Below are 57,671 nucleotides of genomic sequence, written 5' to 3'. Positions count from 1 at the left end.
GACCCCGCTGCGGTTCCGGGACTACGCGCCGGCGTTCACGCTGGACGGGAAGCACCTGGCGTTCCTGTCCACCCGGTCCTTCGACCCGGTCTACGACGAGCACGTCTTCGACCTGGCGTTCGTGGAGGCGGCCCGCCCGTACCTGATCACGCTGGCGGCGACCACGCCGTCGCCGTTCGGGCCGCAGCGGCACGGGAGGCCCTTCGAGACGCCGGACCGCGAGGAGACCCCGGACAGCGAGGGCACCCCGGCCACCCGCATCGACCTGGAGGGCCTCGCCGACCGCATCGTGCCCTTCCCGGTGGAGGCCGCCCGGTACTCCCGGCTGCGCGCCGCCAAGGACGGCGTGCTGTGGCTGCGCCACCCGGTCACCGGGGTCCTCGGCGCCTCCCGCGCCACCCCCGACGAGCCGGAGCCCGGCACCGAGCTGGAGCGTTACGACCTCGCCCAGCAGCGGGTCGAGCATCTGGCGGGCGACGCCGACCACTTCGAGGTCAGCGGCGACGGCAAACGGGTGCTGATGTGGACCGACGGGCGGCTCAAGGTGGTGCCCAGCGACCGGCGGGCCTCCGGCGACGAGGACAGCGACACCAACATCACCGTGGACCTGGCCCGTGTCCGGCAGACCGTCGACCCGGCCGCGGAGTGGCGGCAGATGTTCGACGAGACCGGCCGCGTCATGCGGGACAACTTCTGGCGCCCGGACATGAACGGCGTCGACTGGGACGGCGTCCTCGACCGCTACCGGCCCGTCCTGGAGCGCCTCGCCACCCACGACGACCTCGTCGACCTGCTGTGGGAGGTGCACGGCGAACTCGGCACCTCGCACGCCTACGTCACCCCGCGCGGCGGGCCCGGCGGCAGCGCGCAGGGACTCCTCGGCGCCGACCTGTCCCGGCACGAGGACGGCGCCTGGCGCATCGACCGCATCCTGCCCTCGGAGACCTCCGACCCCGAGGCCCGTTCGCCGCTGGCCGCGCCGGGCGTGGCCGTGCGGGCGGGGGACGCGATCGTGGCGGTGGCCGGGGTGCCCGTCGACCCGGTCACCGGTCCGGGGCCGCTGCTGGTGGGCACGGCCGGCAAACCGGTCGAGCTGACCGTCTCCCCGGCCGGCGGCGGCGAGCCGCGGCACGCGGTCGTCGTCCCCCTCGCCGACGAGGAACCGCTGCGCTACCACGCGTGGGTCGCGGACCGGCGCGCGTACGTACGGGAGCGTTCGGGCGGGCGGCTGGGCTATCTGCACGTGCCCGACATGGTCGGCTCGGGCTGGGCGCAGCTCCACCGGGACCTGCGGGTGGAGGTGACCCGGGAGGGCCTCGTCGTCGACGTGCGGGAGAACCGCGGCGGCCACACCTCGCAGTTGGTGGTGGAGAAGCTGGCGCGGCGGATCGTCGGCTGGGACCTGCCGCGCGGCATGCGGCCGGTGAGTTACCCGCAGGACGCCCCGCGCGGGCCGGTCGTGGCGGTCGCCAACGAGTTCTCCGGTTCCGACGGCGACATCGTCAACGCGGCGATCAAGGCGCTCGGTATCGGCCCGGTCGTCGGCACCCGCACCTGGGGCGGGGTCGTCGGCATCGACAGCCGCTACCGGCTGGTCGACGGGACGCTGATCACGCAGCCCAAGTACGCGTTCTGGCTGGAGGGTTACGGCTGGGGCGTGGAGAACCACGGCGTCGACCCGGACGTCGAGGTCGAGCAGCGCCCGCAGGACCACGCGGCGGGCCGCGACCCGCAGCTCGACGAGGCGGTCCGGATCGCGCTCGCCGCCCTGGAGGAGACCCCGGCGAAGACCCCGCCGAGCCTGCCGGGGACACAGTGACCCGGCCGGTCGATACGATGCCGGTGGAAGATCACCGGCGTGAGGAGGGCCCCATGGCAGGGGAACCGCAGGACGACTGCCTGTTCTGCAAGATCGTCTCGGGGACGATCCCGGCGACCATCGTCCGCGAGACGGAGACGACCGTCGCCTTCCGGGACATCAACCCGCAGGCGCCCACGCACATCCTGGTGATCCCGAAGGCCCACCACCGGGACGCCGCCGCGCTGGCCGCCGCCGCGCCCGAGGTCGCCGCGGACGTGCTGCGCGAGACGCAGGCCGTCGCCGACGAGGAGAAGCTGGAGAGCTACCGGGTCGTCTTCAATACCGGCAGCGGCGCGGGCCAGACGGTGTGGCACGCGCACGCGCACGTCCTCGGTGGCCGCGGCCTGGAATGGCCCCCCGGGTAGTCCGCCGTGTCCGTACGCGAACTGGTGGTCCTCGGCACCGCCAGCCAGGTCCCGACCCGGCACCGCAACCACAACGGCTACCTGCTGCGCTGGGACGGCGAGGGCATCCTGTTCGACCCCGGCGAGGGCACGCAGCGCCAGATGCTGCGCGCCGGGGTCGCCGCCCACGACCTGAACCGGATCTGCGTCACCCACTTCCACGGCGACCACAGCCTGGGCCTGGCCGGCGTGATCCAGCGGATCAACCTGGACCGGGTGCCGCACCCCGTCACCGCCCACTACCCGCGTTCCGGGCAGCGCTTCTTCGACCGGCTGCGGTACGCGACCGCCTACCGGGAGACGGTCGGGATCACCGAGGCGCCGGTCGACACCGACGGCGTCCTCGCGCGGACCGCGGGGTACACGTTCGAGGCGCGGCGGCTGTCGCATCCGGTGGAGTCCTTCGGCTACCGGCTCACCGAGCCGGACGGCCGCCGCATGCTGCCGGAGCGGCTCGCCGAGTACGGCATCCGGGGCCCGGACGTGGGACGGCTCCAGCGGGAGGGCTCGCTCGGCGGCGTCACCCTCGACGAGGTGAGCGAGGTGCGCCGGGGCCAGCGGTTCGCGTTCGTCATGGACACCCGGCTCTGCGAGGGTGCGTACGCCCTCGCCGAGGGCTGCGACCTGCTGGTCATCGAGTCGACCTTCCTCGACGAGGACGAGGAACTCGCCGTGGAGCACGGCCACCTGACGGCCGCCCAGGCGGCGGGGGTGGCGCGGGAGGCGGGCGTGCGGCACCTGGTGCTGACGCACTTCAGCCAGCGCTACGGCGACCCGGAGGAGTTCGCCCGGCAGGCGCGGGCGGCCGGGTACGAGGGGGAGCTGACCGTCGCCCGTGACCTGCTCCGGGTCCCGGTTCCGAAACGCCGGTGAACCACCCGTACGATGCCCGGATGCCCCTGCCCAAAGCCGAACTGCACCTGCACATCGAAGGCACCCTGGAGCCCGAGCTGGCCTTCGAGCTGGCCGCCCGCAACGACGTGTCCCTGCCGTACGCGGACACGGAGGCGCTGCGGGACGCGTACCGCTTCACGGACCTCCAGTCCTTCCTGAACCTGTACTACGAGCTGATGACCGTCCTGCGCACCGAGCGGGACTTCGCCGACCTCGCCGACGCCTACCTCGCCCGCGCCGCCGCCCAGGGGGTGCGCCACGCGGAGATCTTCTTCGACCCGCAGGCCCACCTGGCCCGCGGGGTCGGCATGGACACGGTCGTGGACGGCCTGTGGCGGGCGCTGGGCACCAGCCGGGAGCGGCACGGCGTCTCCACCCGCCTCATCCTGTGCTTCCTGCGCGACGAGTCCGCCGAGTCGGCCCTCGCCACCCTCGACGCGGCCCGCCCCCACCTGGACCGCATCACCGGCGTCGGCCTGGACTCGGCCGAGGTCGGGCACCCCCCGGCGAAGTTCCGCGAGGTGTTCGAGGCCGCCGCCGCGCTCGGTCTGCGCCGGGTCGCGCACGCCGGTGAGGAGGGCCCGCCGGAGTACATCACCGAGGCGCTGGACGTCCTCGGCGTGGAGCGGATCGACCACGGGCTGCGCTGCCTGGAGGACCCGGCGCTGGTCGAGCGGCTGGCGCGGGAACGCATCCCGCTCACCCTGTGCCCGCTCTCCAACGTGCGGCTGCGCACCGTCGACACCCTCGCCGACCACCCGCTGCCGGCCCTGCTCGACGCGGGCCTGATGTGCACGCTCAACTCCGACGACCCGGCGTACTTCGGCGGCTACGTGGGCGACACCTTCGACGCGGTGCGCGAGGTGCTGGGCCTGGACGGCGAGCGGCTGCGGGAACTGGCCCGCAACTCCTTCCTCGCCTCCTTCCTGGAGGACGACGAGGAACTGCGGGCTCGCTGCCTGGCCGAGGTGGCCGCGTACGACCTGGGGTAGGACGCCCGGAGCGCCGTCGCTACCCCGCCGCGGACCCCGGTACGGCCGCCGCCTGCCGGGGTCCGGCCGTCCCGTAGGCGCCCCGCACGGTGGCGGCGGGGGTGTCGACGGGGATCTCCACGACGGGCTGCTCCGGGGCGCCGACCTCCGGGACCGCGCCGCTGGGCGTGCCGGTGGCCGCGGCGACCACGGCCGCCGGGGTGCCGCCGCGGCGGCGGACCGCGCCGGGCAGCAGCAGCCGGCGTCCGCCGGTGTGCAGGGCGACGGCGGTCATCGGCGCGGCGACCAGCAGCAGCCCCGCCCCCAGCACCAGGCCCATGCCGGCGAACCCGGCCCGCGCAGAGAGCACGCTGCCGGTCAGCGGTCCGGCCGCGGCGCCGAGCGAGGACGCCGAGCCGACCAGCACCGCCCAGCGGCCCCGCGGGTCGAGCGAGGCGGCGAGCCCGATGAGGTACGAGAGCACGACCGGGTAGAGGGCGTTCCAGGCGATCTCGCCGCCGGCGAAGGTGAGCGGGGTGGTCGCGGCGGCGCTCACCGCGATGCACCCGGCGATGAGCACGGTGCCGCCGCCGATCGGCATCGCCCGCCCGAGCCGGGAGCCGACCGCCCCGGCCGCGAGGATGCCGACGAGCCCGGCGCCGAGGGCCGCGGCGAAGACGGCGCCGAGGGCGGCGTCCCCCAGGTGCGCCTGGGTCAGCCCGATCCGGCCGCTCACGCCCCACAGGGAGTTCTGGGCGAGGGACCAGCAGAGCACGGTGACGGCGAGGACGGCGCCGGAGCGGCGGCGGGGGAGCGGGGCCGTCTCGTGCGGGGCGGGCGCGGCGCCGGCCCGGCCCGGCAGCCGGGCGGTGAGCGGCCACACGGCGAGCGCGGTGAGCGCGATCGCGCCGAGCGGCAGGCCGTGCCCCGGGCCCAGGTGCGGGACGGTCAGGTAGACGGCGCCGGCCAGCGCGGAGACGCTCAGCAGGCCCAGGGTGGAGGCGCGGTGCGGATCACGCGCGGCGGCGATCCGGGTGGCGGCGACCGTCATGGCCGTACCGGAGCCGAAACCGCCGACGACCGCGCCGAGGACGACGGCCGGGACGGTGCCGGCGAGCGCGGCGGCGCCGTAGCCGAGGACGGCCAGGGTGAGGCCGAGCCGGGCCAGGGCGCGGGCGCCGCTCCTCCGTACCCGGGAGGCGAGCAGGAAGCCCGCCGAGGCCGAACTCAGCAGCAGGGCACTGCCGATGGCGCCCGCCTGCGTGGCGCTCAGCGGGAGCCCGGTGTCGAGTCTGCCGACGGTGGTGGGGAGCAGATACGGGGGGAGGTACCCGGCCGTGAAGAGGGCGACGAGGGGCCAGGGTGAGGTGCGGGGGGCGAACACGGGCGTTCCCGGGGCGTGCGAAAGGGGAAGGGGAGAGCGCCGACCGCCGGAAGGTCACGGGATCGTGCGGGGCAATTTGTATCAAGCGCCGGGAGGGGCACGGGAGGCGAGTGGGTGTGATCTGAGACACATGTGTGTTTGGGGTCGGGGAGGCTGGGTAGCAGCGAGAGTTTCTGACGGGCCGTGGGGTGGGTGGAGTGCGGGGAAGTGCCCGTGTTCCGAACGGTGTTGGGGGTCCGGTGGGTGGTCTTCCGGGCGGGTCTCGGGGGAGGCGGGCCGTCCGGGTTGCGGGGGGAGGGGTTTGGGGGGCTCGGGGGCGTTCGGGGGGCTCCGGGTGTCAGTTCGCTGGATGTCCGTGCTGCCGGTGGGGGCGGGGGGTGCGGGTGGGGCGGTGTGGGTGCGGGTCGGGGCCGGGGGCCGGGGCGGGGTGGTGTGGGGGTGTCGGTGAGTGGGTGGCACCGTTGACGGCTGCTGTTCGTGTACCTAGCCTCCATTCCCATACGTGGACGCCTGGGCGGCGGCTCCTGACGGCGGCGCTCGATGGCGGCTCCTGACGACAGCTACCTAGGGAGATGAGCCCAGGGTGAGTCTCGACAGCGACACGGGCCCAGGCGCAGGCCCCGGCCCGGCGGGCGCGGTGGTGCGGCGGCTGCGGGACGGGATGGCGGGCGGGGTGCTCTCCTTCCCGCTGACCGCCTTCCGCGACGACGGATCACTGGACGCCGACGGCTACCGCGCCCACGTCGCCGGACGGCTCGCCGCCGGCCCCGGCGCCCTCTTCCCCGCCTGCGGCACCGGCGAGTTCTTCTCCCTCGACGAGGACGAGTACCGGCAGGCCGTCACCATCGCCGTCCGGGAGGCGGCCGGCCGCGTCCCCGTCGTCGCCGGCACCGGCTACGGCTGGGCCCAGGCCCTGCGCTTCGCCCGCCTCGCCGAGGACGCCGGCGCCGACGCCCTGCTGGTCCTGCCGCACTACCTCACCGCCGCCCCGCAGCACGGCCTCGCCGCCCACCTGGAACGCCTCGCCGCCGGCACCCGCCTCCCGCTCGTCGCCTACCAGCGCGGCCAGGTCGCCTACACCGCCGAGACGGTGCGCCGCATCGCCCGCCTCCCCGGCGTCGTCGGCCTCAAGGACGGCCACGGCGACCTCGACCGCCTCCAGCGCCTCGTCCTCGCCGCCCCCGGGGACTTCCTCTTCTTCAACGGCGCCGCCACCGCCGAGGTCCAGGCCCGCGCCTACACCGCCCTCGGCGTCCCGGCCTACTCCTCCGCCGCGCACGCCTTCGCCCCCGAGATCGCCAACGCCTTCCGCGCCGCCCTCGGCCGCGGCGACGACGCCACCGTCGACGCCCTGCTGCGCGGCTTCTACGTCCCCTTCGTCGAACTCCGCGACCGCGTCCCCGGCTACTCCGTCTCCCTCGTCAAGGCCGCCGCCCGCCTGCGCGGACAGCCCGTCGGCCCGGTCCGCGCCCCGCTCACCGACCCCGGCGCCGACGACCTCGCCGCCCTGCGCGCCCTGCTCACCGCCGGACTCGACCTCGTGGGAGCCACCCTGTGAGCCGCGACCTCGCCATCACCGCGATACGCCTCACCCCGATCCTCGTCGCCGACCCGCCCCTGCTCAACACCCAGGGCGTCCACCAGCCGTACACCCCGCGCCTGATCGTCGAGGTCGACACCGCGGGCGGCGTCACCGGCGTCGGCGAGACCTACGGCGACACCACCTACCTGGAACTCGCCCGCCCCCTCGCCGACCGCCTCACCGGCCACCGGGTCACGGACGTGAACGCCCTGCACGTCCTCGCCGACGCCGTGGCCGTCGACGCCGCCCGGGTCGACGGCCGCGCCGACGTCGGCGGACTGCGCGGTGTCCAGACCGCCGAGAAACTGCGCCTGTCCGTCGCCTCCGGCTTCGAGGTCGCCTGCCTCGACGCCCTCGGCAAGAGCCTCGGACTGCCGGTGCACGCCCTGCTCGGCGGCAAGGTGCGCGACGCGGTCGAGTACAGCGCGTACCTCTTCTACCGCTGGGCCGGCCACCCCGACGGCGTGGTGGCCGAGAAGGACGACTGGGGCGCCGCCCTCGACCCGGCCGGAGTGGTCGCGCAGGCCCGCGCGTTCACCGAACGGCACGGTTTCACCTCGTTCAAGCTCAAGGGCGGCGTCTTCCCGCCCGACGAGGAGATCGCCGCCGTCCGCGCCCTCGCCGACGCCTTCCCCGGACACCCCCTGCGGCTCGACCCGAACGGCGCCTGGTCGGTGGAGACCTCGATACGGGTCGCCCGGGAACTCGCCGGGGTCCTGGAGTACCTGGAGGACCCCGCCCTCGGCACCGACGCCATGGCCGAGGTCGCCGCGCGCACGGGGGTCCCGCTGGCGACCAACATGTGCGTGACGACGGCCGCCGAGATCCGGGAGGCGTTCACCCGGGGCGCCGTCCAGGTGCTGCTCTCCGACCACCACTACTGGGGCGGGCTGCGCAACACCGCTCACCTGGCCGCCGTCTGCCGTGCCTTCGGCGTCGGCGTCTCCATGCACTCCAACACCCACCTGGGCATCAGCCTCGCCGCGATGACCCACGTCGCCGCCACCGTCCCCGGACTGCGCCACGCCTGCGACACCCACTACCCCTGGCAGTCGGAGGACGTCCTCACCGAACGCCTCGCCTTCGACGGCGGCAGGATCGCCGTCTCCGACGCGCCGGGCCTCGGCGTCACCCTCGACCGCGACCGGCTCGACGCCCTCCACCGGCGCTGGCTCGACGACGACGGCACCCTCCGGGACCGCGACGACGCGGCGGCCATGCGCGTCGCCGACCCGTCGTGGGTCCCGCCCGCGGTGCCGCGCTGGTAGGGGCCTGGAGGGGCGGGAGGGGGCCGGCGGGGCCGGGTGCGGCCCGTCAGGCCGGCGGGGCGCCGACGGGTCACGTCGGAGGTCCGTGCGCCCCGGTGGGCCCGGCCCGCGGCCCGCCACCCGCGGGCGTGACACCGGCCGGGCACGGCCCCACCGGGCGCCTCACGTGGTGCACACTGGCCTGATCCGCACCACGCCAGGGAGCGCACCGTGACAGCGTCCACCGTGTCCACCGCGTCGACCTCGCCGGACGAGTCCGCCGGGGGACCGCCGCCCACCGGCGTGTCGACCCGGATTCCGGGCGACACGCGGGCGGGAGCGCCCGCCGGCGTGCCGGCCGGGGTGTCCGCCGCAGCGCCGCACGGCGTGTCGCCGGACGGGCCGTACGACGTGCCGGCGGAGGTGCCGTACGGCGCGTCGGCCGATGTCACGCACGACACGCCGTACGACCCGCCCGAGCCCCCGCCCACCGCGCCCTCCGCCGACACGCCGACCACCACACCCACCGGCCCCACCGCCCCCTCAGCCGACACGCCCGCGGGGCTCTCCGAGGTGCCGCCCGCCGAGGAGCGCACACACCGTCACCACCTGGACGAGGCATCCGGCCGCCACCCCCAGGCCGACCCCCTCGCCGCCCTGCGCACCCCCCAGGACCCGCCCTGGGACGTGTACCTGACCGGCACCGTCTTCCTCGACGTGATCTTCACCGGACTCGACTCCGCCCCCGTGCGCGGCACCGAGTCCTGGGCGCGCGGCATGGGATCGAGCCCCGGCGGCGTCGCCAACATGGCGACCGCCCTGGCCCGCCTCGGCCTGCGCACCTCGCTCGCCGCGGCCTTCGGCGACGACCACTACGGCGACTACTGCTGGGACGCCCTCGCGCAGGGCGAGGGCATCGACCTCACCCCCTCGCGGACCGTCCCCGGCTGGCACTCGCCGGTCACGGTCTCGATGGCGTACGAGGGGGAGCGCACGATGGTCTCCCACGGCCACGAGCCCCCGCCGCAGGAGCCCTCGCCGCAGTGCCCGCCCCGCGCCCGCGCGGCCATCGCCTCCCTCACCCCCGGCGTCCGCGCCCCCTGGATCGCGCAGGCCGCCACCCGCGGCACCCGGGTCTTCGCCGACGTCGGCTGGGACGAGACCGGTGCCTGGGACCTGGCGGGCCTGCCCGACCTCGCCCACTGCGAGGCGTTCCTGCCGAACGCCGCCGAGGCCATGCGCTACACCCGCGCCGCCTGCCCCCGCGCCGCCGCGCACGCCCTGACCGCCCACGTGCCGGTCGCCGTGGTCACCCTCGGCGCGGAGGGCGCGTACGCGGTCGACGGGCGGACCGGGGAGAGCGCCGAGGTGCCGGCGATCGAGGTGGAGGCGCTGGACCCGACCGGCGCCGGGGACGTGTTCGTCGCCGGTTTCGTCACCGGCACGCTGGCCGGCTGGCCGCTGGCCGACCGGCTCGCCTTCGCGGGGCTGACCGCGGCGCTCTCGGTGCAGGAGTTCGGCGGCTCGCTGTCGGCGCCGGGCTGGTCGGAGATCGCCGCCTGGTGGCGCCGGGTGCAGTCGGTGCCGGGGCAGGACCCGGAGGCACTGCGCCGGTACGCGTTCCTGGCGGACCTGGTCCGCGACGAACGGGCACGGCCCTGGCCGCTGCGCCGCGCCGTGCCCACCATCGGCTTCCGCCGGCCGGGCTGACCCGGGGCCGGACCCGAGCGGGCGGGCGCGAAAGGCAGGCGCGAAGGGCAGGCGGGGGCGATCCCGTCCGGCCGGGGCTCAGAAGCCGAGGCGGCGGAGCTGCTTGGGGTCGCGCTGCCAGTCCTTGGCGACCTTGACGTGCAGGTCGAGGAAGACGGGCGTGCCGAGCAGGGCCTCGATCTGCTTGCGGGACTTGATGCCGACGTCCTTCAGCCGCTTGCCCTTGGGGCCGATGACGATGCCCTTCTGGCTGGGGCGCTCGATGAACACGTTGGCGTGGATGTCGAGCAGCGGCTTGTCGGCCGGCCGGTCCTCGCGCGGCAGCATCTCCTCGACGACGACCGCGATGGAGTGCGGCAGCTCGTCGCGGACGCCCTCCAGGGCGGCCTCCCGGATCAGCTCGGCGACCATCACCAGCTCGGGCTCGTCGGTCAGGTCGCCCTCGGGGTAGAGGGCCGGGCCCTCCGGCATGAGCGGCACCAGCAGGTCGGCGAGGAGGCTCACCTGCTGGTTGCCGGTGGCCGACACGGGCACGATCTCGGCCCAGGCGAGGCCCAGCTCCGCGCCGAGCCGGTCGATGGCGATGAGCTGTTCGGCGAGGGCCTTGGAGTCGACGAGGTCCGTCTTGGTAACGATCGCCACCTTCGGGGTCTTCTTGATCCCGGCCAGCTCCTTGGCGATGAAACGGTCGCCGGGGCCGATCTTCTCGTTGGCGGGCAGACAGAAACCGATCACGTCGACCTCGGCCCACGTCGTGCGCACCACGTCGTTCAGCCGCTCGCCCAGCAGCGTGCGCGGTTTGTGCAGCCCGGGGGTGTCCACCAGGATGAGCTGGGCGTCCTCACGGTGCACGATGCCGCGCACGGTGTGCCGGGTGGTCTGCGGCCGGTTCGAGGTGATGGCCACCTTCTGCCCGACCAGAGCGTTCGTGAGGGTGGACTTGCCCGCGTTGGGGCGGCCCACGAAGCAGGCGAAGCCGGCCCGGTGGACAGCCTCGGCCGGCGTTTCGGATGACTGGGTACGCACGCTCATGGCGCCATTGTCCCCGATCCCGGACCCCCCACCGCACCACGCCCACCCGGAACACGGCACCACGCCCGCCCGGAACACGTTGCCACGCCGTCCCGGGACACGTTGCCACGCGCCCCGGGACACGGCACCGTGCCCGCCCGGAACACGGCACCGCCCGCCCCCGGCAGCGGGGGGCGGGCGGCGCCGGCGGTGGGGCCACCGGCCCCGCCCCCGGATCAGCCCATGGCCCTGACCGACCTCCAGTCCACGGTGAGCACGGTCTTCACCGGCGCCATGGCGTCGGTCCTGGACGGGTGGTAGACCCGCATCTGCCCGTCGGCGGCGTACCGGGCCCAGATGTCGGGGACGCCGTCCCCGTTGACGTCCGGGATGCCGAGGGCCGTCGAGATCACCGACTCCTTCCAGTTCGTGCCGTAGGACACATCCCCGTTGAGCGAACCGGTGGCCAGCTTGAGCGAGACGAGGTCGACACTGCCGCGCACGGGTCCGGGTTTGCCGTGGCGCACATTGAGCGCCCCGTTGTCCAGATTGCGCCAGAGCAGGTCGGGGGTGCCGTCCCCGTTGATGTCGGCGATGTTCACGATGTCCCGGCGGGCCCAGGCGTCGTCGTTCATCAGCGTGGCCGACTGGAAGGTGGCCCCGCTGTAGCCGGACAGGACCCAGAACTGGGTGCCGGCCCGCAGGGCGAGGTCCGCGTGCCCGTCACCGGTGATGTCCCCGACGGCCTTGATCTGCGCCCAGGTGGAGGGCGCGGGGACGCCCGAGGGCAGTCTGATCCGCAGCCGCTTGTCGACGTTGAAGCTGCCGTAGCCGTCGCCGGGGTAGAGCCAGAACCCGCCGTCGGGGGTGACGGCGAACAGGTCGGTGGCACCGTCGCCGGGATAGACGTCCTGGTAGTGGGTGATCAGCGCGGCCTTGCCGGTGGCCGGGTCGTACCAGTGCCCGGCCGGGTGCAGGGCGCGGTCCGAGGTGTACGAGCCGTCCAGGCAGCCGTACAGCTCGCCGCCGGGCGCCCCGACGCAGTTGAGCAGGTTGCCGTCCTCGTTCACGATCAGCAGGTCGGGGATGCCGTCGCCGCCCGTGTCGCCGGGGGCGTCGGCCTTGTCGCGCGGCGGGACGTAGAAGGCGTAGTCGGAGCGGGCGCTCTTGTTGCCGACCGCGTCGTAGGCGTACACGTTGAGCCAGTTGGGGCCGGCGTGCGGGGGCCGGAGTGCGGCCACGGTGGCGGTGCCGTCGGCGCCGGCCGTCACGACGGTCCAGTCCAGGCCCTCCACCGACCACTCGAACCTGGCCGCCCCCTCGGAGGCGAAGGTGACCTTGCCGGTGGCGCCGAACGGCGCGTTCGCCCAGGTCTGGCCGTCGGGGGTGGCCTCGGGGAAGTCGTCGCTGGTGATGACCGGCGGTGGCGGGGCGGAGCCGTCGACGGTGACGGTGCACCGGTTGCCGCTGGTGGGGTGGTAGGCGGAGACGAGGCCGCCGGAGTCCTCGGCGCGGACGTCCCAGTAGTACTTCGCCTTGTCCGTCAGGGACGTGGCCGGGACGGTCAGCGTGGCCTTGCCGCCGGACAGGCTGGTGACGAGGGTGCCCGCGGGCGTGGTCTCGCCGGCCTTCCAGAACCGGAAGCGCAGCCCCTTCAGGTTGCCGTCGGGGTCGGTGGCCTTCGCGGACAGGACCAGGCCGGTCTTGCCGATGGTGGCTCCCGCCGTACTGGTGGCGCAGGTCCCGCCGGGGGCGCTGGAGACGCCGGTGGGGACGGCGGGCGGCCGGTTGTAGACCACTTCGAGCGCGGCCGAGGTCGCCCGGAACTTCCGCCAGGTCTCGGTGTCGGTCTCGGTGGTCGCGCGCATGCCGAAGGTGATGTTGGCCCAGCCGCCGTCGGCGCCCTTCTGCGCGGCGGCCTTCACGTCGAACGACTCGTAGGCGTCCGGGCAGGAAGTGGAGGACCAGCCGTGCGCGAACGACTTGCGCTGGAGCTCCGTGGTCCAGCTCGGCTGCTTGTTCCAGGTGGTGCCGGACGAGATGGCGCCGGTGAGCCAGAACTGGAACTGCCGGGTGGTGCAGGACCAGGAGTGGTTGTTGAGCACCTTGAAGCTCGCGGAGGTGACCGTGGCGCCCTTCAGCGTGCTGTTGAAGTTCATCCGCCAGAAGGAGCGGGCGGTGCCGCCGGTGTCCTTCTCGTGGCCGACCCGGGCGTCGGAGGTGCCGGAGCTGAAGTTGGTGCCGTTCCAGAAGCTGCTGTTGGGGTACGGCTTGTACGCCACGGTCCAGGCGAGCCAGGCCCCGTTGAGGGTCGGGTCGAGGAAGAGCGGGAAGCGGGCCTCGGGGTCGGTGAGCAGGCCGGTGCCGGACATCCGCAGGCCGAGCCGGGCCGTCCCGGTGCCGTCGCCGTCCAGCCGGACGGGGATCGGGGCGCTGCGGGCGCCGGGCTCGACGCCGCTCAGGCCGGAGAGCCGCAGTACGTCGGCCGGGGTGCCGACCGCGGTGCGCGGCGCGGATTCGCCCTCGGGCAGTTCGGGGTCACGGCCGCCGGAGTCCCAGGCGAAGGGGGTGGGGACCGAGCCCACCTCCGTGCCGGAGCCGTCCAGCACCAGCACCCGGCCGGCCTCCTCGTCGTGGGTGAACACGGCCGTCGACGAGCGCAGTCCGTAGGTCACCGTCTGCAGAGCCTCGCCGCGCGCGGCGTCCCGGTCCTTGACGACGAGCAGTTGGCCGAAGCCGCCCTCCTCGCGGGCCACCAGGAGCAGGTCGACGCCCGGCAGCACCTCCGGGTAGAGGGCCCGGGGGCCGTCGAGCACCGGCTCGGGCAGCGGGCCCGGCCAGGTGTAGGCGACCGTGTGGCCGTCCAGGTCCATCTCGGCCAGTACGGAGTCCTTCGCGGTGCCGCCGTCCGAGGGCAGCCGGCGGGCGGCGGAGCGGCCGGCCCGCTCGTCCCGGCGGTCGGTGCCGCCGGAGAACCGGAGCGGCACCGGCGGGTTGGCGGGCCGTACGCCCAGTCCGCCGGCGTCCCGGCTCCGGCGCAGCCGGTTGTCGACCGGGGCCCAGACGCCGTCGGCGTTCTTCGCCCGCTCGGGGACCGCGGTGGTCCGGGTGCGCATCCGCCCGTCCGGCTGGGCCCAGGTGAGCGAGGTCTGGGTGGTGGCGGTGTCGACCGGCACCGGCTTCCCGGTGCGCCGGGCCTCGTCCGCGGCGGCGGCCTCGTCGCGGGACGCGGTCGCCGCCGGTTTCCTCCCGGCCGGTTCGCGGGCCTCGGGGGCCGGTGGGTCGCCGGGCAGCCACCAGGGCAGCAGGGCGGCGGTCAGTGCGGCCAGTACGAGGCCGAGGGTGAGGGTCAGCCGGGTGCGTGTGCGCACGAACGGACTGAGAAAACGAGGCGGCGCGAACACGGCGGCGGTCTACTCCCCTGCGGACCGGGCGGATGGGGCAGCACGAACGGCCCCGACGGCAGGCCGCGGGGCATGGGCGCGCACACGATCACACGTTCTTCACGGCCCGGTCCATGGGTGGAGAATTTATGAAGTTGTGACTATGCGTGCGGCACGTGTCGACTCTCGGTCGCCGGTGCCGGTCCTGTGGCATTTGGTCACCTGAACTACGCGCATAAGGGCGCGCTTTCACCGGAATCCGCGTTGGTCCCGAGGGTGCGCGGTGCCCCTGTTTGCGGCGTGAGGCAACTCACTACAACCTTTTCCGGCCCCACCTCGGCGATCTTGTGGCGTGTGGCGCTCATGACAGAGAGTCAGCGCGTTACGTACCGCCTGGGTGGGAGTCGACGCGCATGCGTGCTCAAGGTCCGCTGTCCTGGCTGGGGCGCAGTCGCCTCGCCCTGACGGAGTCTCAACGACGGCGCCGCCGGCGGGGTCGCATGGCGACCGTCCTCCTGCTGTCCTCGACGCTGACGGTGACCACCCTCGGCGCGGAGGCGTGGGCGATACCCGGCCCCGGCATGAGCCGCGAGCAGGAGGTCGACCTTCCCGACCTCCCGGAGAGCACCTCCGTCGAGGGCGACGAAGAGGCCGAGAAGAACCTGACGACCGCGCCCGAGGTCCCCGTCGACCCCTACGCGCCCGAGGCCGTCACCCCCTGGACCGAGAACAGCGGCACCGCGACGCTCACCTCCGCCACCGCCCCCGGCACCACCGTCCCGGTCTCCAACGGGCTGCCCGTCGCGCTCGGCGTGCCCGACGGCACCGACCCGGCCGCGATCGCCGGCGAGTGGAAGGTCGACCTCGCCGCGCCGGCCGCCTCCCAGGACGCCGGGGTCGCCGGGCTGATCATGCAGGTCACCCCGCCCGCCGGCGCCGACCCGGACGCCCAGGTCGCGCTCGCCGTCGACACCACCTCCTTCGCCGACCTCTACGGTCCCCAGGCCGCCGACCGCTTCGGCCTGGTGCTGCTGCCCGAGTGCGTGCTGACCTCACCCGACAGCGGCGACTGCGCCGCCGAGGGCGGCACCCAGACCATGTCGGGCACGCCGGACGGCGAGGGCGCCCGCCGCCTGCCCAGCACCGTGGAACTGGTGCCCGCCAAGGACGCGCCCACCGAGGCGAAGGCCCCCGGCGGCACCTCCACCCACCGGGTCTTGTCCGGCACCGTCCCCGTCGCCGGCCTGCTCGGCGGCGACCCGGCCCCCCGGACCGCCTCCGGCACGGAGGGTGCCTCCGCCCGTACTGCCTCCGTCCGTACCGCCTCCCGCACGGACGGTGCCTCCGCCCGTACTTCCCCCGGTACCGGCGGCGCCTCCGTCCGTACCGCCGCCCTCCAGGCCGTCGACGCCTCCGGCCCCCAGGTCGTCGGCGCCATGGACACCGGCGCCTCCGCCGCGGGCGACTTCACCGCCACCCCGCTGCTCTCCTCCGGCTCCTGGTCGGCCGGCGCCTCCTCGGGCGCCTTCACCTACGCCTACCAGGTCCAGGTCCCCGAGACCGCCGGCGGCCTGATGCCCACGGTCTCCCTCGGCTACTCCTCCCAGTCGGTCGACGGCCGCACCTCCGCCACCAACAACCAGGCGTCCTGGATCGGCGACGGCTGGGACTACCAGCCCGGCTCCATCACCCGCACCTACGCCAACTGCCGCGAGGACTCCAAGAAGCCGGGCGCCAACAACGCCACCCACCGCACGGCCGACCTGTGCTGGGGCTCCGACAACGCCACCCTCTCCCTCGGCGGCAGCACCACCGAACTGGTCTGGGACAAGGACCAGAAGAAGTGGTTCACCGCCAACGGCGACGGCTCCCGCGTCGAACGCGTCCAGAACTCCGCCACCGCCAACGGCGCGAAGGACGGCGAGTACTGGGTCGTCACCACCCGCGACGGCACCCGCTACCACTTCGGCCGGCACCGGCTCCCCGGCTGGACCGCCGGACAGCCCGTCACCGACTCCGTCCTCACCGTCCCCGTCTACGGCAACCACTCCGGCGAGGACTGCCACAAGGCCGGCGACTGGGCCGGCTCCTGGTGCACCCAGGCATGGCGCTGGAACCTCGACTACGTCGAGGACGTCCACGGCAACGCCATGTCCCTGTGGTGGAAGCGGGAACAGAACCACTACGCCCGCAACTTCAACTTCAAGGCGCCCGTCGTCTACGACCGCGGCGGCTACCTGAGCCACATCGACTACGGCCAGCGCGCCGGCACCCTCTTCACCGACACCGCCCCCGCCCGCGTCTCCTTCACCGTCGCCGAACGCTGCCTCGCGGAGTCCTCGCTCACCTGCTCCGAGGCGAACTTCACCGACAAGGACCCGGGCAAGTACCGCATCTGGTACGACACCCCGGCCGACCTGCGCTGCGAGGCCGGCAAGAAGTGCTGGAACGCCGGACCCACCTTCTGGTCCCGCAAGCGCCTGACCGAGATCACCACCTCGGCCCAGCGCACCACCGGCACCACCGCCCGGCACACCGTGGACACCTACCGGCTCAAGCAGAGCTTCCCCGTCCTGCGGACCGGCCCCAACACCGCCCTGTGGCTGGAGTCGGTCCAGCGCACCGGCCACGCCCGGCCGGGCGCCGACGGCGGCACCGTCACCCTCAACGCGGTGCGCTTCGAGTCCAACGCCGAGGACATGCCCAACCGGGTCACGCGGCCCGACGACGCCCGCCCCGGCTTCTCCCGGCTGCGCATGGCCCGCGTCATCAACGAGTACGGCGGCGAGACCGTCGTCACCTACCGGCCGCCCGCCGGCGACTGCGCCACCGGCACCGGACTGCCCGGCAAGACGAACACCGCCGCCCTCAGGTCCAACACGCGCCTGTGCTACCCGTCCTTCTGGCACCCCGACCCCGAGGTCGAGGACATCGACTGGTTCCACAAGTACGTCGTCGAGTCCATCGAGGAACTCCCCAACGTCGACGGCGCGTTCAGCACCCGCACCGCCTACGCCTACCAGAACGCCGGCTGGCGGCTCGCCGAGGCCGAGTTCACCAAGAAGGCCACCCGCACCTACTCGCAGTTCGCCGGCTTCGAACAGACCACGGTGATCACCGGGGCGAACGACGAGGCCATCGGCAGCAAGAAGTCCAAGGCCGTCACCCGCTACTTCCGCGGCATGGGCGACACCGTCCCGGTCAAGGACATCACCGGCGCCGAGATCGCCAAGGACCACGAGGCGTTCGCCGGCCGCGTCGCCGAGGAACTCACCTACACCGAAGCCTCCGACGCCGACACCGACTGGCTCTCCCGCAGCGTCACCGTCCCCGCCGCCACCGAACTGGCCCGCCGCGACCGCGACGACGGCCTGAGCCCGCTGCGCGCATGGCGCGTCACCGAACCCGGCGAGAGCGCCCACACCAAGTCCTCCGGCACCGGCGACGACGACCGCACCGAACGGGCCGTCAGGACCCACACCACCTACGACCCGGTCCACGGCCTGCCCACCCTCGTCGAGTCGCTCGGCGACACCGGCCGCGGCGGCGACGAGTCCTGCACCCGGCTGGAATACCTCCACCACACCGGCAAACACCTCATCGGCCTCACCAAGCAGGTCCTCGTCTCGCCCACCACCTGCGCCGACGCCGACTTCGCCGACCTGAGCACGCTCAGCGGCGCCACCCGCACCGCCTACGACGGCACGGGGTACGGCACCGCCCTCGGCGACGGCACCCGCGGCCTGGCCACTCAGACCTGGTCCCTCGACGGCGCCGGCACCGGCTTCCAGACCGACGGCACCAGCGCCTTCGACGCCATCGGCCGCGTGGTCAGGCAGACCGACCCGGACGGCAGGTCCGGCACCCTCGCCTACACCCCCGCCACCGGCCAGGTCTTCGAGATCACCGAGACCAACACCCTCGGCCACACCCAGAAGCAGGAACTCGACCCCGGCCGCTCCACCACCCTGAAGGCGACGGACGCCAACGGCCACGTCAGCGTGGCGGCGTACGACCCGCTGGGCCGCCTCGTCGAGGCGTGGGCCCCCGGCCGCACCCCGGCGAGCGGCACCGTCCCGGACTTCCGCGCCGTCTACACCATCCCGGCCTACGACCCGGACAACCCGGACCGCAAGCCGCCCCACGTCACCACCCTCACCCGCGGCCACCAGGACCGCGTCGAGACCACCGTCACCCTCTACGACGGCCTCGGCCGCGAACGCCAGACCCAGGAGGAAGCCGACGGCGGCGGCCACCTGATCACCGACACCCTCTACAACAGCTCCGGCGAGGTCTGGCAGACCAACAACGCCTACCTCACCCACGAGGCCACGCCCGGCGAACTCTTCGCCCCGCTCGCCGACACCGCCGTCCCCAACATCACCCGCTACGCCTACGACGGCATGGGCCGCGTGGTGCAGGAGACACCCGTCCTCAAGGTCGAGGACCCGCTGACCCGCGAGACCACCTCCCAGCCCGTCCCCGAGCGCGCCACCCGCTACGAGTACGGCCAGGACTGGTCCACGGTCCTCAACCCCTCCGGCGCCTCCTCCTACCGCGTCTACACCGACGCCCTCGGCCGCACCAGCCGCGTCGACACCTTCGACCCGGCCGCGCCCGGCGGCTTCACCTCCCTGCGCTACACGTACGACCGGCACGGCCAGTTGGTGAAGGCGACCGGCTCCGCCGACACCGCCCACCCGTGGAGCTGGGCCTACGACCACCGCGGCCGGCAGACCTCCGCCACCGACCCGGACACCGGTACCACCCGCGTCACCTACGACCACCTCGACCGGCCGCTGACCACCACCAACGCCCGCGGCATCACGGTCTGGAACGGCTACGACGCCCTCTCCCGCCCCACCCAGCAGCGCCTCGACGGCCCCACCGGCACCCTGCTGTCCGACCTCACCTACGACTCGGCCCCCGGCGGCAAGGGCATGCCGGCCCGCGCCACCCGCCACACCGACGGCGAGCCGTACACCCAGAGGATCGACGGCTACACCAAGGACTACCAGCCCACCTCCACCACGCTGACGCTGCCGCAGAGCATCACCGGCACCTGGGGCCTTCAGTCCTCGTACACCTACGGCTACACCTACGACGACACCGGCAAGCTGAAGGAGGCGTCGCTGCCGGCGATCGGCCGCTTCGCCGCCGAGAAACTCGTCGTCCGCTACAACAAGGACGGCAACCCCCTCTCCGTCTCCGGCAAGGACTGGTACGGCGCCGAGACCGTCTACGACTCCTACGGCCAGGTGCTGCGCTCGACACTCGGCGCGCAGCCGTACCGGGTGTGGACGCAGAACTCGTTCGACGAGTCCAGCGGCGAGCTGAGGGAACACTCCGTCCACCGCGAGCAGACCGGGGACAAGACCCTGGTCGGCGGCCACCTCGTCTCCCGCCGCTCCTACGCCTACGACCCCGCGGGCAACGTCACCTCGATCCGGGAGCACTCGACCGGCATCGAGGAACGGCAGTGCTTCGCGTACGACCCCCTCGGCCAGCTCAAGACGGCCTGGACAGCCAAGGACCAGACCGCCTGCACCGCCCCCAAGGGCAGCGACGGCACCCCGCGGGTCTCCGCCGGCAAGGACAACTCCGGCTACTGGCAGGAGTACGAGTACGACCTCGTCGGCAACCGCACCAAGCTCACCGAGAAGGACCTCACCGGCGACACCGCCAAGGACGCCACCACCGCCTACGCCTACGGCAAGGCCGACGGCACCCAGCCGCACACGCTGACCAAGGTCACCAGGGCCTACACCACCCTCCAGGGCGCCCAGATCACCGCCGAGGCGCGGCGCCTGTACGAACCCACCGGCGAGACCAGGTCCGTCACCTCCGCCGACAACGGCGACAAACAGGAACTGACCTGGACCTACGACGGCCAGGTCGACCGGATCAAGGGCCAGGGCACCGGCGGCCGGACCCCGTACGTCGGCCTCGCGGACAAGTGCCTCGACCTGAAGGGCGGCACGACGACCGCCGGGACCGTGGTCCAGCTCTACGGCTGCAACACCTCCCCGGCCCAGAACTGGCGCTTCACCGTCGGCCCCGGCCAGAACGACCCCGACCGGGGCACGCTCGCCATCTACGACAACTGGTGCGCCCAGCCGGTCGGCAACACCGCCGGGTCGGCGGTCCAGCTCCGCAAGTGCGACGGCTCGGCCGGGCAGGAGCTGAAGCGGAGCACCTCCGGCGAGCTGAAGCACCTCTCCTCCGGCCTGTGTTACGCGGTCAAGGGCGCCGACCCGGCGAACTCGACCCCGGTCGTGCTGGCCGCCTGCGACGCCACCAAGGCCGAGCAGCAGTGGGCGCCCCAGAACGACACCCGTCACCTCTACGGCCCCGACGGCTCACGCCTGCTGACCGTCAAGGGCAAGCAGGCCACGCTCCACCTGGGCGAGTCCGAGGTCACCGTCCAGCGCGGCGGCACCCTGGTCAACACCCAGCGCACCTACGCGGCCCCGGGCGGCGCGGTCATGCGCCACTCCTTCGGCACGGCGAGCGAGAGCCTCGTCGCGCTCGCCGGCGACCACCAGGGCAGCACCTACGCGGAAGTGGTGCTCAACGGCGAGATGCCGGTGCGCATCCGCAAGCAGGACCCGTTCGGCAACCAGCGCGGCGTCGACACCGCCGGCGTCAACTTCCAGAGCCACACCGGCTTCCTGGGCGCCACCCGGGACGACGCCTCCGGCTACCAGCCGCTGGGCGCCCGCCTGTACGACCCGGTCGTCGGGCGCTTCCTCTCCGCCGACCCGGTCCTGGACCTCAACGACCGCCTCCAGTCCAACGGGTACGCCTACGCGCACAACAACCCGGTGACGATGTCCGACCCGACGGGGCTGGCCATCTCCCTGACCGCCTCGGAACAGGCGGCGGCCCTGGCGGGCGCGGGCCTGTCCGCGGCCCAGGTCGCCCAGGCACACGCCACCATGGGCAAGTCGCTGACCTCGGTGATCCTCTCCGTCGCCTGGGCGACGCTGAAGGACTTCATCGGCATCAACGACGCGCTCGCCTGTTTCGGCGGCGACATGTGGTCCTGCGGCAGCCTCATCGTCGGCGCCATCCCGTGGGCCAAGCTCGGCAAGATCCCGTCGGTGCTGAAGGCCGTCAAGCGCACGATCAGCGCCATCCAGTCCTTCCGTACGGCGAAGAAGGCCGCGGAGGGCGTCCTCAAGGCCGCGAAGGCGGCCGAGGCGGCGGCGCTGAAGGCGAAGAAGGCGGCGATCGAGAAGGCGAAGAAGGAAGCCGCGCAACGCGCCAAGAAGAAGGCCGCCGAACAGGCGAAGAGAACCACCGACAAGGCGGTCGCCAAGACCAAGAAGACCGGCAGCCCGGTTCAGAAACAGGCCCAGGCCAAGGCAGCGCCGAAGGTCTCCTCCGCGTCCTCCGGCAAGAGTTCGGGAGGCGGCGGGAAGAGTTCGGGAGCCGCCAAACCGGGCGGCGATTCCGGGGGTTCCTCCCGCAACAAGGGCGGCTCCAGCGGAAGCGGTGGCGCCGGGAAGGTGGAGGACGGCCCGGGGTGCAACAGCTTCGTCCCCGGCACCAGGGTCCTGATGGCGGACGGCACCTCCAAGCCGATCGAAGAGGTCGAGGTGGGCGACAAGGTCGTCGCCACCGACCCGGAGAGCGGCGAGAAGCGCGTCGAGACGGTCACCGCCGAGATCAAGGGCGAGGGCCTGAAGCACCTGGTCAAGGTCACCATCGCCACCGACGCCCCGGCCGGCCCGAAAACGGCCGAGGTCACCGCGACCGACGGCCACCCGTTCTGGGTCCCGGAACTCGACGAGTGGATCGACGCGACAGACCTCCGCCCCGGCCAATGGCTCCAGACCAGCGCAGGCACCCACGTCCAAATCACCGCCATCGCCCGCTGGACAACCCCCACAACAGCAGTCCACAACCTCACCATCAGCGACCTCCACACGTACTATGTGCTGGCGGGGAGCGAAACGGTCCTCGTTCACAATTGCGGTGTCGGAAGTGTTGAGTCCAGCCTTCCGGTCCGTGGCGATCGCGATCCGACAGTGGGTCAGGTCGTCGACATCGCCGAGGATGGCACTGCGACTCCTGTAGGTCACCAGGTGCGGAGTGGTGGTGGTGCGATTGCAGATCAGATCGACGCATATCTTTCCTACGTCGCACCCGACTACCCTAGGTCTGGTGGTTTTAATGCGGCCACGCATGTGGAAGCCAAAATCGCCTGGCACATGGTGTCTCGAGGTAGAAGGTCGATGGACCTGGTGATTAATCACCGCAGTGGCCCCTGCGGGGGGCCGTACTCATGTCAGACTGCAGTTTCGCTCCTCCTGCCTGTTGGGTATGAGTTGCGAGTTCACTACCGAGGCGACGATGGCGTCATGACTATGACTCGACTGCGAGGTCGAGCTCAGGGATAAGTGCTACGAGCATTCAGGGGGGCGCTTGGCGAGGCGCTCCCCTGCAGCTTTCGTGAAATTCCAAGGAGTTTATCCGTGATTCTCAATGTTTTTATTGATCGAGCATGGCGCCACGCCGATAATTCAGGTGAAATGTCTAGATTGATTTCCCTGATTTTTGATGATGGTGGGCTCGGGTCGAGTGTGAGTAGTAATTCTTCGGTGACGGGGTTTAATGTTTCGCTATCCCTCTCTAAAACTCCTCATACCGACGAGAATCAGGTCGCAGATAACCTTCTCCAGGTGGCGATCAACAGGTCGACCGGCTTCGGGGCTCTTGTCTGGGGGGTAACGATGAAGAGTCCTAGGAAAGGGGGTATTTACGACTCCGTATGGATCTCGGACAATCCGCAGCCGCCCAACTTTGATCCGCAGCTCATCTCGGATCCAGGCTATCCGCTTTTCCATGATCCATATAGCGCCCTTCCACTTTCTCGGGTGCGCAAGGCATTGGAAGAATTCTGTGAAACTGGAACCGGAGACCGACCTGGGTGTGTCAACTGGATTGAGGGGTACTTCAATGGCCAGCGCTTGGATCGGGATCCCATAGTTAATAGGCTTGAGAGCGCGGAGGACAGCTCTCCGTTCTGAGGCACGAAATGAGGACAGTGGCTCCGTCAGCCCCGTCCGGTCCGCACACCGACGCAGCAGCACCGCCCCCGCATGCCAGATCAGTTTTTCCCGTCGGCTACCACCGACAGCCGACGGTCCCACCCTGTACGCTCAACCACCAGAAAGGTGCCTTGCTCTCTGCAGCGGATAGGACTTCGACACTCACATCCTTGCAGGTCAACGGCGGTCAACGGCACGTTTCTGCTATCGCGGCGTCAGGACCCCAATTCCGCTGAATACCCAGGGTTGCGGCAACGCCAGCGGACGAGGACGCTGCAGAAGGCCCTGTGACCACGCGAGAAGCTGGAAGCCGCACTGGCTCAGTCGAGGAAGCGGCGGCAACAGCGTCCTTCGGCAGTCCGGCAGATCGGCCGCTGGGCCGCACAGAGCGGGGGCCAGTGGGTGAGCTGTTCAGAGTTTTTTTACTGGATCAAGGCGGTCCGCTGCCGTGGGCCGCGCGCTCCGGCCCTGCGGGGCCGCCGCCCGCTCTTGTCTCCGCCCCGCTTGCCGTCGGCCCCGCCGGTCCGGGCGCACAATAGCCGTACAGCGAACCCATTTCAGGGGCTCCGCCCCAGACCCCACCCCGGCCCTCACTCCGAGGGGCAGGGGGCCGAATGTCGGGTGAGGCTTCGTCGTGGTGAGTGGTCGCGGGTCGCGGGTGGGGTCCCTCGCCGCCCGGTCACCGGAGGCGTACCAGGAACCCCCCGGGGGTCGCCAAGGTCGAGCGCACGCGTCACGAAGTGAGCCTTGGCGGCCCCCGGGGAACCCTGGTTCGGCGAAGCTGCCCGACCGACGAGGGACCCCTCCCGCTCAGGCCCCGGTCCTGCCGGAGCCTTGGCCTCGCCCGGGGTGGTGATCGCTCTGTGGCGGGTATCTGCCGGATAGCCACCGGTTGATACGTCCGTCCGGCGTGTTGTGGCGCTGGAGGTGGTGAGCAGGTGGCTACGGAACTCACGGAGCTGGCCGATAACGTCCGCAAGTACGGCGTCGGGCCGGGATGAGCCCGGAGGAACTGGCCCATGCCGCAGGCGCGTCACCGGGCACGGTGCGCAAGGTGGAGCAGGGCCGACGGTCCGCATGGAGACGCTGCACGCCCTCTCCCGCGCACTGGAGGTGACCACGGCAACGCTGTTGGCTCCGGATGCTCCGCAACCGGTGGGCCGAAGCGAGGATGCGAGCCGCGTTAACCTCATCGAACTGCGGGCCGCCCTGACCCCGCCGGTCGGGCTGGCCGAGACGGGCGGCGAGGCTGGCGAGGAAGAGCCGAACGTGCGCCGCTTCCGCCGGGCGGTGCATGACGGCGCGGTGCTGCACCACTCCGACAGCTACAAGAGCGTCGCCTCTCAACTTCCTGGCCTCCTACGAGACGCCAACAGTGCGGTCGCCTACTGCGACAACGGCGAGGAGCACCGCCAGGTGCTTCTGGCCCGAGCAGAAGCCCTGCAACTGGCAGGGCAGTACCTGACGCAGGCCCGGCAGTACGACCTCGGCTACACCGCTCTGGCCGGGGCGATCACCGACGCCCGCCGTGCCCGCAGACACCCGGACGGCAGCATCCGGCGTGATCGGCATGTGCTGGCTGCTCCTGTGCCAGGGACGCCTGGACGAGGCGGAAGCCCTCGCCGCCCACTGGAGCCTGGGCGACGTGGACCAACGCGACCTGAGGCCGGCGTCCCCCGAGGGGCTCTCCGGCATCGGTCGTTGGATGCACGAGACCGCCGTCCGTGATGGGAAAGCCGTGCTCGCCGACGGAATCACCCATCTCTTTGGACGGGCGGAATGTCCGCAATGTGCCAGTGTCTTCAACATCGCAGATGAGTACTCGGCGTCCAATCGCCCTCTCATGTAAGCGGTGTATTGGGAGCGAGCGACTCCGTCTCAGGTGCAGAGCCACAGCCGGATCGAGGCGACCGCGACGGTGCCATGGAATATGTCGGCTCGCCTGTCATAGCGGGTTGCGACCGCGCGGAAGGTCTTGAGCCGGTTGATCGTTCACTCCACTTCATTGCGACGCCTGTAGATGTCTTTGTTGAATCCGGTCGGACGACCACCCTTGCTGCCGCGGCGTTGTCGGTTAGCCCGCTGGTCTTTGGGTTCCGGAATGGTGTGCTTGATGTGGCGTCGCCGCAGGTAACGACGGTTGCGGCGCGACGAGTAGGCTTTGTCGCCCTCAAGGTGGTCGGGTCGAGTGCGTGGGTGTCCGCCGTCCGGCCGAGGCACACGGATTTCCTCCAGCACGGGAATCGGATGTGGGGCGTCACCCCGTAACCGCTTGAGCTGCGCCGTTGTGCGGCCGGAGTACGGCACCGAGTGGGCCGCGATGAAAGTGGCCGCCCAGAAACTGGGCATCGGCACGACCGAGACCCTGCGCAACGTGAGTAAGGCAGGACCAGATCGACGCCGGCACCCGGCTGGGCACCACGACGGAGGAGTCCTCAGGGGATCTCAGGGTTCTGCCTTTTGGCTGGGGCCTTGTGTGGGCGTGGTCGTGTTGGGGGTTCAGGGCAAGCCGCCGTTGGTTTGGAGGAGTTGGGCGTTGAGCCATTGGCCCTCCTGGGAGCAGAGGAAGGTGACCAGGTGGGCGGTGTCCTGGGGGGTGCCCAGGCGGCGTAGGGGGGTTTGGCGGGTGAGTTCGGCGCGGAGGTCCGCCGTCATCCAGCCGGTGTCCACCGGGCCCGGGTTGACCGCGTTGGCGGTGATGCCCAGGTGGGCGAGTTCGTGTGCGGCGGCCAGGGTGATGCGGTCCAGGGCGCCCTTGCTCGCGCCGTAGGGGAGGTTCCCCACGGTGTGGTCACTGGTCAGGCTGATGATCCGGCCGCTGCCCCACGTGCCCGAGAAGCGGCGGCCGAACTCGCGGATCAGCAGCCACGGCGCACGGGCGTTGACCGCGAAGTGCCGGTCGAAGCTGTCGACCGTCGTGTCCAGCAGGCCCGAGTCGACCGACTCGCAGTGGCACATCACCAGGGCCGTCACCGGGCCCAGGGCGCTTTCCACCTCGTCGAAGACGCGCGCCGGAGTCTCCGGGTCCGCGAGGTCGGCCTCGACGGCCAGCGTCGCCGCGCCGTGCCCGGCCAGTTCCCCGGCGATCGTCAGCCGGGCACCGGGTTCGCTGCCCCAGGTCATGCGGTCGTCGTAGGGCGTCCAGTAGGTGAAGGCGATGTCCCAGCCCGCCTCGGCCAGGCTCCGGGCGATGCCCGCGCCGATGCCCACCGTGCGGCCCACGCCGGTGATCAGGGCCAGGGGGCGGGGGGTGGGGTTATCGGGGGTGGAGTGATCGGGAGTGGGGTGAGTGGGGGCGGGGGGTCGTGTCGTCACAGAGGGAGATCGTCGGTGGAGGTGGGGCTTCGGGGCAACCGCTTTTCCGCGTGCCCGCTCCTCACCTGCGCCCGCCCGTCGGACCTCGTCCGGCCTGTCGACGCCTCGCCCCCGGCTCGTCAGCCCGCCGTCACGGTCTCCCGGACCGTGCCGTCCGGAGCGGCCAGGAGGACCGGGGTCTTCGCGCCGCCCAGGTCGCGGACCGCGGCCAGGTCCTCGGGGGACGCCGATTCCGCCTCCGTCACCACGGCCGCCGCCTCCAGGGACGTCGCGCCGGACGCCACCGCCATCGCCACGGCGGTACGCAGGGCGCTGAGCTTCAGGGAGTCCAGGGTGACGGTGCCGGCGACGTAGGTGCGGCCGGTCTCGTCGCGTACGGCGGCGCCCTCGGGCACGCCGTTGCGGGCCCGGGTGGTACGGGCCAGGGCGATGATCTTGCGGTCCTCGGGGTCGAGCGCGCTGCTGTCGGTCATGAGCCGAGCATACGTAGCGGACGGGAGGTCATCGCCCCGTGGGCCCGACCCCGCCCCGGCAAGCGGCAAGCGGCAAGCGTCCCTACCCCCGCCCCAGCCGGAGTCGTTCCCCGCGCGGCAGGCCCGCCACCACCAGGTCGTAGGAGTCCTCCGTCAGTTCGCGGACGAGGCGGTCGGGGAGCGCCCCGTCGGCCGTGACCGTGTTCCAGTGGCGCTTGCTCATGTGGTAGCCCGGCGCGATCAGGCCCTCGTACTCGGCGCGCAGCCGCACCGCGTCGTCCGGGTCGCACTTGAGGTTGACCGTCAGCGGGCGCGCGTCCAGGCGGGAGAGGGCGAACATCTTGCCCAGCACCTTGAAGACCGACGCCTCCGGTCCGAAGGGAAACTCCTCCACCGCCGCGTTGAACGACAGGCAGAACGCGCGCAGCCCCTCCGGTGTCACTCAGCCGCCTCCGCCGTCTCGGGGGCCGCCGTGCCGACCGGCTCCACCAGCACCGTCACGATCTTGTTCCGCCGGCCCGCCGCGGACTCCGCGGTCAGCCGCAGTTCCCGTCCGTCGGGCAGTTCGACCACGGCCGAGGCGCCCGCGATCGGCACCCGGCCGAGCGCCTTCGCCAGCAGGCCGCCGACCGTCTCCACGTCCTCGTCGTCGAACTCCAGGCCGTACAGCTCGCCCAGGTCGCCCAGGTCCAGCCGGGAGATGACCCGGAACCGGCCCTCGCCGAGGGCGTCCACCGGCGGCAGCTCCCGGTCGTACTCGTCGGTGATCTCGCCGACGATCTCCTCCAGGACGTCCTCGATGGTGACGATGCCGGCCGTGCCGCCGTACTCGTCGATGACGACGGCGACGTGCTTGTGCTCCTTCTGCATCTCGCGCAGCAGGTCGCCCGCGTTCTTGGTGTCCGGGACGAAGTACGCGGGCCGCATGGCCGTGGTGACCAGCTCGTTCTCCGCGTCGCGGTTGATGTGCGTGCGGCGGACCAGGTCCTTCAGGTACACGACGCCCACCACGTCGTCCTCGCTGTCGCCGGTCACCGGGATGCGGGAGAAACCGGAGCGCAGGGCGAGGGTGAGCGCCTGCCGGATGGTCTTGTACCGCTCGATGACCACGAGGTCGGTGCGCGGCACCATCACCTCGCGCACCAGCGTGTCACCCAGTTCGAAGACCGAGTGCACCATCTTGCGCTCCTCGGCCTCGATCAGCGACTCCTTCTCCGCGAGGTCGACCAGCGCCCGCAGCTCCGCCTCCGAGGCGAACGGCCCCCGGCGGAACCCCCGCCCGGGGGTGAACGCGTTGCCGAGGAGGATGAGCAGCGAGGGCACCGGGCCCATGATCCGGGCGAGCGGCACCAGGACGTACGCCGCCGCCGTCGCGGTGTTCAGCGGGTGCTGGCGGCCGATGGTGCGCGGGGAGACCCCGACGGCGACGTACGACACCAGCACCATCACCGCGATGGCGATCACCAGCGCCTTGCCGGTGCCGTCGAACTCGCGCAGGCAGGCGTAGGTGACCAGCGCGGCGGCGGCCATCTCGCAGGCCACCCGGACCAGCAGCGCCACGTTGAGGTAGCGGGTCGGGTCGGCGGCGACGCGGGCCAGCTTGGCGCTGCCGCGTCGCCCGGACCGTACGGCCTCCTCGGCGCGGAAGCTGGAGACCCGCGCGAGTCCCGCCTCCGCGCACGCGGCGAGCCAGGCGACCACCACCAGGGCGACCGCCCCGGCGATGAGGGACGGGCTCATGACACGGTCGGCGCCGGGGACGGGCCGGTCAGGCCCCGCTCCGCGCGCCAGCCGTCCACGATGGCGGCCTGGAGGCCGAACATCTCGGCCTTCTCGTCCGGCTCCTCGTGGTCGTAGCCGAGGAGGTGCAGCACACCGTGGACGGTGAGCAGTTGCAGCTCCTCGTCCATGGTGTGCCCGGTCGGCGCCTCCTCGCCCTGGCGGGCGGCGACCTCCGGGCACAGCACGATGTCGCCGAGGAGCCCCTGCGGGGGCTCCTCCTCGTCCTTGGCCGGCGGGCGCAGCTCGTCCATCGGGAAGGACATGACATCGGTGGGTCCGGGCAGGTCCATCCACTGGATGTGGAGCTGCTCCATGGCGTCGGCGTCCACGACGATCACCGAGAGTTCGGAGAGCGGGTGGATGCGCATCCGCGTGAGCGCGTAGCGGGCGATGTCGAGGATCGCCTGCTCGTCGACCTCGGTTCCGGATTCGTTGTTGACGTCGATCGACATGGTCGTGCTGGTCTACTTCCCCTTGGCCTTGGCACCGCGCCCCTGGGGGTGGGCGTCCGGCTGGACGCCGTCGCCGGTGCCGTTCCTGCTGTCGTACTGCTCGTAGGCGTCGACGATACGGCCCACCAGCCGGTGGCGTACGACGTCGTGCGACGAGAGCCGGGAGAAGTGGACGTCCTCGACGCCCTCCAGGATCTCCTGGACCTGGCGCAGACCGGACTTGGTGCCGCCGGGCAGGTCGACCTGGGTCACGTCACCGGTGATCACGATCTTCGAGTCGAAGCCGAGCCGGGTGAGGAACATCTTCATCTGCTCGGGGCTCGTGTTCTGGGCCTCGTCCAGGATGATGAAGGCGTCGTTGAGCGTCCGGCCGCGCATGTACGCCAGGGGGGCGACCTCGATGGTGCCCGCCGCCATCAGGCGGGGGATCGAGTCGGGGTCGATCATGTCGTGCAGCGCGTCGTAGAGCGGGCGCAGGTATGGGTCGATCTTCTCGTAGAGCGTGCCCGGCAGGAAGCCGAGGCGTTCGCCGGCCTCGACCGCGGGGCGGGTCAGGATGATGCGGTTGACCTGCTTGGACTGGAGGGCCTGCACGGCCTTGGCCATGGCCAGGTAGGTCTTGCCGGTGCCGGCGGGGCCGATGCCGAAGACGACGGTGTGCTTGTCGATCGCGTCGACGTACCGCTTCTGGTTGAGCGTCTTGGGGCGGATGGTGCGGCCCCGGGAGGAGAGGATGTTCTGGGTGAGCACCTCGGCCGGGCTCTCCTGGCCGTCGTTCTCCCCGTTCTCGCTCGCCTTGAGCATGGCGATCGACCGTTCCACCGCGTCCTCCGTCAGCGGCTGCCCGGTGCGCAGCACCAGCATCATCTCGTCGAAGACGCGCTGGACGAGCGCGACCTCGTGGGCGTCGCCGACGGCGCTGATCTCGTTGCCCCGGACGTGGATGTCGGTCGCGGGGAAGGACTTCTCGATCACGCGGAGCAGGGAGTCTCCGGACCCGAGGACGGTGACCATCGGGTGCCGTGCGGGGACGGTGATCTGTGCTCTGGCCTGCCCCTGCGCGGGGGTGTGGGCTGAGGGTGTCTGAGTCATGGGCCGGCGCGGTGGCCTGCGGTCCTCCTCTGCGGCGGTGGCCGCGTGACAGGTGTGGTCTCCACGTCCCAGCCTACGACTCCCCGCGGGAGGTGCCGAGGCGATTTTCCGGGGGGCCGGGGGCCGGTGGGCGCCGGCCCCCGGCGGGGCGCCGTGGGGGCCGGGCGTCGGGCCGCGGTGTGTGTCCGGGCGTCGGGTCGGGGTGGGCTCCCGGGCGTTCGCCGGGAGTCGGGTCGGGGTGGGCTCCCCGGCGTTCGCCGGGTGCCGGGGTGCGGTGGGCTCTCGGGCGTCGGCAGGCCACCGGGTCGGGGTGGGTTCCCGGGCGTTCGCCGGGTGCCGAGTCGCGGTGGGCTCCCGGGCGTCCGCCGGGCGGGCCTGGCCGACGCCCGGCCTGGGACGCCGGGGTCCCGGCCCGTTGCCCTCGCTCCCGCCTACGGTGCCCCGCCGGAGGCGTCACCGTCGGTGCTGGTCCGCGATCACCGTCCTGAGCCAGGCGTACGACGCCTTCGGGGTGCGGGTCTGGGTGGTGAAGTCGACGTGGACCAGGCCGAAGCGGCGGGCGTACCCCTCGGCCCACTCGAAGTTGTCCAGGAGGGACCAGACGAAGTAGCCCCGGGTGTCCACGCCCGCCTCCAGCGCCCGGTGCAGGGCGCGGAGGTGGCCGTCGAGGTAGGCGATGCGGTCCTGGTCGTCGAGGCCGTCGTAGGAGCAGCCGTTCTCGGTGACGAGGACGGGCGGCAGGCTCGCCCCGTAGCGGTCGCGCAGGCCGGTCAGGGTCTCGGTGAGTCCCTCGGGGACGACGGGCCAGCCGAAGTCGGTCCTCGGGCGGCCCTCGATCTCGCGCACCGAGAAGGGCAGCCCGGCCGGCACCCGCACCCCGCCGAGGTCGCTGCCGGTGCCGTCGGGGGCGCCGATCAGGGCCGGCGCGTAGTAGTTCACGCCGTACCAGTCGAGCGGTGCGCCGATGACGGCGAGGTCGGCCTCGGCGTCGCCCGGCATCAGCTCGGCGAGGCCCTCGGGGTAGCGGCCGGTCAGCACGGGGTCGGAGAAGAGCCGGTTCAGCAGGAGGTCGTAGAAGCCGGCCGCCTCCCGGTCGGCGGGGGCCTCGGAGGCGGGCCAGACCGGGCCGTGCGAGTTGGCGATGCCGATGTCGCGGGCACCGGCGGCGCGCAGTGCCCGGACGGCGAGGCCGTGGGCGAGGAGCTGGTGGTGGGCGGCGGGCAGGGCGTCGAAGAGCAGCTCCCGGCCGGGGGCGTGGACGCCGAGGGCGTGCCCGAGGAGGGTGTGTTCGGCGGGCTCGTTGAGGGTGATCCAGGTGCCGACGCGGTCGCCGAGCCGGTCGGCGACGGCGGAGACGTGGCCGGCGAAGCGGGCCGCGGTGTCCCGCTCCAGCCAGTCCAGGCCGAGGGGCAGGTCCCAGTGGAAGAGGGTGGGCACGGGCCGGACGCCGGCCGCGCACACCTCGTCGACCAGGCGGTCGTAGAAGTCGAGGCCGCCGGGGGAGTTCACCCGGGGCCAGGAGACCGAGAAGCGGTAGGCGTCCACGCCCAGGCCGGCCAGGAGGGCGACGTCCTCGCGGTAGCGGTGGTAGTGGTCGCAGGCCACCGCCGCCGTGGAGCCGTCCTTGATCCTGCCGGGGCGTTCGGCGAAGGCGTCCCAGACGGAGCGCTCGCGCAGGTCCGCGGCGCCCTCGATCTGGTGGGCCGAGGTGGACACGCCCCACAGGAAGCCGTCCGGGAACCGGGGCATCGGGTCGGGCGCCGTGCTGGGTCCAGTCACCATGCGCGGATCATCCGTACCGCCGGGTAATGAAGTCAACGCCCGTGCGCGGGAAGGGCGTCGAAACCGGCCGACGCCCTTCCCGCGCCCTCAGGCGCCCTCCCGCAGTACCCGGGAGATGAGCCGGCGCTGTTCGTCGGTGAGCCGGGGGTCGGCGGCGTAGACCGTCTTCCCGTCGACGGTGATCTGGTAGCTGAAACCGTCGGGGACCCCGACGGGCGGGGTGCCCCGGCCGTCGGCGAGCGCCCGTTCGACCAGCGTGTGCCACTCGGACGCGTCGGCCCGCCCGGTGGTCTCCACCTCCGCGAAGCGCTCGATGCCCGCGAAGCCTCCTGTACGCCTTACCTGAATCCGCATGGGTCCGTGTCTAGTACGCGATCAGAGCGTGCGCACCCCGACCTGCTCCCACGCCTTGGCGACGGCCTCCCTCTCGTCGCCGTCGCCGTACCGCTCGCGGGCGGCGCGCACCGTGGCGGTGGCGAAGTCGGTGAAGAGCGCGTCCTCCTTGAGCGCGCCGGAGGTGAGCACGTCGTACCAGATCTGTCCGGCCCGCTCCCAGGCGTGGCCGCCCAGTTCGGTGGCGAGGAGGTAGAAGGCGTGGTTGGGGATGCCGGAGTTGATGTGGACGCCGCCGTTGTCCCGGCCGGTGCGCACGTAGTCGTCCATCGTGGCGGGCTGGGGGTCCTTGCCGAGGACGTCGTCGTCGTACGCGGTGCCGGGGGCCTTCATCGAGCGCAGCGCCTCGCCGGTGACGCGCGGGGCGAGGAGCCCGGCGCCGATCAGCCAGTCGGCCTCGGCGGCGGTCTGGCCGAGGGTGTACTGCTTGATCAGGGAGCCGAAGACGTCCGACACCGACTCGTTGAGGGCGCCGGGCTGGCCGTAGTAGGTCAGGTTGGCGGTGTACTGGGTGACGCCGTGGGTCAGCTCGTGGCCGATGACGTCGATCGGGAGGGTGAAGTCGAGGAAGATCTCGCCGTCACCGTCGCCGAAGACCATCTGCTCGCCGTTCCAGAAGGCGTTGTTGTACTCGCGGTCGTAGTGCACGGTCGCGTCGAGCGGCATGCCGGTGCCGTCGATGGAGTCGCGGCCGTACGCCGTCAGGAACAGCTCGAAGGTGGCGCCCAGTCCGGTGTAGGCGCGGTTGACGGTGGCGTCCTTGCCGGGCTCCTGGCCCTCGGCGCGCACCTTGCGGCCGGGCAGGTCGGTGCCGTGCCGGGCGTCGTAGACGGTCCGGTGGGGCTTGCCGGGCTCGGCGCCGGCGCGGGGGGCGACGGCGGCGGCGCCCATGACGGTGGCCAGGTTGCGCTGGGTGCGCTCGATGGCGTCGCGCTGGATGGTGCGCCGGGCGGGGCCGGAGAGCACGGGGTCGCCGTGCCGGGCGAGCTTGTCGAGGACGTGGGGCGGCACGATGGCGCAGAAGACGGGCTCGGTGCCCCCGCCGGCGGCCGGCGAGGTCGGCTGTGTGGTCGGCATGGAACAATCGTCGCAGTGCGTGACGGCGCTGTCACCACCCGCGACCATGATGGATGAAATGCGGTGACAAGCGGGCCCGGCGGCCCCGTTGGGTGGTATACGGCACTTTGTGCCCAGGTGACCCCCCTGGTCCCGCATACTGATACGGACCCGCGTGACCGGCACGACTCCGCTACGCTGCGGACCATCATGTTTTTCGGGCTGCTTCTCCTTAGCTGCCGCGGCGAGGGCCTGTAGAGGCCGACTCCCTCCCCGCGGTGCTTGGTGGTGCGTCGTCGGCCGTCCTTCCGGACACGCGGACACCGCGGACATCAGAGGAGCCCACGCCACCATGGCCAACCGCCAGCAGCCCAGCACCATGCCCATCGCCAAGTACCGCGGCTACGACCAGGTCGACCTGGCCGACCGCTCCTGGCCCACCCGGCGGATCACCCAGGCCCCCCGCTGGCTCTCGACCGATCTGCGGGACGGCAACCAGGCCCTGATCGACCCCATGTCGCCCGCCCGCAAGCGCGCGATGTTCGACCTGCTGGTCGCCATGGGCTACAAGGAGATCGAGGTCGGCTTCCCGGCCTCCGGCCAGACCGACTACGACTTCGTCCGCTCGATCATCGAGGACCCGGACGCCATCCCGGACGATGTGACGATCTCGGTGCTGACGCAGGCCCGCGAGGACCTGATCGAGCGCACGGTGGAGTCCCTGAAGGGCGCCCGCCGGGCCACCGTCCACCTGTACAACGCCACCGCCCCGGTCTTCCGCCGGGTCGTCTTCCGCGGCTCCAGGGACGACATCAAGCAGATCGCCGTCGACGGCACCCGACTGGTGATGGAGTACGCGGAGAAGCTGCTGGGCCCGGAGACGGAGTTCGGCTACCAGTACAGCCCGGAGATCTTCACCGACACCGAGCTGGACTTCGCGCTGGAGGTCTGCGAGGCGGTGATGGACGTCTACCGGCCCGGACCGGGCCGCGAGATCATCCTCAACCTGCCCGCCACGGTGGAGCGTTCGACGCCGTCCACGCACGCCGACCGCTTCGAGTGGATGGGCCGCCGGCTCTCCCGCCGCGAGCACGTCTGCCTGTCGGTCCACCCGCACAACGACCGCGGCACCGCCGTCGCCGCCGCCGAGCTGGCGCTGATGGCCGGCGCCGACCGCGTCGAGGGCTGCCTGTTCGGGCAGGGCGAGCGCACCGGCAACGTCGACCTGGTCACCCTGGGCATGAACCTGTTCTCGCAGGGCGTCGACCCGCAGATCGACTTCTCGAACATCGACGAGATCCGCCGTACCTGGGAGTACTGCAACCAGATGGAGGTCCACCCGCGCCACCCGTACGTGGGCGACCTGGTCTACACCTCCTTCTCCGGCTCCCACCAGGACGCCATCAAGAAGGGCTTCGACGCCATGGAGGCCGACGCGAAGGCCCGGGGCGTCACCGTCGACGAGATCGAGTGGGCGGTCCCGTACCTGCCGATCGACCCGAAGGACGTCGGCCGTTCCTACGAGGCGGTCATCCGGGTCAACTCGCAGTCCGGCAAGGGCGGCATCGCCTACGTGCTGAAGAACGACCACAAGCTGGACCTGCCGCGCCGGATGCAGATCGAGTTCTCCAGGATCATCCAGGCGAAGACGGACGCCGAGGGCGGCGAGGTGACCCCCGCCGACATCTGGGCCGTCTTCCAGGACGAGTACCTGCCCAACCCGGAAAACCCGTGGGGGCGCATCCAGGTCAAGAACGGGCAGACCACGACTGACCGCGACGGCATCGACACGCTCACCGTGGAGGCCGCGGTGGACGGCGCCGACACCGTCCTGACCGGCACGGGCAACGGTCCGATCTCGGCCTTCTTCGACGCGCTGCAGTCCATCGGCGTGGACGTACGCCTGCTGGACTACCAGGAGCACACGATGAGCGAGGGCGCGTCCGCGCAGGCCGCCTCCTACATCGAGTGCGCGATCGGCGACAAGGTCCTGTGGGGGATCGGAATCGACGCGAACACGACACGAGCGTCGCTGAAGGCGGTCGTCTCGGCCGTCAACCGCGCGTCCCGCTGATCAGTCCGACCGGTGGTTTCGGGGCCCCGCACGCCGAGAACAGGCGGGCGGGGCCCCGTCGGATACCGGCCAGATATATGTGCAGGTCACGGAGAGGTCTCTTCCGGGGTACTGACTCCACGTCGACGATGTGGCTAACATCACGCCAGCGCGGCGATGTTGCCGCGCGGTTATGGAGGTGCGACGTGCTGCCTGGACGGAGACGACACGGCCGGGCTGCCCGGCTCCCGCGCATCCTGGGCACCCGCACCGCCTGGACCTGCGTCGGAGACGGGGAGTTCTTCTGCCCCGGCTGTGGCGGCGACCGCAATTACCAGCGGCTGTCGGGGCGCCGCCGCCTGGCCCTGCTCGGCGTCCCCGTGCTGTCGCGCGGCGCGTGCGCGCCGGCCGTCGAGTGCGCGGCCTGCAGCCGCCGCTTCGGCACCGACGTGCTCGACCACCCGACCACGACCCGCTTCTCGGCGATGCTGCGCGACGCCGTCCACACGGTCGCCCTCGCGGTGCTGGCCGCGGGCGGCACCGGCTCGCGCACGGCGCTGGAGACGGCGGCCTGCGCGGTGCGCGCGGCCGGCTTCGCCGACTGCGACGAGGAGCAGCTCGCCGCCCTCGTCGAGGCGCTGGAGGCGGACACCGGACGGGTCGCGGGGGAGCCCTGCGTACCGGGGCTCGCGATAGAGCTGCACGAGTCGCTGGACCCGCTGGCCCCGCACCTCGCCGCCGCCGGGCGGGAATCGATCCTGCTCCAGGGCGCCCGCATCGCGCTGGCCGACGGCCCCTACACCCCCGCCGAGCGGGACGCCCTGGCGACGGTGGGGGCGGCGCTGACCATCTGCTCGGCCGACGTGACCCGGCTCCTGGAGTCGGCCGGCACCCCCTCCTGACCGCGCCGCCGGGCGCCCGGGGAGGGGACGGGCGTCAGGCGGTGAGGTCCAGGCGCAGGATGCGCCGGTCCATGCCCGGACCGAAGTAGTCCCGGCGCAGCCCCGCGTCCGGGCCCTCGGGGGAGAAGCCCAGGGAGCGGTAGAGCAGCAGGGCGGCCCGGTTGGCCGGCTCGACGGTCAGCCGCACCCGTTCCACGCCGTCCCGGCGCAGCCGCTCCAGCACCTCGGTCATCAGCTCCCGCCCTAGCCCGCCGCGCCGCCGGTCCCGGGCCACGCACAGGCCGAGTATCCAACTGTCCGGGCCGAGCGCCGGGGTCCGGGTGGCGGCCAGCACGTAGCCGCGCAGCCGGCCCGCGCCGTCGTCGAGGACGAGGAAGTGCTCGGCGTACATGTCCCAGAGCTGGCGGAGCAGGAAGCCGGGGTAGGCGACCTCGCGGAACACCTCCCGGTCCAGCCGCCGCAGCTCGGGCAGGTCGCTCTCGCGGGCGGTGCGCAGGACGAGCGGTGGGGTGTCCGGTAAGGGCGCCGTCCTCCCGTAGCGCTCGTGGCGGCCCCAGGAGCGTTCCAGCGGTTCGGCGGTCATGCCACCCCCAGACAGACGGGACGTGCGTACGTCAACCGGACGGCCGCCGGCCCGGCCACACGATGGAATGAGCGCGCATCGGTGGCGGCGGTGCCGTCCCCTGGCTAGAGTGAGCGTCCAACTTCCGTCATGCAAGGGCGAGTTCGGGTGTACAACGGTGCGCCCGGCGTGCGCCCTGCCGATACGGACTGGCGGGTTCCCCGCTGTCCGGGTGTGTCCTGGTGGCTTACCTTGCGAACAACGCTGACGCCGCTCCGGAACGGGCGTCCAACGGGGCTCGCGCGCACGGCACACGGGCCGTCCACCACCGAATGGAACACGGCAGGGTGACTATGGACCGAAACGCCGACGCGCCCTGGTCGAAATTCGATCCAGAGGTGTACGTCGACAACAACTACCGGACACCGCTCGATGTCGACCTTCTCATCGTGCGGCTCATGCGCGACCACTTCGGCCGCTGCTTCGCGGACGGCGTCCCCGACTCGGTGCGGGGCGTCGACGTGGGCGCCGGCGCCAACCTCTACCCGGCGCTCTCCATGCTGCCGTGGTGCGAGAAGGTGCTGCTGCTGGAGTACGCACAGCCGAACGTCGAGTACCTGGAGCGCCAGGTGTCCCCCGAGGGGTACGACCCCGTCTGGGACGCCTTCTGGGAGGTGCTCCGCGAGGCCCCGGCCTACCGGGACGTCGACCCGCGCGCGCGGTGCGGGGAGATCGTCCGGGTGGAGCGGGGCAATCTGTTCGACCTGGACGGACAGCGGCGCTGGGAGATGGGCACGATGTTCTTCGTCGCCGACTCCATGTCCGAGTGCCCCGAGGAGTTCGCGCGCGGCGTGCGCTGCTTCATGAACGCGCTGGGCGAGGGTGCCCCCTTCGCCGCCGCCTTCATGAAGGAGTCCGTCGGGTACCGGGTCGGCGACCACACGTACCCGGCCTACCGGGTCAACGAGGAGCGCGTCAGGGAGAGCCTGGAAGCCTTCACGACCGACGTCGAGACCCACGACCTGCACCACATGGTGCGGCCGGGCCACGAAGGCATCCTGCTCGCCCTGGGCCGGCGGAACGGGGAGGTTGCCACCCCGTAGGAACGGGGACATGCAGTCCACAGGCAACGGGATCTGTGCGAAGGGTGCGGGGGATGCAGATCAAGCCACGCCAGCATCTGCTGGACATCTGGCAGGCCATGGCCCGTCATTCGTTCGACGACGGGAAGCTCGTCCGCGGGGAGACCGACGGACTGAGCAGCGTCGCCGACGCCGAGCGCCTGCTCTGCATCCTCTACCCGGCCACCGAGGTCCCCGCCTTCCGCCTCGACCAGCCGGACACCACCGAACGGGACGTGCTGCGCGCCCTGGAGCGCCTCGGCACCCGGCTGGAGATCCCGGCCAACCTGATCACCGCGCTGAGCCAGTTCATGCGCACCCACACCGGGCCCGACGACAGCCCCACCTTCGCCGGCGGCCACTACTTCCGCCCCAGCGGACCCGACGTCGAACTCACCCACGAGCAGGAGCAGTTGGGCGTAGTCGACTCCTACTCGATGTCCATCACGCTCTGCCTGGCCACCCTCGGCTTCCTCAAGGTCTACGAGGCCACCACCACCCGCCGCGAGATCCGCCGGGCCATCGGAGAGCTGCGCGAGGCCACCAACTCCCGGCTCACCGCCGCGATGATCAGCCTGCTGCGCTCCTTCACCGTGAACGTCTTCGACGCCGAGTCGGAGCAGGGCCGGCGCCTCATCCAGGTCATCGGCCAGGGCGGGCAGTCCGACCGGCAGGTGCTCCAGCAGTTCTCCCGCCGGCTGCGCCCGCTGCGTGCCACCATCATCGAGAGCCTCACCCGCGGCATCCAGGTCGACGAGGGCATCCGGGACGAGAGCCAGCTCTTCGAGTGCGGCTGGGCCTGGGGCGTCGTCCAGGACGCCCCCCGCGTCATCGACCTCGACACACAGGTCCACGGGCAGCCCGACGGCATCGCCGACCGGCTGCCCTACGTGTACTTCACCGTGGTCGCCCTCGACGGCATCCAGGACCTCTTCTCCGAGCGCACCCTCACCCTCGGACTGCTCGACGCCGACCAGCAGAAGCTGGCCGAGGCGCTGCGGCTGCGCTGGGAGCTGAGCCAGCAGTACTGGTCGGCCGTGGCCAGATTCGGCTCCGAGCGCTGGCCGCTGGAGGACCTGCCCTGGCAGACCACCGGACTGCGGCTGGAGTCCGAGTACTTCTCGCTGACCGTCGCCGCGATCCTCGTCCACGACCTGGTCCGCCGCAAGGCCACCGACGACGACCTCACCCGCACCGTCGCCATCATGGAGCGCCTCGCCGACCGGGGCCGGATCACCAGCCGGATGACCAAGGAGGACCCCACCATCCGGCTGCACAACCCCGGCGTCACCATGCCGCTCGCCGGCTCCCAGCGCTCCGGGAGCCTGCTGCTGTGGCGGATGACGGACTTCTCCGCGCAGCTCCTCAAGCGCAGCATCCAGCTCGCCGAGCTGTCGAGGAACATCGGCGCCCAGGACCGCCTGCTGCGGCTGGCCGAGCAGACCTTCGAGCACCTGTGGGACCGGCGGATCGAGGACGAGGACGCCGCCGGCCTCTGGGACAACGTCCGCGCCGTCTACCCGGACGCCCGGGGCGTCGGACGCCGCCTGTCGTGGAGCATCACCGAGCGCGTCACCGAATGCCTCGTCGCCGCCCGCAACCTGTACAAGCAGCAGCCCATCCGCAGCGCCGAACTGGCGGAGCTGGCCCGGGAACTGCTCAGCGAGGCCACCCACCTGTTCGGCAAGGAGCAGTTGGAGGGCGCCACCTCCCCGGACGGGAGCCGGGCGCGCACCATGCGGAGCATCGAGAGCCGCCTCGACCACGCCCGCAGCCTCATCGACGACCGCCCGGCGACGGCCTTCGCGCTGGCCCTGCCCGTGCTGAGGGAACTCGACACCCTGGCCCAGGCCAGGGGAGCCGCCGCCCAGGAGGTGTGAGCCGTGCTCGTCTTCGCCGCCTCCGACAAGGGGGGTACCGGGCGCTCCGTGACCAGCGCCAACCTGGCGTACCAGCGCGCGCTCACCGGCGATCACGTGGCCTACGTCGACTTCGACTTCGGCTCGCCCACCGCCGCCGCCGTCTTCGACGTGCCCGGCGCCCTGCGCGGCACCGAGGAGCCCGGCCTCCACTCCTACCTGGAGGGCGAGGCGCCCGAGCCGGCCCGGATCGACGTGTGGCGCCAGACTGAGCACCCCCAACTGCGCACCCGGCCCAACCAGTCGGGCCGCCTCGTCCTCTTCCCCGGTGACGCGGGCGGCGGCGAGTTCGCCACCGGCGCGGACGCCCTCGAACGCTGCGTCGACCTGCTGCTGCGCATCGACAACGAGTTCGACGTCACCCTCGTCGACCTGAGCGCCGGGCGCAGTTACGCGGTGGACATGGTCCTCGCCGCCACCGCCCACCCCCGGATGCGGTACGTGCCCTGCCGCTGGCTCGTCTTCCACCGCTGGACCCGCCAGCACGTCATCGCCGCCTCCGGGCTGGTCCACACCGACCACGGCATCCTGCGCGGCGGGGTGGAGCGCGGCCACGACGAGGAGACGCTGCGGGCCTCGATCCGCTTCGTACGGGCCGCCGTGCCCGACCCCGAGTCGCCGCTGTGGGCGCAGGGTTCGCCCGCCCAGGCCGCCTGGATGCAGGCGTGCGACGAGGCGCTGCGCCGGCTCGCCGCCGAACACCGCATCGGCGACAGCGTCGTGCTCGGCATTGTGCCGCTGGAGCCGATACTCCAGTGGCGCGAGCAGTTGATCACCGAGGAGGACGTGCTCTCCACGCAGATCGCCAACAAGGAGACCCTCGAAGCGCTGGAGGAGATCGCCCGGCGCCTGACGGACGACGCGCACTGGGGGCAGCCATGACGGACGCGGTGTTCCACGAGACCGCCGCCGCCCCCCGCACCCAGGCGGTGCCCCTCGCCCACCTCTCCCTGGAGCTGGGCCACCTCTACATGGAGGACTTCGAGGCCGGTCCCGGACGGCTGCGCCGCCACTTCGCCGAGGTCCGCCCCTGGGCCGAGGCGGCCCGCGCCGCCGCCACCGCCCGCGCCGCCGCCACCGCCCGCACCGGCGCCCAACGGGCCCGGATCAGCACCTGTTTCCTCGTCGACGACTACTTCACCCGGTTCTCCAGCCCCGCCGAGGTGGTCCCGATGCTCCTCGCCGAGGCGGACCGGGCCGGGCTCACCGTCGACTACCTGGCCCGCGAGTCCGGCTGCGCGGTCTTCGGGGAGGTGCCCGTCGCCGAGGCGGTGGCCGGCCGCATCGTCGAGTCACCGCCGCCCAGCAGCCACGGCATCCGCCCGCCCGCCGCCCAGACCGGCTGGCTGGCCAACGGGGAGCGCAGCCCCGCCGTCCGCGCCCCGCAGGCGATGAAACGGGCCCAGGTGTGGCGCCCGCCGAAGGAGACCGCGGCCCGCCGCCACTCCGTCTTCCTCGACACCGAACTCTTCAGCGACGGCCCCGACGGGCGCACCTGGTCCTGCCCCTTCCTCGCCGCCGTCTGGCAACTGGCCCGGCTCGGCCTCCTGCGCCACCAGGGCGAAGCCGTCCTCAGCCCCCGCCCGCACGGCGACGGCGGCTTCCCCGACGACTGGGACGACCTGCCGCCCCTGCTCCGCCTCAATCCGGACGCGGACCCCTTCACCGCCTACCGCACCTGCTCCGTCCTGCCCAACCGCTTCCTCCCCGTCGAGCACGCCGTCCGCGTGATCCTCGACCAGACCGAGGTGGACCCCGGCGCCCTCGGGCAGGTCGCGGTCCGTGCGCGGGGCGAGCGGGCGGAGCTGCCCGACTCGGTCGCCGACCGGGTCTCCTACGTGTTCTACGCGGGGCCGTGAGATGCGGCCGCCCGAGACCGGCCCGCCCACCGCCCTCCTCTGCGGCGAGATCCGCACCTGCCTGCTGCCCGCCCGCCAGGCCCTCGACATCCGCTCCGCCGCCCAGTTCCTCGCCCTGCGCGCCGACGAACGGGTCCTGCTCTCCGAACGCCCCACCCTCTACGCGCGCTCCCCCGACACCCTCACCGGCGTCGACTGCCCGCTGCCCGCCGCCGACGGCGCCCGCGTCCGCGCCGTCGGCACCGTCGCCGCGCACGCCGTGCTCACCGAGGGCCGGGTGCTCCAGACCTCCGCCCGCTTCCGCGCCCCCGCCTCCGGCCCCGACCAGCGGCGGCCCTGGGGCCAGTACCTGATACGGCCCGGCACGGTCGAACCCCTCGGCAAGCTGCCCCGGGAACCGGTCGCCCGCGGCGTGCTCGACGGGGGCCGCCAGGGCGACCTGGACGTCGGCCTCATCGCCGACGCGCTGCTGACCCGGCTGCTGCGCCACCCGCTGCTCGACCAGCGCCCGCCCATGCGGTCCCGGCCCACCCGGCTGCGCTGGGCCGCCCTGCCCGCGCCGAGCGGCGCCGGGCCGTCCCTGGAACGGTTCACGCTCGCCGAGGACGAACTGCGCACCGTCCGCCTCCGCGTCCCCGAGGACACCCCCGCCGACGAGATCGCCGGACTCTGCGCCGACCTCGCCCTGCACGACTGGCTGCTGACCACCGTGGTCCGCACCTTCGACGGCATCCGCCTCGGCACCGGGGCGGACCGTGACGGCTCGTCCGTCCTGCGCGCGCTCGGGCCCGCCGTCGATCATCTGCTGCACCTGTGGATGCCCCGGGCCCGGGTGACCCCCGCCCTGGCGCGGCTGTGGGACCCGCTGGAGGAGCGGCCCGGCTTCACCCGGCAGTGGGATGCCCTCGTCCACCGCATCCGCGACCAACTGGCCCTCCAGGCCATCGGCCCCGCCCGACGGGAGGTGGAACCGGCGCCCTGACCGGACGCCCTCCCCGCAGCGCCGCCCCGCACATCCCCGCACCGCCACGCACGTCCCGATCCGACGCGTATCCCAACGGGGGGAGAAGCGAGATGAACACGGCACAGTCACCCCGCCCCGACGAGACACTCCGTCCACCCGGCCACGCGGGCGCCCCGGCGCTCCCCGGCCCCAAGTCCCTCACGGGCGCCTCGCCCTGGCCGCGCCGGCTGTTGGCCGGCCTCGTCACCGGCGTCGCGCTCTGGGGCGCCGCCGCCCTGCTGAGCCCGGACAGCGGGCCGCTGCGGCAGTGCGCCACCGCCCTGCTCGGCGCCGGGGCCGTCGTGGCCCTGCACTGGCTGTACGGGCTGGACCGGCGGGCCCGGGAGGCGGCCCGCGGCCCCGACCTGCGGCTCGCCGAGCACACCCGGCGCGTCGAGCACGCCCTCGCCGAACACGTCGGCACGGTCCGCGACGGTCTCGACCGCTACGACCACGACCTCCGGGCCGGGCTGGCCCGCCACATCGAGGACGTACGGCAGCTCGTCGAGACCCACCTCGCGCAGACCGCCCGCGGCGAGCCCTACCCCCAGCTCGACCGGGCCCGCATCGACGGCGTCCCCGAGCTGGCCAAGAGCTTCGCCGAGGCGCTCGCGCCCGGACCGTCGATCCTCTACACCTTCGTCCGCCTGGAGATGAAGCGGGTCGTCGGCTACATGGCCGACCTCACCAACCTGACCGCCGAGTGCCCCGGCGAGAACCACGACTGGATGCTCGGCCTCACCCACGCCGCCGAGCAGACCATCTACGCCACCAGCACCAGCGTCGACCGCGAGTTCTGGAACAGCGAGCCCGCGAGCCGCTACCTCCAGGCCCAACAGGAGGCCATCGAGCACCAGGGCGTCTCCGTCCGCCGGCTCTTCCTGCTGGCGAGCGCCCGCGAACTCGACGACCGGCTGTTGCGGCTCTGCGAGGAGCAGGACCTGCTCCACATCGACGTCCGCGTCTCCGTCCTGCCCGAGCTGCCGCCCAACCTCCAGCGGGGCACCACGAACGACTTCATCGTCTACGACGAGCAGGTGTCGTTCGAGATCGAGCAGGACCTGCGGGACGTCAACGTCCGCACCCGGCTCATCGCCCGGCCGGACCACGTCCAGGACCGCCTGAAGCGGTTCCGGGAACTGTGGGAGGCGGGCATGGGCGTACGGGAGCTGGAGGTACGGGTCGACGCGGAGGAGGACGGGACGTGGATGGTGGACCAGACCTGACAGTGGCCGTCGGGGCCGCCCGCTTCTTTGTCAGTGTCGTGCCTCCGCGAGGCGAGTAAAGGGCGCTCCACTCCGCTGCGCTGCGTTCCGCGTCGGCTGCGCCGATGGCCCTTCGGGCCACCCTTGACTCGCCTCGCTCCAGCACGGGGGAGAAGCGAGCGGGCGGCCTGGGGAAACGGGTGGCCAGGCATACAGGGCCCCGAGGTGTCTCCCTACGTTCCCGGCGTTCGGTGCGCGTCAGCGTCTCGCAGGCACGCCGCGCCGTCTCGGCGGCCGACCGTGAGTGGGAGTGGTGGCAGAAGCCGCCGGGGGAAGGGGACCCCGGGAAAAGGGGCCCGGGAAAAGGGGCCCGGGAAAAGGGGAGGCCCGTGGCCCGGGAATGCCCGCTGAGCGAGCCGATGGCCCGAGATAGTGACCCGAGGCGATGGCCCGAGCCGATAGTCCGAGGTGGTGTCCCGAGGCGATGGACCGAGCCGATAGTCCGAGGTGGTGTCCCGAGGTGGTGGCCTGAGGTGTGATGCGGGCCCGACGGCCGGTGGTCGGGGGAGGGTAGGTCCGAAAAATGGTGGACAGGTGGGGGGAGGAGTGTCAGGCGGGCGCTCGGATGAGCGGTCGGATGACAGTCGGCGCCGAGGTGTTCACGTTTTTGCGGACCACTATGGGGTCGGGGGGCCGGGGGGTGGTGGTGCCACCGGCGGCCGGCCGCCGAGACGGCCCGGCGTGCAGGCGAGGCGCGAGCGCGCCCCCGACGCCGGGACGTGGGTGAGCGACGTGAGGGGACGGCATGCCTGGGCCACCGTTTTCCGGGCCGCCCGCTCGCTTCTTCCCCGTGCCGGAGCGCCCTTTACTCGCCTCGCGGAGGTACGACACTGGCAAGGCAGCGGGCGGCCCCGACGGCACCTACGAACTCCGTCCACGCCGCCGCCCTGACGACCAGCACAGGACCGGCATCCTGCTTACTGTCCCGGACAGGCACGATGCCGGGGACGCCGTCGCCGACCTCGACGCAGCTACCGCCCTCGCCGTTGCTGTAAGTGGTCTTGCGCCAGCGGGCGGCACCTGGGAAGTCGTACGCGACCTCGACACATGCCTCACCGCCGTTGCCGCCGCTGTAGCTGCTCTTGCGCCAGCGTGCGTTCGTCAGGTTGTACCTGCGCATGCTCTGTAACCTTCCGCCGTCGCTTCGATCATGTCCAGGGACGCCTTCCGCGAGAGGGCGTCGGCCCTCAGGAGATCGTAAGCCCCTCGCGCTACCTTCACGGTTGCCGGGTCATCCAGCAGGTTGCCGGAATTCACCCCCTCTGTATAGACAGTTGGAGGGGCGTCCTCGAACTCATGGAGCAGCATCAGCTTGCCCATGTGCGGGTGGGCTCCCGCGCTGAACGGCAGCACCTGCATCAGGGCCGTGCGACTCCGCACCATCTCGGCGAGATGGTCCAACTGCTTGGCCATCACATCCGGCGAACCTACCGGCACGCGAAGTGCTGTCTCGTGCAGGACCACCCAATACAAGGGCCGTGTAGCGTCGTTGAGGATCTTGGCTCGGTCCAGGCGGAGGTTGACCATGTCGTCGATCCACTCGTCCGTGGCCAGTGGGTTGTGCGACAAGTAGATCGCGCGGGCGTACTCGCGGGTCTGGAGGAGTCCCGGTACGACGGCTGGTGCCCACTCGTAGATACTGGTGGCCAGCCGCTCCAGTTCCGCTGTGTGGGCGAAGTAGTCGGCGAACCGCTGCTCCTTGATGAGCTTTCGCCAGAGCCGTTCGAAAAAGCCGTCGGTTTGCAGTGTCTCGTCGATCCGCTGGGCGACGTCCAACTGCGGTTTCCGAATCGCCTGTTCGAACTGGCCGATGTATCCGCCGGAGACGAATACCCGTGCGCCCAGCTCGACCTGGGTGATGCCCGCGTCCTCCCGTCGTCGCTTGAGTTCCGTGCCGAAGAACTCCCACGCCGCCTGCCGTGAACCGTTGGCCATAACCAACCCCCTTGCACTGACCCGCATTTGTAGGGCGCGGGTTGCAGACGAGTCTAGGCACGGAGAGGCATGGTGGGTGCACGAAGAGTGAAACCGGAAAAGCGAGGGGAACACGGTGAAGGCACGGCACTCGGCGCACTGCGTCGAAGAAGCGGAGGAAACGGTGAAAGAATTGCGCGCGGCACTCGCCAGGGCGGGAATCACCCTGCCCTCCCTCGGGCTCGACCCGGTGAGTCTTGCGCGTGAGGCCCCCTGCCCCCTGGTGGAGCTGGGCCGGTGCTCGGTCGAGACCGCCCGGCGGCTCGCGGCGGTCCTGCGATGATGCCGCCGGTCGGGGCCCACGCGGTGGACACGGGGACCGGCCGCGTCGGCGTCGTGATGGGCCACGAGGGGCCCTACGTGCAGTTGCGGCCCTACGGTGGCGGCCGGGAGTGGGACGCGGAGCCGCAGGCCGTACGGCGGGCCACGACCGCCGAGCGGCTGAGCGCGGCGACCGCGTACACGAACGCCCGGAGCCGGGGCGAGGTGCCCTGAGCGATGCGCGAGAATGGACGCCATGAGTCTGTTCCGCGACGACGGCATCGTGCTGCGCACCCAGAAGCTGGGTGAGGCGGACCGGATCATCACCCTGCTCACCCGCGGTCACGGCCGGGTACGCGCCGTGGCGCGGGGGGTGCGCCGCACGAAGTCGAAGTTCGGGGCGCGGCTGGAGCCGTTCTCCCACGTCGACGTGCAGTTCTTCGCCCGGGGCAGCGAGCTGGTCGGGCGGGGGCTGCCGCTGTGCACGCAGAGCGAGACCATCGCGCCGTACGGCGGTGCCATCGTGGCCGACTACGGGCGGTACACCGCCGGGACGGCCATGCTGGAGACCGCCGAGCGGTTCACCGACCACGAGGGCGAGCCGGCGGTGCAGCAGTACCTGCTGCTGGTGGGTGCGCTGCGGACGCTGGCCCGGGGCGAGCACGCGTCGGGCCTGGTCCTGGACGCGTTCCTGCTGCGCTCCCTCGCGGTCAACGGTTACGCGCCGACCTTCGGGGACTGCGCGCGGTGCGGCATGCCGGGACCGAACCGGTTCTTCTCGGTCGGTTCGGGCGGCACCGTCTGCGCGGAGTGCCGGGTGCCCGGCAGCGTCGTACCCTCGCCGCAGGCGCTGGAGCTGCTCGGCGCGCTGCTGGCGGGGGACTGGGCGACCGCGGACGCGTGCGAGCCGCGGTACGTCAGGGAGGGCAGCGGGCTGGTCTCCGCGTACCTCCACTGGCACCTGGAGCGCGGGCTGCGGTCGCTGCGGTACGTCGAGAAGTCCTAGCAAGCCCTGGTACACGATCCACAGCACGAGGAGACGAGAGACACATGGCCGTACGCGGGTTCCTGGGGCGGCAGCGCCGCGAGTACCGGACGCCGGAACCGCATCCGTCCGGCGCGCGGCCCCCGCGGCTCGGCGAGCTGGTGCCGGAGCATGTGGCGATCGTCATGGACGGCAACGGGCGCTGGGCGAAGGAGCGCGGGCTGCCGCGTACCGAGGGGCACAAGGTGGGGGCCGAGCGGGTGCTCGACGTGCTCCAGGGCGGGATCGAGATCGGTGTGCGGAACATCTCGCTGTACGCCTTCTCCACCGAGAACTGGAAGCGTTCCCCGGAGGAGGTCCGCTTCCTGATGAACTTCAACCGGGACTTCATCCGCGCCTCGCGGGACAGCCTCGACGAGCTGGGCGTGCGGGTCCGCTGGGTGGGGCGGATGCCCAAGCTGTGGAAGTCGGTCGCCAAGGAGTTGCAGATCGCCCAGGAGCAGACCCAGGACAACGACCGGCTGACCCTGTACTTCTGCATGAACTACGGCGGCCGGGCCGAGATCGCGGACGCGGCGCAGGCGATCGCCGAGGAGGTGCGGGCGGGCCGGCTCGACCCGGCCAAGGTCACCGAGAAGACGATCGCCAAGTACCTGTACTTCCCGGACATGCCGGACGTGGACCTGTTCCTGCGGCCCAGCGGTGAGCAGCGCACGTCGAACTACCTGCTGTGGCAGAGCGCCTACGCGGAGATGGTGTTCCAGGACGTGCTGTGGCCCGACTTCGACCGGCGGGACCTGTGGCGGGCGTGCCTGGAGTTCGCCTCGCGCGACCGGCGCTTCGGCGGGGCGATCCCCAACGAGGAGCTGCTCGCCATGGAGGGCCGCCAGCCGTAGCGGTTCCCGGGCGGGGGTGACGCGCGAAGGGCCGCGGACGCCGGACGGCGTCCGCGGCCCTCGTGGCCGGCGGGTGGCTCAGGCCGGCGGCGTCGCCTCGGCCGCCGCGCACTCCGCGCAGGTGCCGAAGATCTCCACGGTGTGCGCCACGTTGACGAAACCGTGCTCGGCGGCGACGGCCTCCGCCCACTTCTCCACCACCGGGCCCTCGACCTCCACGGCCTTGCCGCAGGTGCGGCAGACGAGGTGGTGGTGATGGTCGTCGGTGGAGCAGCGACGGTAGACGGACTCGCCCTCCGCGGTGCGCAGGACGTCGACCTCCCCGGCGTCGGCGAGGGATTGAAGTGTCCGGTAGACCGTGGTGAGCCCCACCGAGTCGCCCTTGTGTTTGAGCATGTCGTGGAGTTCCTGCGCGCTGCGGAATTCCTCGACCTCTTGGAGAGCCGCCGCCACGGCGGCCCGCTGCCGAGTGGCGCGGCCCTTCACGGGCGGTCCAGCGGTCGTCACGGGGATGCCTCCTCACGTCTGCACTGCCGGGCCCATTGTGCCAGTCCGGCCCGGCAGAGGTCAGATACCGCCTTCGTCGGCGGCCCCCCGGGTGGCAGGGATGCGGCACTCCGCCGGGTCCCCGGGGCTTTCCGCGCCGGCCCCGGCCCGCGCGCGTCGTCGGGCCAGCGGGGTCGCCAGCGCGGTCAGGGCGATGAAGGCGGCGATGGCGAGCAGCACGATCGTCGCGCCGGGCGGCACGTCCTGGTAGTACGAGGTGACCGTGCCGCCGAGGGTGACGCCGACGCCGATGGCGACGGCGATGGCGAAGGTGGCGGCGAAGCTGCGGCTGAGCTGCTGGGCGGCGGCGACCGGCACCACCATCAGCGCGGAGACCAGCAGCAGGCCGACGACGCGCATGGCGACGGTGACGGTCACGGCGGCCGTGACGGCGGTGAGCAGGTTCAGCGCGCGCACCGGCAGGCCGGTGACCCGGGCGAACTCCTCGTCCTGGCTGACCGCGAAGAGCTGCCGGCGCAGCCCCAGGGTGACCAGGAGCACGAAGGCGGCGAGTACGCAGATGGCGGTCACGTCGGAATCGGAGACCGTCGTCAGGGAGCCGAAGAGGTACGAGAGCAGGTTGGCGTTGGAGCCGGTCGGGGCGAGGCCCATGAGCATCACGCCGCCCGCCATGCCGCCGTAGAAGAGCATGGCGAGGGCGATGTCGCCGCGGGTCCTGCCGTACCAGCGGATCAGCTCCATGAGGACGGCGCCGAGGACGGAGACCGCGGCGGCCATCCACACGGGGGACCAGGAGAGCAGGAAGCCGAGGCCGACGCCGGTCATCGCCACGTGGCCGATGCCGTCGCCCATGAGGGCCTGGCGGCGCTGGACGAGGTAGATGCCGATGGCGGGCGCGGTGATGCCGACCAGGACGGCGGCCAGCAGGGCCCGCTGCATGAAGGCGTAGCTCAGGAGGGTCATCGGCTCAGCAGTCCCGTGCGCATCGGTGCGGTGTCCGCCGGCTCGTGCGGGTGGACGTGGTCGTGGCCGGGCAGGGCGTGCTGCCCGACGGCCTTCGGGGGCGGCCCGTCGTGCACGACGCAGCCGTCGCGCAGGACGACGGCCCGGTCGATGAGGGGCTCCAGGGGGCCCAGCTCGTGCAGGACGAGCAGGACGGTGGTGCCGGCCTCGACCTGGGTGCGCAGGGTGTGGGCCAGTATCTCCTGGCTGGCGAGGTCGACGCCGGCCATCGGCTCGTCCATGATCAGCAGTTCGGGTTCGGAGGCGAGCGCGCGGGCGATCAGGACCCGCTGGTGCTGTCCGCCGGAGAGGGCGTCCACGGAGTCCTTGGCCCGGTCCGCCATGCCGACCAGCTCCAGGGCGCGGGCGACGGCCGCGTGGTCGGCCTTGCGGAGCAGGCCGAGGCGGGTGCGGGAGAGCCGGCCGGAGGAGACGACCTCGGTGACCGTGGCGGGGACGCCGCCCGCGGCCGTGGTGCGCTGCGGGACGTAGCCGACGCGCGCCCAGTCGCGGAACCGGGCGCGGGGGACGCCGAAGAGGGCGGCCTCCCCGGCGGCGACCGGGACCTGGCCTATGAGGGTGCGCACGGCGGTGGACTTGCCGGAGCCGTTGGCCCCGAGCAGGGCGACCACCTCGCCGCGGCGCACGGTGAGGTCGATGCCGCGCAGCACCGTGCGGGCGCCGAGGTCGGCGCGGACGCCGCGCAGGGAGATCACGGCTTCTTTCGTGCCCTCGCTCATGCGGGCCTCCGGGTCGTCTCGTTCCGGGCGGTGGGTCATTTGGCTCCGAGGGCCGTCTGGAGGGCCTTGAGGTTGGCGTCCATGACCTGGAAGTAGTCGTCGCCGCGGGAGGCGTCGGTGATGCCCTCCAGGGGGTCGAGGACGTCGGTCTTCAGCCCGGTGTCGCGGGCGAGGGTCTTCGCGGTCTTGTCGCTGACCAGGGTCTCGTAGAAGACGGTGGTGACGCCGTCGGCCTTGGCGGTGTCGGAGAGTTCGCGGACCCGGGCGGCGCTGGGCTCGGACTCGGGGTCGAGGCCGCTGATGGCCTCCTGGGTCAGTCCGTAGCGCTCGGCGAGGTAGCCGAAGGCGGCGTGGGTGGTGATGAAGACCTTGGTCCTGGTGTCCTTGAGGCCGGTCTCGAAGCGGGTGTTCAGCTCGCCGAGGCGGGTGACGAGGTCGGCGGTGTTCTTCTCGTAGTCGGCCGCGTGGTCGGGGTCGGCCTTCCCGAGGGCCTTTCCGACGCCCTCGGCGACCTCGGCGTACTTGACCGGGTCGAGCCAGACGTGCGGGTCCTTGCCGCCGTGGTCGTGGTCGTGGCCGTCGTCGTGCCCGTGGTCGTCGTCGTGGTCGTCCGCGTGCTCGTCGTGCGCGTCGTGCTCGTCAGCGTCGTCGTGCTCGTCGTCGCCGTGCTCCTCCACGGTGGTCAGCGTGGCCGCGTCGATCTTCGTCTTGATGCCGGACTGGGCGATGGCCTCGTCGACGGAGGGCTGGAGGCCCTTGAGGAAGAGGGCCGCGTCCGAACTCTCCAGCCGCGCACGCTGCTTGGCGCTGATCTCCAGATCGTGCGGCTCCTGGCCGGGCTGCGTCAGACTGGTCACGTTGACGTGGTCGCGGCCTATCTGTTCGGCGAGGAAGGCCATCGGGTAGAACGACGCGACGACGTCGAACTTGTCGGTGTTGCCCGCGTTGTCCGTCGCGGAATCGCCGGTGGAGCAGGCGGAAAGGGTCCCGAGGCCGAGGAGAACGGTCGCGGTGACCGCTATGCCGGATATGGTGTGCCGTCGTGCGTTCATGACTCCCATTTTCAACGAAACTGGAAACCGTTGTCAACAAGGGGCCGATTTGGCCCGGGGGCCGTCCCCGCCGGTAACCTGGGCCATTCTCTGGAAGCATCTCGCTTCGTCGCCCGTCGTCGTAATGAAGAGAGCACCGTGGCCGCCGACAAGATCGACACCATCGTCAGCCTGAGCAAGCGCCGTGGCTTCGTATTCCCGTGCAGTGAGATCTACGGCGGACAGCGTGCCGCCTGGGACTACGGTCCGCTGGGTGTCGAGCTCAAGGAGAACCTGAAGCGCCAGTGGTGGCGCTACATGGTCACCTCGCGCGAGGACGTCGTCGGTATCGACTCGTCCGTCATCCTTGCCCCCGAGGTGTGGGTGGCCTCCGGCCATGTCGCCACCTTCACCGACCCGCTCACCGAGTGCACCGCCTGCCACAAGCGGTTCCGCGCGGACCACCTGGAGGAGGCGTACGAGGAGAAGAAGGGCCGCGCCCCCGAGAACGGCCTCGCGGACGTCAACTGCCCCAACTGCGGCAACAAGGGCCAGTTCACCGAGCCCAAGCAGTTCTCCGGTCTGCTCTCCACCCACCTCGGCCCCACCCAGGACTCCGGCTCGGTCGCCTACCTGCGCCCCGAGACCGCCCAGGGCATCTTCACCAACTTCGGCCAGGTGCAGACCACTTCGCGCCGCAAGCCGCCGTTCGGCATCGCCCAGATCGGCAAGTCCTTCCGCAACGAGATCACGCCCGGCAACTTCATCTTCCGCACCCGCGAGTTCGAGCAGATGGAGATGGAGTTCTTCGTCAAGCCGGGCGAGGACGAGGAGTGGCAGGAGTACTGGATGCAGCAGCGCTGGAACTGGTACACCGGTCTCGGCCTGCGCGAGGAGAACATGCGGTGGTTCGAGCACCCGAAGGAGAAGCTCTCCCACTACTCCAAGCGCACCGCTGACATCGAGTACCGCTTCCAGTTCGGCGGCAGCGAGTGGGGCGAGCTGGAGGGCGTCGCCAACCGCACCGACTACGACCTCGGCGCCCACTCCAAGGCGTCCGGCCAGGACCTCTCCTACTTCGACCAGGAGGCCGGCGAGCGCTGGACGCCGTACGTCATCGAGCCGGCGGCCGGTCTCGGCCGGGCGATGCTCGCCTTCCTGCTCGACGCCTACGTCGAGGACGAGGCGCCCAACGCCAAGGGCAAGCTGGAGAAGCGCGTCGTGCTGCGCCTGGACTACCGGCTCGCGCCGGTGAAGGTCGCCGTGCTCCCGCTCTCGCGCAACCCGGAGCTGTCGCCGAAGGCCAAGGGTCTCGCCCAGGCCCTGCGCCAGAACTGGAACATCGAGTTCGACGACGCGGGCGCCATCGGCCGCCGCTACCGCCGCCAGGACGAGATCGGCACGCCGTACTGCGTGACCGTCGACTTCGACACCCTGGAGGACAACGCCGTGACGGTGCGCGAGCGTGACTCCATGAAGCAGGAGCGCGTGTCGCTGGACCAGATCGAGGGCTACCTCGCCTCGCGTCTGGTCGGCTGCTAGGACCCCGTGCGGCGGGGGCCACGGTGCCCCCGCCGACGGCGGAACGCCGAACGCGCGACGCGCGACGCCGGACGGGCCACTGCGGCTCGTCCGGCGTCGCGCGTCCGCGGGGTCCGGGCCCTACGGGAGCCTCCGGACCAACGGCCCCGAAGGACCAACGGCCGCGAAGGATCAACGGCCCTGGAGAGCCTTGACGTTGTCGCCGAAGGTCCAGTTCTTCGAGCCGTCCCAGTTGACCGACCACGTCATGAGGCCCTTGAGGCTCGTGCCGTAGTGGTTCCACGCCTGGGCGACCTGGGCCGGGGTCATGTGGCCGCCGCCGGCGCCCGGCTGGGCGGGCAGGCCCGGGACCTGCTTGTCGTAGGGCACCCGGATCGTCGTGCCCTGGATGACCAGGCCCTTGTCCAGGCAGTCGGTCTGCGCGGTGAAGCCCTGGACGGTGCCGGCCGCGTAGGAGTCGCCGGAGCAGCCGTACATGCTGCCGTTGTAGTACTGCATGTTCAGCCACCACAGGCGGCCGTTGTCCGCGTACTTCTTGATGATGGGCAGGTACGCGCCCCAGATCGACCCGTAGACCACGCTGCCGCCGGTCACGTACGCGGTCTCCGGGGCCATGGTCAGGCCGAAGCCGGCCGGCATCCGCTCCAGCACGCCGTCGATGATGCGGATCAGGTTGGCCTGCGAGGGGGAGAGCTGGCCGATGTTCCCCGTGCCGGTCAGCCCGGTCTCGATGTCGATGTCGATGCCGTCGAAGTTGTACGTCTTCAGGATCGGCACGATCGTCTCGACGAACCGGTCGGCGACGGCGGTGGAGTTGAGGTCGATGCCGGCCGTCGCCCCGCCGATGGAGAGCAGGATCGTCTGCCCGGCCGCCTTCGCCGCGCACATCTCCGCCGGGGTCGCCACCTTCACGCCCGTGTCCATCCCGTCCTCCCACAGCGCCGTGCCGTCGGAGCGGATGACCGGGAAGGCCGCGTTGATCACGTTGTAGCCGTGCTGGGCGATGCGGGAGTCGGTGATCGGGGTCCAGCCGAAGGGCGGGTGGACGCCGTTGGAGGAGCCGTCCCAGTTCTCCCAGTAGCCCTGGAGGACCTTCCCGGCGGGCTTGGACTTCAGGGCGCAGGTGTCGGCGGCGGGGGCGGGCGCCGGGGCGGCCGAGGCGGCCGGGGCGGTGACGAGCGCGAGCGGCGCGAGGACGGCCGCGGTGAGCGCGGCGGCGAGCGAACGGACGGTGCGGCGGACCATGCGTGGCCTCCCGGTGGGGGTGCGGCGAGGGACTGGGGACATGCGGAACCCGGCGGTGTGGGGCCGCCGGTCGGTGTCGATGACATGACAGTCTTCGTCGGGGACGACAGTGCTCTGGTCCAGACCATTCGTCAAGAGGTCTGGACCAGAACTGCCGGGGGCGGGGGTGCCTGCGGCCGTTGACGGATCAAGTAATGACAGTGATGGAAACCTGTCATCTGTCATGCGACGGTGGGGGAATGACGATGAGCACCCGCTCCCTCGGAACCACCGGACCCCAGGTCTCCGCCCTCGGCCTCGGCTGCATGGGCATGTCCGCCCTCTACGGCGACGCCGACCGCGCCGAGTCGATCGCCACCGTCCACGCCGCCCTCGAAGCGGGCGTCACCCTGCTCGACACCGGCGACTTCTACGGCATGGGCCACAACGAGATGCTGATCGGCGAGGCGCTGCGCACCGCCCCCGCCGCCCGCCGCGAACAGGCCCTCGTCAGCGTCAAGTTCGGTGCCCTGCGCGGCCCCGGCGGCGACTGGCTCGGCTACGACGGCCGCCCCGACGCGGTGCGCACCTTCGCCGCGTACTCGCTGCGCCGCCTGGGCGTCGACCACATCGACGTCTACCGCATCGCCCGCCTCGACCCCGACGTCCCCGTCGAGGAGACGGTCGGCGCCATCGCCGGTCTCGTCGAGGAGGGACACGTCCGCCACATCGGCCTGAGCGAGGTCGGCGCCGCCACCCTGCGCCGGGCCGCCGCGACCGCCCCCGTCAGCGACCTCCAGATCGAGTACTCGCTCGTCTCCCGGGGCATCGAGGACGAGATCCTGCCGGCCGCCCGCGAACTGGGCATCGGCGTCACCGCGTACGGCGTCCTCTCCCGGGGGCTGATCTCCGGCCACTTCGCCCGCGACCGGCAACTCGCCGCGACCGACTTCCGCGCCCACGCGCCCCGCTTCCAGGGCGAGAACCTCCAGCGCAACCTGGACCTCGTCGACGCCCTGCGCGAGATCGCCGAAGGCAAGGGCGTCACCGTCGCCCAGACCGCCATCGCCTGGGTGCTCTCCCGGGGCGAGGACATCGTGCCGCTGATCGGCGCCCGCACCCGCGAACGGCTGGCCGAGGCGCTGGGCGCCCTGGACGTCACCCTGGACGAGGCCGACCTCGCCGCCATCGAGCGGGCGGTGCCCCCGGGAGCAGCCGCCGGCGACCGCTACCCCGAGGCCCAGATGGCCCACCTGGAGCGCTGAACCGGGCCGGGTACGGTCGGGGCATGGCACCGACGTCCGAGCCTCTGACCCCGAACGCATTCTCGAAGCCACCGAGGAGGTGCTGCGCCGGCACGGCCCGGTCAAGGCCACCGTGGTCGACGTGGCCCGCGCGCTCGGCGTCAGCCACGGCACCGTCTACCGCCACTTCCGCACCAAGGCGGCGCTGCGCGAGGCGGTCACGCGGCGGTGGCTGGACCGTGCCTGCGGGGAGCTGGCCCGGATCGCCGACGCCGGGGGCGATCCCGAGGAGCGGCTGCGGCAGTGGCTGCGGGCCCTGTTCGAGGCCAAGCGCCGCAAGGCGGGCGAGGACCCCGAGCTGTTCGCCACGTACACCGTGCTCGCCGGGGAGAACGGCGCCGTGGTCGGCGCCCACCTGGCCGAGCTGACCGGGCAGCTCACCCGGATCGTCCGGGCGGGGGCGGCGGGCGGCGCCTTCACCGTCGCCGATCCGGCGGGTGCCGCCCGCGCCGTCTTCCACGCCACCGCCCGCTTCCACCACCCCTGCCACGCCGGGGAGTGGGAACGGGCCGGTGTGGAGGAGGAGTTGGCGGCCGTCGTCGACCTCCTGGCGCGCGGGCTGCGCGGCTGAACGGGGGATGACCCCGGGGCCGGGTGAGGCCGTCGGGGCGAACGCTCGAAGTGCGGGAACCCGCGGAAGTGCGGAAGGTGAGGTTCCAGGGTTTCCAGTTCGCACAGGGCGAGGACAGTCATGGCTGAGCAGAAGTCGGCGCAGACACTCCCGCGGCCGTTGCACGCGGCGGCGTCGGCGCTGCGGAAGGTGCCGGGCGCCGGGACGGTCGGCAAGGCCGCCGAAGGGGCGCTGGACCGGATCGGCGCGGTGTCGCCGCGCGGCCGGCGCTTCGTCGTCTACACGGGCGCCGGGGTGCTGGGCGTCGCCGGTCTGGTCGAATGGCCGGTGGCGCTCACCGGAGCGGCCGTCGCCTGGCTGACCCAGCCCCGGCCCCACGAGGCCGACGGCGCCGCCGCGGCCGACGGGAACGGTGGCCGGGCGGTGCCGCGAACGGGCGGCGCCGCGGCGGGAGGTACGGCGACGGCCGGTACCGGGGCCCGGAAGACGGCCCCCTCGGGGACCGCCGGGACCGGCGCCGCCACCACGCGGCCCGCCTCCGCGGCGAAGAGCGCCGCCGCGGCCCGGCGTCCGGCGGGTGTGAAGAGCACCGCCGTGAAGAACGCCGCCGCGCGGAGCACCGCCGCCAGGAAGTCGGCCACCGCGAAGAAGACCACGGCCCGGAAGACGGCCGCCGCGAAGAAGACCACCGCCGCGCAGACCACCGCCGCACAGACCGCTGCCGCGCAGAAGACCGCCGCGCAGAAGACGGCCGCGCAGAAGACCGCCGCGCGGAAGTCCGCCGCCGCGCGGAAGGGCGCCGCCGGGAAGACGGCCACGCCCCGCACCGCCGCCGAGCAGACCAGCGCGGCCAGGAACGCCGCCGCCCGCCGCGCGGCCGGCCCGGCCCGTACCGGGAAGGCGGGCTGAGGACGCGCGATGACCACCGGTGGACTCCTGACGCGTTCCCCGGGCGCCGTCGCCGGGCTCGTCCTGGCCGGACCCCGGCTGCTCGCGCGCGGCACCGCGCCCGCCGTGGGCGCCGCCGCCGGCGCGGTCGCCGGCACCGTACGCGCCTCGGTGCGCGGCGCGGACTTCGCCGCCCGCGCGGCCCGCGTCGCCC

The 57,671-nt window shown here is 72.2% G+C and carries 47 protein-coding genes and 2 pseudogenes (1 of these 49 running past the window's edge); 28 read left to right on the top strand and 21 right to left on the bottom strand.

Features of this window, described 5'->3' with window-relative positions; genetic code table 11:
- The 4 genes in view from J5Y05_RS30215 to J5Y05_RS30200 are tightly spaced (at most 53 nt apart) and all read left to right on the top strand, a layout consistent with a single transcriptional unit that may run on beyond the window.
- Positions 1–1,819, top strand: partial view of a S41 family peptidase gene (locus J5Y05_RS30215; protein WP_210876490.1) — the 3' portion only. It extends 1,385 nt beyond the left edge of the window; only the last 1,819 of its 3,204 coding nucleotides appear in the window; the start codon falls outside the window, past its left edge; its stop codon occupies positions 1,817–1,819.
- A gap of 53 nt (positions 1,820–1,872) precedes the next feature.
- Positions 1,873–2,226, top strand: coding sequence for a histidine triad nucleotide-binding protein (locus J5Y05_RS30210; RefSeq protein WP_210876489.1), 354 nt, complete (start codon positions 1,873–1,875; stop codon positions 2,224–2,226).
- 6 nt (positions 2,227–2,232) lie between these two features.
- Complete coding sequence (locus J5Y05_RS30205; RefSeq protein WP_210876488.1) at positions 2,233–3,138, top strand: ribonuclease Z; 906 nt, start codon at positions 2,233–2,235, stop codon at positions 3,136–3,138.
- Positions 3,139–3,158: 20 nt separating this feature from the next.
- On the top strand, positions 3,159–4,151 hold the full coding sequence (locus J5Y05_RS30200; protein ID WP_210876487.1) for an adenosine deaminase: 993 nt from the start codon (positions 3,159–3,161) through the stop codon (positions 4,149–4,151).
- A gap of 19 nt (positions 4,152–4,170) precedes the next feature.
- Here J5Y05_RS30200 and J5Y05_RS30195 read toward each other — a convergent pair whose 3' ends face one another.
- Positions 4,171–5,514: an MFS transporter gene (locus J5Y05_RS30195; protein WP_210876486.1), complete on the bottom strand. Its 1,344-nt coding sequence runs from the start codon at positions 5,512–5,514 to the stop codon at positions 4,171–4,173.
- 661 nt (positions 5,515–6,175) lie between these two features.
- Here J5Y05_RS30195 and J5Y05_RS30190 point away from each other — a divergent pair.
- The 3 genes from J5Y05_RS30190 to J5Y05_RS30180 all read left to right on the top strand — a co-directional run bounded on the left by J5Y05_RS30190 (position 6,176) and on the right by J5Y05_RS30180 (position 10,053).
- The gene (locus J5Y05_RS30190) at positions 6,176–7,072 is read left to right on the top strand and encodes a 5-dehydro-4-deoxyglucarate dehydratase (RefSeq protein WP_210876533.1); all 897 of its coding nucleotides are present in this window, start codon (positions 6,176–6,178) and stop codon (positions 7,070–7,072) included.
- The gene (locus J5Y05_RS30185) at positions 7,069–8,364 is read left to right on the top strand and encodes a glucarate dehydratase family protein (protein ID WP_210876485.1); all 1,296 of its coding nucleotides are present in this window, start codon (positions 7,069–7,071) and stop codon (positions 8,362–8,364) included. Before J5Y05_RS30190 ends, J5Y05_RS30185 begins: the two co-directional genes overlap by 4 nt.
- Before the next feature lie 552 nt (positions 8,365–8,916).
- The gene (locus J5Y05_RS30180; protein ID WP_210876532.1) at positions 8,917–10,053 is read left to right on the top strand and encodes a carbohydrate kinase family protein; all 1,137 of its coding nucleotides are present in this window, start codon (positions 8,917–8,919) and stop codon (positions 10,051–10,053) included.
- Between the two features lie 78 nt (positions 10,054–10,131).
- On the opposite strand, the gene era is transcribed toward J5Y05_RS30180, so the two are convergent.
- The gene (gene era, locus J5Y05_RS30175; protein ID WP_210876484.1) at positions 10,132–11,085 is read right to left on the bottom strand and encodes a GTPase Era; all 954 of its coding nucleotides are present in this window, start codon (positions 11,083–11,085) and stop codon (positions 10,132–10,134) included.
- A gap of 215 nt (positions 11,086–11,300) precedes the next feature.
- On the bottom strand, positions 11,301–14,435 hold the full coding sequence (locus J5Y05_RS30170) for a DNRLRE domain-containing protein (RefSeq protein ID WP_307854159.1): 3,135 nt from the start codon (positions 14,433–14,435) through the stop codon (positions 11,301–11,303).
- Positions 14,436–14,947: 512 nt separating this feature from the next.
- Here J5Y05_RS30170 and J5Y05_RS30165 point away from each other — a divergent pair.
- The 4 genes from J5Y05_RS30165 (at position 14,948) to J5Y05_RS30155 (ending at position 25,231) form a co-directional block, all read left to right on the top strand.
- A complete protein-coding gene (locus tag J5Y05_RS30165; protein ID WP_210876482.1) occupies positions 14,948–22,852 on the top strand; it encodes a ricin-type beta-trefoil lectin domain protein in 7,905 nt (2,634 codons plus the stop codon).
- Positions 22,853–22,927: 75 nt separating this feature from the next.
- Complete coding sequence (locus tag J5Y05_RS30160) at positions 22,928–23,482, top strand: Imm1 family immunity protein (protein WP_210876481.1); 555 nt, start codon at positions 22,928–22,930, stop codon at positions 23,480–23,482.
- Positions 23,483–24,500: 1,018 nt separating this feature from the next.
- A complete protein-coding gene (locus tag J5Y05_RS32065) occupies positions 24,501–24,620 on the top strand; it encodes a helix-turn-helix domain-containing protein (RefSeq protein WP_247615575.1) in 120 nt (39 codons plus the stop codon).
- The gene (locus tag J5Y05_RS30155; protein WP_247615574.1) at positions 24,581–25,231 is read left to right on the top strand and encodes a hypothetical protein; all 651 of its coding nucleotides are present in this window, start codon (positions 24,581–24,583) and stop codon (positions 25,229–25,231) included. Before J5Y05_RS32065 ends, J5Y05_RS30155 begins: the two co-directional genes overlap by 40 nt.
- A gap of 150 nt (positions 25,232–25,381) precedes the next feature.
- Here the strand turns inward: J5Y05_RS30155 and J5Y05_RS30150 are convergent.
- The 10 genes and pseudogenes from J5Y05_RS30150 to J5Y05_RS30105 form a co-directional block, all read right to left on the bottom strand.
- A pseudogene (locus J5Y05_RS30150) lies at positions 25,382–25,765 on the bottom strand (transposase); the annotation flags it as partial.
- 237 nt (positions 25,766–26,002) lie between these two features.
- Positions 26,003–26,818: an SDR family oxidoreductase gene (locus tag J5Y05_RS30145; protein ID WP_210876480.1), complete on the bottom strand. Its 816-nt coding sequence runs from the start codon at positions 26,816–26,818 to the stop codon at positions 26,003–26,005.
- Between the two features lie 119 nt (positions 26,819–26,937).
- On the bottom strand, positions 26,938–27,291 hold the full coding sequence (locus J5Y05_RS30140; RefSeq protein ID WP_210876479.1) for a cytidine deaminase-like protein: 354 nt from the start codon (positions 27,289–27,291) through the stop codon (positions 26,938–26,940).
- 82 nt (positions 27,292–27,373) lie between these two features.
- A complete protein-coding gene (locus J5Y05_RS30135) occupies positions 27,374–27,733 on the bottom strand; it encodes an MmcQ/YjbR family DNA-binding protein (protein WP_210876478.1) in 360 nt (119 codons plus the stop codon).
- Positions 27,730–29,031 carry a hemolysin family protein gene (locus tag J5Y05_RS30130; RefSeq protein ID WP_210876477.1) on the bottom strand — a complete coding sequence of 434 codons (1,302 nt, stop codon included), beginning with the start codon at positions 29,029–29,031 and terminating at the stop codon, positions 27,730–27,732. The genes J5Y05_RS30135 and J5Y05_RS30130 overlap by 4 nt, the downstream gene beginning before the upstream one ends.
- Complete coding sequence (ybeY, locus tag J5Y05_RS30125) at positions 29,028–29,525, bottom strand: rRNA maturation RNase YbeY (protein ID WP_210876476.1); 498 nt, start codon at positions 29,523–29,525, stop codon at positions 29,028–29,030. Before ybeY ends, J5Y05_RS30130 begins: the two co-directional genes overlap by 4 nt.
- 12 nt (positions 29,526–29,537) lie before the next feature.
- Entirely contained in the window at positions 29,538–30,617 is a 1,080-nt protein-coding gene (locus J5Y05_RS30120; protein WP_210876475.1) for a PhoH family protein, read from the bottom strand.
- A gap of 453 nt (positions 30,618–31,070) precedes the next feature.
- Complete coding sequence (locus tag J5Y05_RS30115) at positions 31,071–32,399, bottom strand: GH1 family beta-glucosidase (RefSeq protein WP_210876474.1); 1,329 nt, start codon at positions 32,397–32,399, stop codon at positions 31,071–31,073.
- Between the two features lie 87 nt (positions 32,400–32,486).
- Positions 32,487–32,753, bottom strand: a complete 267-nt coding sequence (locus J5Y05_RS30110; RefSeq protein WP_210876473.1) for a protealysin inhibitor emfourin — start codon at positions 32,751–32,753, stop codon at positions 32,487–32,489.
- 21 nt (positions 32,754–32,774) lie between these two features.
- Positions 32,775–33,869, bottom strand: coding sequence for a M4 family metallopeptidase (locus J5Y05_RS30105; RefSeq protein WP_210876472.1), 1,095 nt, complete (start codon positions 33,867–33,869; stop codon positions 32,775–32,777).
- A 331-nt stretch (positions 33,870–34,200) separates the two neighbouring features.
- On the opposite strand from J5Y05_RS30105, the gene leuA reads away from it, so the two are divergent.
- Positions 34,201–35,922 (top strand): 2-isopropylmalate synthase, encoded by a 1,722-nt coding sequence (leuA, locus tag J5Y05_RS30100; RefSeq protein ID WP_210876471.1) that lies wholly within the window; start codon positions 34,201–34,203, stop codon positions 35,920–35,922.
- Positions 35,923–36,107: 185 nt separating this feature from the next.
- Entirely contained in the window at positions 36,108–36,803 is a 696-nt protein-coding gene (locus tag J5Y05_RS30095) for a TerB family tellurite resistance protein (protein ID WP_210876470.1), read from the top strand.
- A gap of 34 nt (positions 36,804–36,837) precedes the next feature.
- Here the strand turns inward: J5Y05_RS30095 and J5Y05_RS30090 are convergent, their stop codons facing one another.
- On the bottom strand, positions 36,838–37,386 hold the full coding sequence (locus J5Y05_RS30090; RefSeq protein ID WP_210876469.1) for a GNAT family N-acetyltransferase: 549 nt from the start codon (positions 37,384–37,386) through the stop codon (positions 36,838–36,840).
- A 311-nt stretch (positions 37,387–37,697) separates the two neighbouring features.
- Between J5Y05_RS30090 and J5Y05_RS30085 the strand changes: the two genes are divergently transcribed.
- The 6 genes from J5Y05_RS30085 to J5Y05_RS30060 all read left to right on the top strand — a co-directional run bounded on the left by J5Y05_RS30085 (position 37,698) and on the right by J5Y05_RS30060 (position 44,493).
- Positions 37,698–38,468 (top strand): SCO2525 family SAM-dependent methyltransferase, encoded by a 771-nt coding sequence (locus J5Y05_RS30085; RefSeq protein ID WP_210876468.1) that lies wholly within the window; start codon positions 37,698–37,700, stop codon positions 38,466–38,468.
- 53 nt (positions 38,469–38,521) lie between these two features.
- Positions 38,522–40,366, top strand: coding sequence for an SCO2524 family protein (locus tag J5Y05_RS30080; RefSeq protein WP_210876467.1), 1,845 nt, complete (start codon positions 38,522–38,524; stop codon positions 40,364–40,366).
- Between the two features lie 3 nt (positions 40,367–40,369).
- The gene (locus J5Y05_RS30075; RefSeq protein ID WP_210876466.1) at positions 40,370–41,287 is read left to right on the top strand and encodes an SCO2523 family variant P-loop protein; all 918 of its coding nucleotides are present in this window, start codon (positions 40,370–40,372) and stop codon (positions 41,285–41,287) included.
- Positions 41,284–42,264: an SCO2522 family protein gene (locus J5Y05_RS30070; protein ID WP_210876465.1), complete on the top strand. Its 981-nt coding sequence runs from the start codon at positions 41,284–41,286 to the stop codon at positions 42,262–42,264. The genes J5Y05_RS30075 and J5Y05_RS30070 overlap by 4 nt, the downstream gene beginning before the upstream one ends.
- A 1-nt stretch (position 42,265) precedes the next feature.
- Positions 42,266–43,246 (top strand): SCO2521 family protein, encoded by a 981-nt coding sequence (locus tag J5Y05_RS30065; protein ID WP_210876464.1) that lies wholly within the window; start codon positions 42,266–42,268, stop codon positions 43,244–43,246.
- A gap of 92 nt (positions 43,247–43,338) precedes the next feature.
- Positions 43,339–44,493, top strand: a complete 1,155-nt coding sequence (locus J5Y05_RS30060) for a hypothetical protein (RefSeq protein ID WP_210876463.1) — start codon at positions 43,339–43,341, stop codon at positions 44,491–44,493.
- Positions 44,494–45,337: 844 nt separating this feature from the next.
- On the opposite strand, the gene J5Y05_RS30055 is transcribed toward J5Y05_RS30060, so the two are convergent.
- A complete protein-coding gene (locus tag J5Y05_RS30055) occupies positions 45,338–45,652 on the bottom strand; it encodes a DUF397 domain-containing protein (RefSeq protein ID WP_210876462.1) in 315 nt (104 codons plus the stop codon).
- Positions 45,634–46,467, bottom strand: coding sequence for a helix-turn-helix domain-containing protein (locus J5Y05_RS30050; RefSeq protein WP_210876461.1), 834 nt, complete (start codon positions 46,465–46,467; stop codon positions 45,634–45,636). Before J5Y05_RS30050 ends, J5Y05_RS30055 begins: the two co-directional genes overlap by 19 nt.
- 115 nt (positions 46,468–46,582) lie before the next feature.
- Between J5Y05_RS30050 and J5Y05_RS30045 the strand changes: the two genes are divergently transcribed.
- The 4 genes from J5Y05_RS30045 to J5Y05_RS30030 are packed head-to-tail and all read left to right on the top strand — an operon-like array spanning position 46,583 to position 48,648.
- Positions 46,583–46,789, top strand: coding sequence for a hypothetical protein (locus tag J5Y05_RS30045; protein WP_210876460.1), 207 nt, complete (start codon positions 46,583–46,585; stop codon positions 46,787–46,789).
- Positions 46,786–47,001 carry a hypothetical protein gene (locus J5Y05_RS30040; RefSeq protein ID WP_210876459.1) on the top strand — a complete coding sequence of 72 codons (216 nt, stop codon included), beginning with the start codon at positions 46,786–46,788 and terminating at the stop codon, positions 46,999–47,001. The genes J5Y05_RS30045 and J5Y05_RS30040 overlap by 4 nt, the downstream gene beginning before the upstream one ends.
- Before the next feature lie 22 nt (positions 47,002–47,023).
- A complete protein-coding gene (gene recO / locus J5Y05_RS30035) occupies positions 47,024–47,773 on the top strand; it encodes a DNA repair protein RecO (protein WP_210876458.1) in 750 nt (249 codons plus the stop codon).
- A 44-nt stretch (positions 47,774–47,817) separates the two neighbouring features.
- Positions 47,818–48,648: an isoprenyl transferase gene (locus J5Y05_RS30030; RefSeq protein WP_210876457.1), complete on the top strand. Its 831-nt coding sequence runs from the start codon at positions 47,818–47,820 to the stop codon at positions 48,646–48,648.
- A 78-nt stretch (positions 48,649–48,726) separates the two neighbouring features.
- Here J5Y05_RS30030 and J5Y05_RS30025 read toward each other — a convergent pair whose 3' ends face one another.
- The 4 genes from J5Y05_RS30025 to J5Y05_RS30010 are packed head-to-tail and all read right to left on the bottom strand — an operon-like array spanning position 48,727 to position 51,949.
- Positions 48,727–49,155, bottom strand: coding sequence for a Fur family transcriptional regulator (locus J5Y05_RS30025; RefSeq protein WP_210876456.1), 429 nt, complete (start codon positions 49,153–49,155; stop codon positions 48,727–48,729).
- Between the two features lie 60 nt (positions 49,156–49,215).
- Positions 49,216–50,118, bottom strand: coding sequence for a metal ABC transporter permease (locus J5Y05_RS30020; protein WP_210876455.1), 903 nt, complete (start codon positions 50,116–50,118; stop codon positions 49,216–49,218).
- Positions 50,115–50,897: a metal ABC transporter ATP-binding protein gene (locus J5Y05_RS30015; RefSeq protein WP_210876454.1), complete on the bottom strand. Its 783-nt coding sequence runs from the start codon at positions 50,895–50,897 to the stop codon at positions 50,115–50,117. The genes J5Y05_RS30020 and J5Y05_RS30015 overlap by 4 nt, the downstream gene beginning before the upstream one ends.
- A 35-nt stretch (positions 50,898–50,932) precedes the next feature.
- On the bottom strand, positions 50,933–51,949 hold the full coding sequence (locus J5Y05_RS30010; protein WP_210876453.1) for a metal ABC transporter substrate-binding protein: 1,017 nt from the start codon (positions 51,947–51,949) through the stop codon (positions 50,933–50,935).
- Between the two features lie 138 nt (positions 51,950–52,087).
- On the opposite strand from J5Y05_RS30010, the gene J5Y05_RS30005 reads away from it, so the two are divergent.
- Positions 52,088–53,470 carry a glycine--tRNA ligase gene (locus J5Y05_RS30005; RefSeq protein WP_210876452.1) on the top strand — a complete coding sequence of 461 codons (1,383 nt, stop codon included), beginning with the start codon at positions 52,088–52,090 and terminating at the stop codon, positions 53,468–53,470.
- Positions 53,471–53,641: 171 nt separating this feature from the next.
- Here the strand turns inward: J5Y05_RS30005 and J5Y05_RS30000 are convergent, their stop codons facing one another.
- Positions 53,642–54,715 (bottom strand): chitinase, encoded by a 1,074-nt coding sequence (locus J5Y05_RS30000; protein ID WP_210876451.1) that lies wholly within the window; start codon positions 54,713–54,715, stop codon positions 53,642–53,644.
- Between the two features lie 245 nt (positions 54,716–54,960).
- On the opposite strand from J5Y05_RS30000, the gene J5Y05_RS29995 reads away from it, so the two are divergent.
- From J5Y05_RS29995 to J5Y05_RS29980, 4 genes and pseudogenes are all read left to right on the top strand, one after another.
- Positions 54,961–55,959, top strand: a complete 999-nt coding sequence (locus tag J5Y05_RS29995) for an aldo/keto reductase (protein WP_210876531.1) — start codon at positions 54,961–54,963, stop codon at positions 55,957–55,959.
- A gap of 23 nt (positions 55,960–55,982) precedes the next feature.
- Positions 55,983–56,569: pseudogene (locus tag J5Y05_RS29990) on the top strand (TetR/AcrR family transcriptional regulator).
- A 120-nt stretch (positions 56,570–56,689) separates the two neighbouring features.
- Complete coding sequence (locus J5Y05_RS32715) at positions 56,690–57,478, top strand: hypothetical protein (protein ID WP_372450539.1); 789 nt, start codon at positions 56,690–56,692, stop codon at positions 57,476–57,478.
- A gap of 9 nt (positions 57,479–57,487) precedes the next feature.
- Positions 57,488–57,671 (top strand): hypothetical protein (locus tag J5Y05_RS29980; RefSeq protein WP_210876450.1); only part of this gene is annotated, 184 nt, incomplete at its 3' end.

Source organism: Streptomyces tagetis (assembly GCF_018069565.1).
GTDB lineage: Bacteria > Actinomycetota > Actinomycetes > Streptomycetales > Streptomycetaceae > Streptomyces > Streptomyces tagetis.
This window is presented reverse-complemented; position numbering and strand designations above follow the sequence as displayed.

Bases quoted from the DNA above. Each gene is read 5' to 3' on its own strand.
- J5Y05_RS30210 (WP_210876489.1), top strand. From the start codon at position 1,873: ATGGCAGGGGAACCGCAGGACGACTGCCTGTTCTGCAAGATCGTCTCG.
- J5Y05_RS30200 (WP_210876487.1), top strand. From the start codon at position 3,159: ATGCCCCTGCCCAAAGCCGAACTGCACCTGCACATCGAAGGCACCCTG.
- J5Y05_RS30190 (WP_210876533.1), top strand. From the start codon at position 6,176: ATGGCGGGCGGGGTGCTCTCCTTCCCGCTGACCGCCTTCCGCGACGAC.
- era (WP_210876484.1), bottom strand. From the start codon at position 11,085: ATGAGCGTGCGTACCCAGTCATCCGAAACGCCGGCCGAGGCTGTCCAC.
- J5Y05_RS30165 (WP_210876482.1), top strand. From the start codon at position 14,948: ATGGCGACCGTCCTCCTGCTGTCCTCGACGCTGACGGTGACCACCCTC.
- J5Y05_RS32065 (WP_247615575.1), top strand. From the start codon at position 24,501: ATGAGCCCGGAGGAACTGGCCCATGCCGCAGGCGCGTCACCGGGCACG.
- J5Y05_RS30155 (WP_247615574.1), top strand. From the start codon at position 24,581: ATGGAGACGCTGCACGCCCTCTCCCGCGCACTGGAGGTGACCACGGCA.
- J5Y05_RS30140 (WP_210876479.1), bottom strand. From the start codon at position 27,291: ATGACCGACAGCAGCGCGCTCGACCCCGAGGACCGCAAGATCATCGCC.
- J5Y05_RS30130 (WP_210876477.1), bottom strand. From the start codon at position 29,031: ATGAGCCCGTCCCTCATCGCCGGGGCGGTCGCCCTGGTGGTGGTCGCC.
- ybeY (WP_210876476.1), bottom strand. From the start codon at position 29,525: ATGTCGATCGACGTCAACAACGAATCCGGAACCGAGGTCGACGAGCAG.
- J5Y05_RS30120 (WP_210876475.1), bottom strand. From the start codon at position 30,617: ATGACTCAGACACCCTCAGCCCACACCCCCGCGCAGGGGCAGGCCAGA.
- J5Y05_RS30115 (WP_210876474.1), bottom strand. From the start codon at position 32,399: ATGGTGACTGGACCCAGCACGGCGCCCGACCCGATGCCCCGGTTCCCG.
- J5Y05_RS30110 (WP_210876473.1), bottom strand. From the start codon at position 32,753: ATGCGGATTCAGGTAAGGCGTACAGGAGGCTTCGCGGGCATCGAGCGC.
- J5Y05_RS30105 (WP_210876472.1), bottom strand. From the start codon at position 33,869: ATGCCGACCACACAGCCGACCTCGCCGGCCGCCGGCGGGGGCACCGAG.
- leuA (WP_210876471.1), top strand. From the start codon at position 34,201: ATGGCCAACCGCCAGCAGCCCAGCACCATGCCCATCGCCAAGTACCGC.
- J5Y05_RS30090 (WP_210876469.1), bottom strand. From the start codon at position 37,386: ATGACCGCCGAACCGCTGGAACGCTCCTGGGGCCGCCACGAGCGCTAC.
- J5Y05_RS30085 (WP_210876468.1), top strand. From the start codon at position 37,698: ATGGAACACGGCAGGGTGACTATGGACCGAAACGCCGACGCGCCCTGG.
- J5Y05_RS30080 (WP_210876467.1), top strand. From the start codon at position 38,522: ATGCAGATCAAGCCACGCCAGCATCTGCTGGACATCTGGCAGGCCATG.
- J5Y05_RS30070 (WP_210876465.1), top strand. From the start codon at position 41,284: ATGACGGACGCGGTGTTCCACGAGACCGCCGCCGCCCCCCGCACCCAG.
- J5Y05_RS30065 (WP_210876464.1), top strand. From the start codon at position 42,266: ATGCGGCCGCCCGAGACCGGCCCGCCCACCGCCCTCCTCTGCGGCGAG.
- J5Y05_RS30060 (WP_210876463.1), top strand. From the start codon at position 43,339: ATGAACACGGCACAGTCACCCCGCCCCGACGAGACACTCCGTCCACCC.
- J5Y05_RS30055 (WP_210876462.1), bottom strand. From the start codon at position 45,652: ATGCGCAGGTACAACCTGACGAACGCACGCTGGCGCAAGAGCAGCTAC.
- J5Y05_RS30050 (WP_210876461.1), bottom strand. From the start codon at position 46,467: ATGGCCAACGGTTCACGGCAGGCGGCGTGGGAGTTCTTCGGCACGGAA.
- J5Y05_RS30040 (WP_210876459.1), top strand. From the start codon at position 46,786: ATGATGCCGCCGGTCGGGGCCCACGCGGTGGACACGGGGACCGGCCGC.
- recO (WP_210876458.1), top strand. From the start codon at position 47,024: ATGAGTCTGTTCCGCGACGACGGCATCGTGCTGCGCACCCAGAAGCTG.
- J5Y05_RS30030 (WP_210876457.1), top strand. From the start codon at position 47,818: ATGGCCGTACGCGGGTTCCTGGGGCGGCAGCGCCGCGAGTACCGGACG.
- J5Y05_RS30020 (WP_210876455.1), bottom strand. From the start codon at position 50,118: ATGACCCTCCTGAGCTACGCCTTCATGCAGCGGGCCCTGCTGGCCGCC.
- J5Y05_RS30015 (WP_210876454.1), bottom strand. From the start codon at position 50,897: ATGAGCGAGGGCACGAAAGAAGCCGTGATCTCCCTGCGCGGCGTCCGC.
- J5Y05_RS30010 (WP_210876453.1), bottom strand. From the start codon at position 51,949: ATGAACGCACGACGGCACACCATATCCGGCATAGCGGTCACCGCGACC.
- J5Y05_RS30000 (WP_210876451.1), bottom strand. From the start codon at position 54,715: ATGGTCCGCCGCACCGTCCGTTCGCTCGCCGCCGCGCTCACCGCGGCC.
- J5Y05_RS29995 (WP_210876531.1), top strand. From the start codon at position 54,961: ATGAGCACCCGCTCCCTCGGAACCACCGGACCCCAGGTCTCCGCCCTC.
- J5Y05_RS32715 (WP_372450539.1), top strand. From the start codon at position 56,690: ATGGCTGAGCAGAAGTCGGCGCAGACACTCCCGCGGCCGTTGCACGCG.